A 57,671-nucleotide genomic window follows, 5' to 3' on the forward strand; every position below is an offset into this window, starting at 1 on the left:
TTAGTTTTTAAAAAAGGATAAAGAAGAGATTGGGGCAGTCTGTATATTTTTAAGATGAGCAATTATGAAATTGATTCATTCGGCTATTTTTTCGCCAATGTATTTAAAACCTGTCAAGGTATCTTCGGTCACCAGTCCAAAATCTCGGGCGATCTGACTGCCCAGCTCGGAGGTGACGATGGTCTTCATCATGATCCCGTTGTCTGGGAGCGTGCCTTTGTTTTTCTTTTGGTTCAATACATCGTACAGCAGCAGGGCGCCGATCTGGTTACCCGTGAGCGGCACATAGTCACCTGTCATGTTTTTGACCAGAACCCCGATACGGTCGCCATCCGGGTCAGTACCGATGATCAGATCTGCATGTGCCGCCTTCGCATCGCGGATCGCCAAGGCAAATGCCTGGGGGTCTTCGGGATTGGGGGAGGAGACTGAGGAAAAGTCAGGGTCCGGATCAGCCTGCTCCTGCACAAGTGCGACCTGCTGATAGCCAAAAGCGGCCAGACCCTTGCTGATGGCTTCACCTGTCGTACCGTGAAGCGGTGTAAAAATGATCCGAACATCGTCACGAGCAGACTCAGACAAATGGGTGTGCAGGCGAATACTCTTTACCTGCTCCAGATATGCCTCAAGGACAGAATCGCCAATCGTAGAAAGCATCCCTGTCTGCCGCAATTCCCTTTCGTCTGCGACCTCGATGGCTAGTTCGTCACCGGTTTCCTTGATAAGCGCCATCAGTTTGTCAGCAGTATCGGGGGTGATTTGTGCACCATCGGAGCCATACACCTTGTAGCCGTTGTATGAAGCAGGGTTATGGCTGGCTGTAATGACGATGCCCGCTCTGGCGGCTAGATGGCGCACCGCAAAGGAGAGGATGGGAGTGGGGAATACACGGTCGAAAAGATAGACGCGAATTCCGTGCTTGCCCAGCACTTTGGCCGCTTCTTCTGCAAACAAAGGAGACTTGTGGCGGGAGTCATAAGCGATGACGACCCCCGACTGCCTGGCTTGCTCTCCCTGTGAGAGCAGGTAGCGGGAGAGCGCTTCTGTTGCCTTGCGGATGGTGTAGATATTTATTCGGTTGGTGCCTGGACCCAATTCTCCCCTCATTCCGCCAGTCCCAAAATCGATCGTTCGATAAAAGTGTTCCACGACAAGCGATTCATCTGTTTGAATGGCGTCCAAAGCGGATCGCATTTCCGCGTCAAGAGCCGGGAAGTTCAGCCAGCGTTGATAGGCAGCTCTCCATGTTTCATGCATGTCAAATCTTCCTTTCAAGAATGAATCGATCATGTACCATACTGTTACCTTATTGACAACCTAGAAAATGCGTGCGGCAACAAGGCACAAACGGCTGGCATTCACAATATACAAGTCAGTGATGGCTATTATTCATATTGGGGGGGAGCCGATGAAAACAGCTTTTATCACGGGGATCACCGGTCAGGACGGCGCATATCTGGCTAAATTCCTGCTGGAAAAAGGGTATTGCGTAGTCGGATTGGTTCCCCGTCGGAGCACTGCGAATCTTTGGAGATTGGAGTATCTGCAGATAGCAGATCAGGTGAGATATGAAGATGGGGATTTGCTTGACGTAACCTCGCTGATTCGTGCGATGAAAAGAAGCAAGCCGGATGAAGTGTATCACTTGGCAGCGCAAAGCTTCGTCGGCTCTTCATGGGAACAACCGATCCTGACCGCACAAGCAACGGGGATGGGCGTCCTGCACGTACTGGAAGCGATTCGGGAGACTGACCCTTCCATCCGTATGTACCAGGCCTCTTCCAGTGAGCTTTACGGATTGATTCAGGAGCCCCAGCAATCGGAACAGACGCCTTTTTACCCCAGAAGTCCGTATGCTGTGTCCAAATTGTTCGGCTACTGGATGACGAAAAATTACCGGGAGAGCTTTCAGATGTATACCTGCAATGGAATTTTGTTCAATCATGAATCACCACTGCGAGGTCCGGAATTCGTGACGCGCAAAGTGACACAGGCCGTAGCCCAGATTGTGTCAGGAAGGCAGAAGGAACTGCGGCTGGGTAATATTTTTGCGAAGCGGGATTGGGGTTTTGCAGGAGATTTTGTGGAGGCTATGTGGCTGATGCTGCAGCAGGAAGAGCCGGATGACTATGTGATTGCCACCGGAGAAACGACCACGGTGGAGGAAATGTGCAAGGTTGCATTTGATTACGTTGGGCTGAATTATCAGGATTATCTGGTGATTGATCCACAGCTCTACCGACCAGCAGAAGTAGACATTCTATTGGGCAATCCCGCCAAGGCCAAGCAAAAGCTGGGATGGTATCCCAAAACAAAGTGGCAGGATCTCATACACATGATGGTGGAAGCAGATCTGCAACGGAACGGAAAATAACAACACTTGGTAAATAGGCACCTCAAAACGCTGATAAAGCAGGGTATTGGGGTGTTTTGTCTATTGTTTTTTAATAGGGTCACCTATTATGATAAATATACGTGTTATATTCTTTTATGGGCTGTCCTGTTATCGGGCGAATTGTATAAGAAGTAAACAGAAACAGCGGAAAAATGGGTGATTTCCACCTTGTTCGAAGATTGGCACAATATTTGCTTATTATCAAACCAACAAGGATTCCAACACATAGAAAAAGGAGACTTGTTATGAATGCGGTAGTCAACGTATACCGGGGGGAACAGGTAGAGAGCTCTCATCTCGGTCACATCGCAGTAGTCGATCAACACGGGACCTTGCTCTATTCTTACGGTGATCCGCAGCGACTTACCTTTGCCCGGTCCAGCATGAAACCCTTGCAGGCGATCCCGATCGTGGAAACAGGAACAGCAGATCGGTACCAGTTGGAACCGGCCGATTTATCTCTTTGCTGCGCTTCGCATAGTGGAGAGCCTCGTCATCGCCAGCGTGCACTGGGCATGCTTGAGCGAGCAGGACAGCTCGAAGCAACGCTGCAATGCGGCACCCATGTGCCAAGGCATGAGGACAGCTACAAGGAGCTGATACTTGCAGGGAAGCAGCTGACCCCTGTGTACAGCAACTGCTCGGGCAAGCACGCTGGAATGATCGCGACAGCCACTCATATGGGAGAGGACGTAGCGACATATCTTCTGCCGGATCATCCCGTCCAGCAGCGGATCATGGATGTTGTGGAAGACATTACGGGATATCCGAAAGAGAAGATTCAGTTGGGAACGGACGGCTGCGGCGTACCTGTACATCGCTTGCCGCTTGCCAACTACGCCTGGGCATTCGCGAAGCTGGCCAAGCCGGAAGCGATCTCCAATCCCGTTCGCCGGGATGCGGCGAAAAGAGTCGTAGAGGCGATGATTGCCCATCCGGAAATGGTCGGAGGAGAAAATCGCTACTGCACTGACCTCATGACAGCGTACAAGGGCAGGATCGTCGGAAAAGCAGGTGCAGAATCCGTCTACTGCCTGGGAGACCGCGAACGGGGAATTGGCATAGCGGTCAAAATCGAGGATGGCGGAGCGCGCGCAATCAACCCGGTGGTCAACGAAGTTCTTCGTCAGCTGGGAATCGATCTGGATGGCGCTTGGAAAGAGCTTCATGCTTACACCAATCCGCCTATTACCAACATGAGTGGTACCGTTGTCGGTCGTATTGAGACGACCTTCCAGCTGAAGCCGGAGAATGTTTCAATCTGTTAATAAATGGCCGATCTTGAAGAAAAGCCATTTGTTATATGTGTTTTTTCAGAATAAAGGGGGTACATGCATGAACATGAAAAAAGGATGGAAAGTGCTGAGCACGGCAGCCCTGCTGGCTGTTCTGGTCGTGACAGGCTGCAGTCAAACAGCGGCTCCAGCGCCACAGGATTCGGGAGCTGGGACGGGCACAGGTCAACAACAGGAGACGGCACCTGCTGGACAAGCTGACATGACCGCAAAGCTGCGTCTCAACCTAAAGACAGAGCCACCTTCTTTGGATCCGCCGAAAGGCTTTGACAGTACGTCCAATGAAGTGCTGAACGCTACGATGGAGGGTCTGGCTCGCCTGGACCAAAACCACGTACCTCAGCCCGCAATGGCTGAGAAGTGGTCGATCAGTGAAGACGGCAAAACGTACACCTTCACCCTGCGCGATACAAAATGGTCCAACGGAGATCCTGTGACCGCGCACGACTTCGAGTTTGCATTCAAACGCATTCTCGATCCGAACAATGCGTTCCCCTCTGCTTTCCTTGCTTATTACATCGATGGAGCTGAGGCTTACAACAAAGGGGAAGGGAATGCGGACGGCGTCAAAGTAAAGGCAGTCGATGACAAGACCTTCGAAGTGCAGCTCAAGGCGCCAGCCGGCTATTTCTTGCATATCATCACGCAGCCAACCTTCTTCCCTGTCAATAAAAAGGTCGTGGAGAGCAATCCGAAATGGGCGGAGAACGCCTCTTCCATCGTGACCAACGGACCGTTCAAAATGGAAGATTGGGTCCATGACCAATCCGTCAAAGTGGTCAAGCATGACGGCTATTGGGACAAGGATTCCGTGAAGTACGCGGGCATTGACTGGGTGATGGTCAATGATGAAAACACGCAGTACCAAATGTACAAGACCGGAGAACTGGACATGATCCAGACCGTTCCGATCGACCTCAAGCAAAAGCTGATTGATTCAGGCGAAGCAAAAGTAGAACCGGAAGCAGCCATCTACTACTATCGTATGAACACCACGATGCCTCCGTTTACCAACGTCAATATCCGCAAAGCTTTTGCCTTGGCTCTCGACCGTCAACTGCTGATCGATAACGTGGTGCAAGGAAAACAGCTTCCTGCTATGGCACACGTGCCAGTCGGCTTCCCAGAGCCAGACGGAACCGATTTCCGTCAAAAAGGCGGAGATTTCTTCAAGGACAATGACGTGGAGCAAGCCAAAGAGTTGTTGAAAAAAGGAATGGAAGAAGAGGGCTGGACTACTCTGCCAACCGTCACCATGACCTTCAATACCAGTGATACCCACAAGGCCATCGCTCAGGTGGTTCAGGAAATGTACAAGAAAAACCTCGGCGTGGAAGTAAAACTGGAAAACAAGGAATGGAACGTCTTCCTTGCTGAGCAGCGCGCTCGTCAGCTGCAGTTCTCTCGCTCCACAATCCCTGCGGATTACGGTGATCCAATCAATTACCTGGAGCTGTTCGTGACCGATCACCCAGGAAACCGCATCAACTACAGCAATAAAGATTACGATGCACTCGTAGAAAAAATCCGCAACACAGCCGATGAAAAAGAGCGCTTTGCTCTGATGCATGAAGCGGAAGCCATGTTCATGAACGACATGCCGCTCGTTCCGATCTACTTCAATACCAAGGTGTTCATGGATCAGCCGAACATCAAGGGAATTCTGCGCCATCCTGTAGGTACGATTGACTATAAATGGGCAGAAATTGAGAAGAAATAGTAAAATACTTGAAGACAAGGGCTAGCTCGGTTTGCCCTTGTCTTCACTTTACCTTTTGGAGCGAATGGAATGGAGAAAAAAACAGTTACCTTTATCGCAAAGATGGATGAATTCCTGCATTCTGCGGTCAGCCAGTGCGTGGAGCTAGGCGTATCGGATGATTTTCACATCGAAGGCATACGCATGGATCAGCTTGCCTACAGACCGATAGCAGAAGGCTCGCTGGTGGTCCTATCTACCTCGATGATTGAAAGCTTTGTAGAGCCGTACTTGCCACCAGGAACCAAAATGATTGTAGCCAAGCGGATGTTCTCCTATCAAAATTTGCGCGGCATGTTGGAGATTCCCAAAGGCGTTAAGGTACTGTTGGTCAGTGACACGCCAGAAACAGCACAGGACAACATTGATTTGATTCGCGCTGCCGGACTGGATTTCGACCTGTATCCGTACTATCCTGGAGCGGAATATCCGAAAGATATCGAGATCGCCGTAACACCAGGGGAAGCAGAGCATGTGCCACCGCATATCCGCAAAGTCGTCGATATCGGCTTTCGCGTCATCGATCTGACTACCTGGCTTGCGATCTACACGCATTTTGACAACGACAATTTTCAAAAAATGACGATGCGTACGCTGCAGTCCTTATTTTTTATCACGAAGGAACTAAACAACGAAATTCAGCACGCTCATCTGTTGAGCAAATACCTGGAAGCCATCGTCAATGGTATCGAGGATGCCGTGATCGCCTTCGATGAAGAAGAAATCATACGCTTCGTCAATCAGAAGGCCGTCGACTCTCTGAATCTGCATGGAGCCCAGATCGTCGGGGAAAAGTCTCTTGCCTGCCTGCCGTCCGATTTTTACGAGCTGTTCATGGACTGCGGGGAAAATGAGGATATTTTGGTAGATTGGGCGAACAAAACCTACTTTTTTCGCAAGACCCACATTTTCATGGAGGGGCGCTTTCTGGGGAGCTTGCTCTTGTTCCGGCAAGCTGTGGAGATCGAAAAGCTCGAGCACGATTACCGCATGCGCCTCTACAACAAAGGGCTGGTGGCTAAATACCAGTTCGATGACATCTACGGGGAAAGCCCTTCCTTTCAAAAGGTCCTGCAGATTGCCCGCAAGATTGCGAGAAGCAACTCTACTGTACTCCTGCTCGGAGAGACCGGGACAGGAAAGGAATTGCTCGCCCAAGCTATCCACAATGCTTCGCCTCGCCGCCGGGAACCTTTCGTCGGGGTCAACTTTGCCGCCATCTCGGAATCGCTCTTGGAAAGCGAGCTGTTCGGCTACGAAGAAGGTGCATTTACCGGTGCGCGAAAAGGAGGGCATATCGGCTGGTTCGAACTTGCCCACAAAGGGACGATTTTTCTCGATGAGATCGGGGACGCCAGTGGTGCCATCCAAAACCGTCTGCTGCGTGTACTCCAGGAACGGCAGATCATGCGTGTAGGCGGCAACAAGGTCATTCCTACCGATATCCGCGTCATTGCGGCGACCAACCAGGATTTGAAGCAGATGATCGAAGAAGGTACATTTCGTGCGGACCTGTACTTTAGGCTCAACATTCTTCCTATCCATCTTCCGCCCTTGCGTAAGAGGCAGGAGGATATACCATGGCTCGTGGAGCGCTTCATCCGCAGATACGCCTACGATTTGCGCAGACCGCCTTTTACCTTGTCCAAAGAAGCGATGAAAGCGATGCAGGAATACGAGTGGCCAGGCAATATTCGGGAGCTGGAAAATGTGATCGAATATCTGGCTCATGTGGTCGAAGAAGAAGGATACGTCTATCAATTGCCTTTCATGGTAGACCAAGAGAACGGCTCGATCGAACACGATGAATGCGAGGCAGTGTGTGAACAGCTGTATGAAGCGTACAGCCAGCGCGGCTTTTTAGCTGAAATGGTGGCCGTTTTGCAGGAGCTGAAGCAGGAGGGCAGTGGCCGTTACGCTCTCGGAGAGCAGCTCCAGGCACAAGGGATGGAGATTTCCTCACAACAGCTGCGCTATCGCTTGAAGCTTTTACAAAATGATGAATTGATACAGGTAGGAAAAGGAAGACAAGGCAGCAAAATTTCCTCTAAGGGAGAAGAGTTTCTCCGTTATCTAAACCGACGGAATGGAAGGGGAGATCGTCATGAGCTATGACTGGAAGGCGCAGGCACGCCAGCGACAGGATGCTTTTTTGGAGGAGTTGCACACATTTCTAGCAATTAACAGTATCGAGGACATGACCACTGCCGAAGAGGGCAAGCCGTTTGGTCGGGGCGTGGCGCAAGCGCTGGAATACCTGCTGTCTCGTGGGCAGGAAGACGGCTACGAGACCAAGAATCTCGACGGCTATGCCGGAACGATCGAGTACGGTGATGGCGAGGATGATATAGGCGTTCTTGTTCACATTGACGTGGTGACGGTCGGAGAAGGCTGGACGACTCCGCCGTTTGAACCAAGCATCCGGGATGGCAGGATTTATGCCCGTGGTGCTCTTGACGATAAAGGACCTGCGCTGGCTGCTTACTACGCCATGAATATCGTGAAGGACTCGGGCTTGCCACTGTCAAAGCGCGTCCGTTTCATCATCGGGACAGACGAGGAAAGCGGATGGCTGTGCATGCGTCATTTCATGGAAAAGGATTCCCTGCCGCAGATCGGTTTTTCGCCGGATTCCACCTTTCCCATGATTCACGCAGAAAAAGGGCAGATCAATCCGACTCTAACGATTCCGTCTGACGGACAAGCTGAATTTCAGGGTGGATTACAGCTTTTGAGCTTTGTATCGGGAGATCAGGGAAACAGTGTGCCTGAGCTGGCGAAAGCGAGTGTGCGGGCGGATGACTCGACGATCTTAGAGAAGATGCTGACCCAATGGCCTCATTTTTTGGAGGAGCAAGCGACAACAGGTCAGGTTAGCATGGATTCGGCAGGGCATCTTCACCTGTCGTTGAAAGGCAAACCAGCCCACGGCATGGAGCCCCACGTGGGAAAGAATGCGGGGACGACGCTTGCCTGTTTTTTGCAGCAGTTCCCGTTTGAAGGTGCCGCAGCTTCCTACCTTTCCTTGTTAGCGAACATCTTGCATGAGGATTTTTACGCGCAAAATCTCAACCTGGCCTGTGAGGATGGGGTGTCCGGCGCGTTGACGGTAAATGCGGGTATTCTGCGTTACAGTCAGTCGGAAGGCGCAACCGTACGTTTAAATATCCGCTACCCGGCTACCATTTCACGAGAGGAACGGATCCTGCGGTTAGAGGAGAGGGTAGCGGAATTGGGCTGGACGATTTCGGAGCTACGCTCCTCCAAGTCGCATTACGTTCCCAAAGACCATGAAGTCGTGCAAACGCTGTCGCGTGTTTATGAGGAGCAGACAGGTCTGCCAGCCGAGCTGCTTTCTTCTGGCGGGGCGACCTACGCCAAGATGATGCCGTCCGGTGTAGCATTCGGGCCGCTCTTCCCGGGCAAGGAATCAACGGCCCATCAGACGGACGAGTACATCGAGATCGAGGATCTGATGCGTGCGATGGCCATCTATGCCCAATCCATCTATGAACTTGCCAAGTAAACAAGGAGGGCTTCCATGACCAACTATTTAGTGAAACGCGTCCTGATGATGCTGGTGACCCTGTGGATCATCGTGACGCTGACATTTTCTTTGATGCATGCCATCCCTGGCAACCCGTTTGCTTCTGAATCCGATCAGCTGCCTGAGCAAATCCTCGCCAATTTGCGTGCCAAATACCATTTGGACGAGCCGTTGCCCGTACAGTACCTGATGTATCTGAAAAACCTGGTCTTCCTCGACCTCGGCCCATCGATCAAGTCCGATTCCCGCAGTGTGAATGACATGATCGCGGACGGATTCGGAGCTTCGGCCTGGTTGGGCGGACAAGCGATATCCATCGCAGTGGTATTCGGTATTCTGTTTGGCATTATTGCGGCACTGAACCGCAATCGGACGCTGGATTACGTCGCTATGGCCTTGGCCGTATTGGGAGTAGCCGTTCCCAGCTTTATCATGGCGCCGCTATTGATCAACTTTCTGGCCATTAAGTTTCCTCTTTTTCCTGTTGCTACCTGGGGGACTTGGATGCACACAGTCTTGCCTTCCCTTGCTTTGGCATTTGGACCGATCGCAATCATCACGCGCTATATGCGTGCGAGCATGATCGAAGTGATGAATCAGAACTACATCCGCACCGCCGAAGCCAAAGGAATTCCTACTGTTCTCATCGTGATCAAGCACGGTATTCGCAATGCGATCCTGCCTGTCATCACATTTTTGGGGCCTTTGATCGCATCTTTGATTACTGGAACCTTCGTGGTGGAGAAGATCTTTGCCATTCCAGGGATCGGAAAGTACTTTGTCGATGGCATTTTCAATCGGGATTACCCAGTCATTTTGGGGACGACTATTTTCTACAGTGCGATCTTGATTGTGACGATCTTTTTGATCGACATCGCGTACAGTCTGATTGATCCGCGGATCAGGCTCACCAAGAAGGAGGGATAAGTGTGGCGACAGAGGAAAGAATCGACCCGCTATTTCGCCCGTTGACCAAAGATGTGCAGGCCGTAGGCATCACCAGGCCCAGTCTTAGCAATTGGCAGCAAGTGGTCAGAAAATTGGTAAAGAATAAATTGGCGATGCTAGGGTTCTTTATTATCCTGTTTCTCGTCGTGATGGCCATCATCGGACCTTCGCTGGTACCCTATAGCCATTCCGACCAAAGCCTGCTGGATCGTAATAAGGAATTATCGGCAGAGCATTGGTTCGGTACGGATGAGCTCGGGCGCGACATGTTCGCCCGCACTTGGTTTGGGGCCAGGATCTCCCTGACGATCGGCGTAGTGGCGGCACTGATCGATTTGGTTATCGGCGTAACGGTAGGTGGAATCGCCGGATACATGGCGGGAAGAGGGAAAAAAGGAGACCGCATCGACAACATCATCATGAGGATCATTGAGATTTTGTACGGATTGCCGTATCTCTTGGTGGTCATTCTGTTGATGGTCGTGATGGAACCGGGCATTCTGACCATTATTATCGCCTTGTCCGCGACGGGCTGGGTAGGAATGGCACGTCTCGTTCGCGGTCAAATCCTGCAACTGAAAAACCAGGAGTTCATCATGGCGGCACAGGTGCTCGGGGCGAAGTTTTCCCGTATCCTGCTGAAGCACTTGATCCCCAATACGTTTGGGGTGATCATTGTCAACCTGACCTTTACGATCCCGTCTGCGATCTTCGCCGAATCTTTCCTCAGCTTTTTGGGGCTGGGTGTACAAGCGCCTGATGCCAGCTGGGGAACGATGACGAATGATGCCATGGGTGTGATCCTGACCGGTGACTGGTGGAGACTCTTCTTCCCGGGACTGATGATTTCGCTGACGATGTTTGCGTTCAACGTTTTTGGTGACGGCTTGCAAGACGCACTAGACCCACGTCTGCGGGATTAGAGAGAAGGGAGGATGACAAGATGAATCAGCATCTGCTTACCATAGACAACTTGAAGGTGAATTTTAAGACGTATGGCGGAGAAGTGCAGGCGGTACGCGGCGTATCGTTTCATGTCGACAAGGGGGAGACAGTCGCGATCGTCGGTGAGAGCGGCTGCGGCAAAAGTGTAACAGCACAGGCGATCATGGGCCTGATCCCGAATCCTCCTGGTCGCATTGTCGGCGGCAAGGTCGTATTCGAAGGGACAGAAATCAGCAGCCTGCCCAAGAAAGAGCTGCTGGGGATTCGTGGAACACAGATCGGAATGGTCTTTCAGGACCCGATGACTGCCTTGAACCCGACGATGAAGGTTGGCGCCCAGATCGTAGAAGGATTTGTCCGCAGTCAAAAAGTATCTCGGGAAGAAGCGCGCAAACGGGCTATCGAGATGCTGCGACTCGTCGGCATCCCCGACCCGGAGCAGCGCGTCGATCAGTACCCGCATCAGTTCAGCGGAGGCATGCGTCAGCGCGTCGTGATTGCCATTGCGCTCGCCTGTGATCCCAAGCTGGTGATTGCCGATGAGCCGACAACTGCCTTGGATGTGACGATCCAGGCGCAAATCCTGGACTTGCTGAAGAGACTCCAGGAAGAGCAGCAGCTTTCCGTTGTGATCATCACGCATGACCTGGGCGTCGTGGCAGAGATCGCACACCGGATGGTTGTGATGTACGCAGGAATGGTGGTCGAGACGGGAACGGTAGAGGATGTCTTCGCCAATCCGAAGCATCCCTATACGTGGGGCTTGATGCGCTCATTGCCGCGCCTTGATGAGGAGGAAAAGCAACGGCTGGTCCCGATCGAGGGTACCCCTCCAGATTTGTTCAACCCGCCAGTCGGCTGCGCTTTTGCAGCACGCTGCGATTTCGCGATGGAAATCTGCAAGCAGCAAATGCCTCCGACTACTTCGTTTGGTCAAGGGCACGAAGCAGCGTGCTGGCTCCATGACGAACGGGCGCCGCGCATCGAAGAATTGGTGGCAGCAGGGAGGCAGGCATAATGAGTGAAACATTGTTGGAAGTGCGTGATTTGAAAAAATACTTTTCGATTGCGGCCGATTTCGAACTGAAGGCGGTAGACGGCGTCTCTTTTTCCATAAAAAAGGGTGAGACGTTGGGCTTGGTAGGGGAGAGTGGCTGCGGCAAATCCACTCTTGGGCGCACGATTATCCGCCTGTACGAAAATACGGACGGTGAAGTGTTGTTCAAGGGGAAGAATGTCCATCAGCTTCGGGGAAAAGAAATCAACCAATTCAATCGCGATGTGCAAATGATCTTCCAGGACCCGCAGGCAAGTCTCAATCCGCGGATGACAGTCGAAGATATTGTGGCAGAGGGGTTGGATATCCACGGCCTGGGTCGGGGGAAGCGGCGGGAGCGGGTCGCGGAGCTCTTGCAGCTGGTAGGACTGCACAAAGATCATGCGCAGCGGTATCCACACGAATTTAGTGGTGGACAGCGCCAGCGGATCGGGATCGCTCGGGCTCTGGCTGTTGAGCCCGAGTTCATTATCGCCGATGAGCCGATTTCCGCGCTGGACGTATCGATTCAGGCTCAGGTAGTCAATCTGCTGGAGGACTTGCAGCAGGAGAGAGGACTTACCTATCTGTTTATTGCCCATGACCTCTCGATGGTCAAGCACATCTCCAACCGAATTGGCGTGATGTATCTGGGGAAAATGGTAGAACTGGCGCCAAGCGGCGAGCTGTACAAAGAGCCGCTTCACCCGTATACCCAGGCGCTGCTTTCATCAGTGCCAGTGCCTGATCCGACGATCAAGAGAGAACGGATCGTCTTGCAAGGCGACTTGCCCAGCCCGGCCAACAAACCGAGCGGATGCGGATTTCGTACCCGATGTCAGGCAGCGACAGAGCGCTGCGCTGTGGAAGAGCCGGTCTGGAAGGAAGCCATGCCTGGGCACTGGGTAGCCTGCCACCTGCTGGATACCTAGATTTCTATTTTAGATAGTAGGTGATCGTGAGACCGATTGAGAATAAGGCTAGTGACAGGCCTGCTTCGATCAAAAGGGACGTTCCTCTTTGGAAGAACGTCTCTTTTTTTGATTGAAAGGAAGGATCATCCGTCTGATATAGATCCTCGTCGAGCACGCGTGGCTTGCGGAAGAACATTTGCTTGAGCTGGCGGAAGCCTGCGGCAAACACGCTGAAAAAGCCGGAGCGGACGACAGCTGCCAGACCGCCTGCGATCAACAGGAAGAGACTGAACAGAAAGCTTTGATTAATCACAGTCAGCAGGGTAGCAGAGGAAGCAGTTACGCCTACTCCGAGACAACCAAGTATGGTTATGGCCGACCAGTAGGGGAATCTCTTTTTCACGAAAACAGACACATCCTTATCGATAGGGCTGAGCAGACTAATCCCAATGCTTGGCAGGTTGACTGGATCAGGCGTTCACATCCCGCCATAGGGAGGATGAAGGGCTCTCGGGAGAGCTGCTCCAGCATAATCGATTCTTCCCAGGAAAGGGCATGTCCATGCTCTGCAACTGCAACGAGAACCTCCAATTGAAACAAGGTCAACCGGGTGCTCCTTCCATGAAGAAATGTTCATGCTAAGCATGTAAAGCCTTCATTTTACAGAAAATTCTATTGGTTTTATGATAGAGAACAAGTGCTGAAAAAAAGGAGTGGTAAAAATATGAATCGGTTACCTGTGTACCATGTGGACGCTTTTACGAGTGAAGCTTTTGCTGGCAATCCAGCAGGGGTGATTCCGGATGCCACTACATTGACTGTACAGCAAATGCAGAAAATTGCCAATGAGTTGAACCTTCCAGAGTCCGCTTTTCTGATACCAAGTAGTCATCCGGATGCCGATTTTCGCATTCGCTATTTTTCACCGACGACTGAAATCCCATTCTGCGGGCATGCGACAGTAGCTTCCACCTGGATATTGGCTACAGAGTACGGATGGCTGGAAAAAGCGGAACGCATCGTGTTCGAGACCAATGTAGGACTCATTCCTGTTTCGTTGGAGACGAAAGGGGGCAGGCTGGAGCAGGTAACCATGACACAGATTAGTCCGAGTGCAAGGGAGATTGATGTGAATCCCACAGATGTAGCGATAGCGATACTGGTCGGCATACAGCCGCAGGATCTGGATGATCGCTATCCGATGAAGCTGGCGTCTACAGGCAGTATGCACCTATTGGTTCCTGTTCGTACACAGCAGGCCATTGATCAGGCACAGCCGATTTTGGCTGAATTAGCTGAATTAAACAGCAAGCACAGTATCACAACGACTCATCTTTTCACCTGGGATGCTCCGGAAGGATACACGTTGTACACTCGTGATCCGAGTAGCGGGCAAGGCTCATGTCACGATCGCGGGACAGCTTCTTCTCGGATGACGAAAGGGGGAGACAGACTTGGTGATAGAGGGGCTAGAAAAGTGCATTCAGGAGAGGACAGACCAGTATTTGCAGAAATTGTTCACGCTGCTGCGGCAACCGAGCATCAGTCCTCGAAATGAAGGGGTGAGGGAGTGCGCAGAGCTGCTTCAAACCCTTATGGAAGAGAGCGGCATTTCCACTAGCTTGATCGAAACGCCAGGGGCTCCTGTTGTGTATGGAGAGGTGATGCGGGACCCTGAGGCCTTTACCCTGCTCATCTATGGTCACTATGATGTGCAGCCTCCGGAGCCATTGGAAGAATGGGTATCTCCGCCATTCGAGCCTACGATTCGGGACGGGAGAATTTATTGTCGCGGAGTTGGTGACAACAAAGGGCAGCTGATGGCACAGGTGCTGGCGATCAAGACGTATCTCGACGTTGTCGGGGAACTGCCGATCAATGTGAAATTTGTGTTTGACGGGGAAGAGGAAAGCGGAAGTGAGCATCTCGATTCCTTTGTTGCGCAGCATGCAACCAAATTGGCATGCGATCTCGTCTATACGTCTGACGGCCCCATGCATGCAAGCGGGCGACCATCCGTGGAATTGGGGGTCAGGGGCATCCTGGGCATCGAGATGACAGTTACTGGAGCGAAGTGGGACCATCACTCCGGCAATATGGGGAATGTCGTGCCCAATCCTGCATGGAAGCTGATCGATTTATTACGGACGATGCGGGATGAAACGGGGAAAGTCCTGATTGAGGGCTTCTACGATCGCATTCGGGAGCCATCCGTACGCGAGCGGGAGCTTTTGCAGCTCATGCCGTTTGATTCCGAGCAGGTTCAGACACAGCTCGGACTCAGCGATTTGCAGATGGACGGGGAAACCTATTACCGAAAGCTGGCGATGGAGCCAACGTTCAATATATGTGGCTTTCATAGCGGGTATGGGGGAGAGGGCCTGAATGATGAAGCCAATCACGCTCCGAACGAGAATATGGTGACAGAGCTCTTTTTCAACGGGATTCTGTGCACTTGCCACGTCGTTTATAGGCTTGGTGAATTTTCCGCCATAAAAGCATAGAGCAACGAATCCAGACAAGCCCCCTCTTCGCCGACAGGTTCGGTTGGATAAGGGGGTGCTTGTTTGTGTCGTCCCATGTTCAATACGGCTGCCAACGCAGCTTGCGCGCTTGTTGAAAGCGCTCTTCCACATAGGGCCAGTTGACGAGCTTCCACCACGCCTCGATATAGTCGGGTCGATTTTCTTTATACTTGAGAAAATACGAGTGTTCCCAGACGTCTAGCGGCAAAAGGGGAATGACATCCCATTGTGACAGGTTCTGATGCTTTTCTGCTGTCAAAATCTCGAGGTGCTGTGAGCGGGGAGACCAGACGAGAATGGCCCAACCAGGACCCTCTACTTTGGCAGCTGCTTGGGTAAATTGCTTTTGAAAAGCTGAATAGGAGCCGAAGTATCGGTTGATGGAGTCCGCCAGATCGCCTGACGGTTCGCCGCCGCCATTCGGGCTCATCGTAGGCCAGAACAGCGTGTGCAAATAATGCCCTGCACCATTGAACGCCAGCTCCCGTTCCCAGTGGCGGATCAGCTCAAAATCATTTTTTTCGCGGGACTCTGCCAGCTTTCGCTCGGCCGTATTGAGGTCGTCTACATATTTTTTGTGCAGCTTCTCGTGATGGATACGCATGGTTTCCGCATCGATGTAGGGCTCCAGGGCGTCGTACGCATACGGCAAGGGCGGCAATGAATGTCGACCGACCGCAACAGGTCTTGCTACTGGGACTCGTTCTGGCTCTCGCGCAGGAGCAGGGGTAGGAGGTGGACCTGTATCGCGAACAGGCTCAGGCTCGAATGCAGGCTGATCCGCAGCTTGTTCCCACACTGCTTCCACGTGCTCCTGTGCCGGAAGATGAGTGATGGGTTGTAGCTCAGCAGCATCCTGGTCATACTGCTGGACCAGACGTAAAAATTGATGAAACTGTTCCTGCACCTTCTCAGCTTGAATAATCAAGGTAGGGAGTTCCACATCTTTGTTAGCCCGATCCATGTGAGAGGCCTTTTTTCCGATTTGGGTGAACGATTCGTCGAATTTGTGCAAATGGCGCTCCAGTTCGCGGTTGAGCGTGCTGTTTTTGCGTAAATTTTCGATCCATTGACGTCCCCACTGACTCCAGTCCATCAGGTTGCGTGTTTGTTGTTCCACTACTGAGTCCCTCCTACAGATGCGCATCTCCTCTTCAACGTATGATAATCGCCTAGAGAAGGTGCGGCTTTCGCGGAGTGCAAGAAATTTCAAGCCCGCATATGGTAGTAGCACAAATGCAGGAAGTGGTATGCTGTACAATATTCACTACAACAGGGGAGACACCATGCATGCATAAAGAACAAGCGATTGCTGTCATTGATTCAGGAGTTGGAGGACTTACGGTAGCCAAGGAAGTCATGCAGCAGTTCCCAAATGAAAGGATTTTGTACGTAGGCGATAATGCGCGTTGTCCCTACGGCTCCAAAACGCCGGAGGAAATACGATCCTACAGCTTTCAGATGATAGATTTTGTTGCACATACGCCACTAAAAGCACTGGTCATAGCCTGTAATACTGCTACGGCAGTTGTGCTGGAAGAGGCACAAGCCACGCTCAAACTCCCTGTGATCGGTGTGATCGAACCTGGAGCGAGAGCAGCTGTCCAAGCCACACGAAACCGAAGAATCGGCGTCATCGGTACAGAGACGACCATTCGCACACAGGCTTACACTCGGGCTCTGCTGCGGCTCCAACCCGACTTGCACGTCTGCGGCTTGGCCTGTCCTGCGTTCGTACCGCTGGTGGAGACACACTTGGCACACACAGAAGAAGCCCGTCGCGTGGTGCAGGAAACGCTGAAGCCTTTGCTGCGAGAGGAATTGGATACGTTGATCTTGGGATGCACCCATTATCCTCTGCTCGCTCCGATCATTCAGGAAGTCATGGGAGATCAGGTGCGATTGATCAGCTCGGCCGAGGAGACAGCCCGTGAGCTGGCGGTGCATATCGGGTCAAAGAATAGAGCGCCCATATCCAGATCTGGTGAAAAAGGGCCAGATCATTTGTTTGTGACCAGCGGCGACGCCGACATGTTCCGAGAGATTGCCGAAGAGTGGCTGGGTACGCAGGTTGCGGTCGAGCATCATTCTCTTGTCAAAACCGTACAGTCGTAACGCCAACTTTTGACTCATCTCGCACTTCGTCCAGACATTCCACGCATAAACACAAGCCCTGCTCGTATACATGGTAGTACAAAGTGTCTGGAGGAGGCTGGATGAGATGAGAATGCAACGCATCGGCAAAATGACGGCCGTGCTGGGAGTTAGTGCTGTGCTGCTTTCGGGCTGCGGTCTCTTTGGCCCGGAAAAGGAAGTGAGTAGCATCGACGCACCTCCACTGTCAGAAGTGGCCGTAGAAGTGCCTGATGTGACAGAGGAAGGTTCGCTTGAGCAGCCTGAGGCAGTGGAGCAGGGTACAGCAGAGCGTACCGTTTACCTGCTCGATGCAAATGGCTATGTCGTTCCTGTATCTCTCACGCTGCCAAAGGTAGAAGGGCTCGCCAAGCAAGCCCTCAGCTACATGGTCAAGGGAGGTCCTGTAGAAACCTTGCTGCAAGGCGGTTTCTCCGCTGTACTGCCGCAAGGAACAGAAGTAAAGGGACTTCTGATCAAAAACGGTGTTGCTACGGTTGACTTTTCCAAAGAGTTTAAAACGTATGAAGAAAAGGATGAAAAGAAGATCCTGGATGCGGTCACGCGTGTCTTGACCGAGTTTGGCAATGTGAAGACAGTACAGATCTGGGTGAATGGGACTCCGCTCAAAGAAATGCCTGTAGCGAGCACACCTATTAACCAGCTGGATCGCAATCTCGGTGTCAACCTTGAGCTTGCAGATGGAGCGATTCCAGGCAGCACCTCTGCAGTCACCGTCTACTTCCAGGGGCAATTGGATGATGCCCGTACGTATTTTGTTCCGGTGACACGCCTGATTCCTACAACGCAAAATGTGGCGAAAGCAACGGTAGAAGAGCTGATTAAAGGACCCAAACAAGATTCCCAGCTGTTCAGTTCTCTCCTCCGAACAACGCGCGTGCTGGATGTGAAGCAGGATAAGGATCTGATCACGGTCAATCTGAGTAGCGACATCCTCAAATACGACGAGGGCAAGGATGCCAATCCAGACGCACTGGAGTCGCTCGTGCTTTCCCTCACCGAAAGCACGGGAGCGAAGCAGGTTCAGCTTTTGGTTGAAGGCAAGCCGCTCACCAGTGAAGCCCACGATTTCTCCAAGCCAGTCGCTCGTCCGCTTCACGTCAACCCGATTCGTTTTTAAAGCAAACTGTCTGGCTCCGCCACGCTCTTTTGAGAGAGCGTGGTTTTCTTCTTTTCGGCTTTTGCAGCATGCCAGATGGTTCGACCGATCCAAAGGGAGGAAAGTGTCACAAAAGCACCTGCGGCAAATCCCACGATTCGTGGTTCGGCAAAGGTCAAAAGCCAGCCGCCGGCCAGCATGGATATTCCGAGCAGGACATTGCAAAGCGTCCCTTCCATCGCAAAGAAACGACCTTGGTTCCTATGATGAACGTGCTGCATGATCAAGGTGCGCAGACAAGCATTGCCCATGCCGCCAGCTACCGTCGAGAGCGCGTAGAACAAGGCGGTTATGGTAATGGATGGGGAAAAGCTGGTCAACAAAAAAGCAAATCCTTCGACTGCTAGGCTGAGCGCGGCTACTTCATACGGGCGTTTGTGAAAAAGCTCCGCAAGATCTTCTTTTTTTAGGTTTTGCCAGCGATTCGAATATTAGCAATAGTCTCAAATACAGGTACGGGCTCATGTTTAGTGGCAGACCGTTTCCTGCGTTTGGTATAATGAACAAAGTATGAAAGCATGTAGGGGGAACTTGAAATGAGAGTAGATGGCCGCGCGAATGACCAATTGCGCCCAGTAACGATTACGCGCAATTACATCAAGCATGCAGAGGGATCATGTCTGATCGAGATCGGCGACACCAAGGTAATATGCACGGCGACAATCGAGGATCGAGTACCGCCATTCATGCGCAACGGAGGCAAGGGATGGATTACAGCCGAGTATTCCATGCTCCCAAGAGCCACCGCGACACGGAATCCACGTGAATCGTCCAAAGGAAAAGTGGGTGGCCGGACGATGGAGATCCAGCGTTTGATCGGTCGCGCACTGCGTTCTGTTGTCCATCTGGAAGCGATGGGCGAGCGTACAATCTGGCTGGATTGCGATGTGATCCAGGCAGACGGAGGTACGAGAACCGCTTCGATTACAGGTGCTTACGTGGCGATGGTCGATGCGATGCACAAGCTCGTAGAGAACGGAGTATGGAAACAGATTCCACTCCATGATTTCTTGGCTGCGACCTCTGTCGGGGTAGTCGGCGAACATACCGTTCTGGATTTGAACTACAAGGAAGACTCCACCGCCACTGTCGACATGAACGTTGTGATGACCGGAACAGGCAAATTCGTGGAGCTGCAAGGTACCGGAGAAGATGCTCCGTTTTCACCCGAGCAATTGCATGAGATGCTCGCCCTCGCGAAGACCGGGATCGAAACCTTGATCGACAATCAAAAGCAGGCCTTGTCTCATGTGATGCTGCCGTTTGAAGCAAACGATCAGAATAAAGAAGAGACACTGGTGGGTGAAAAAAATGTCTGAGCCCAAACGCATCGTCCTCGCGACGCGCAATCAGGGCAAGGTAAGAGAATTCAATAAACTGTTTGCGCAGCTGGGATGGGAAGGCATCAGTCTGGCAGAGTTCGAGGATGTTCCTGAAGTCGTCGAGGACGGGGATACTTTTGAAGCTAACGCCATCAAAAAAGCAGTCACTATTTCTACATATTTGAACCTGCCTGCAGTAGGCGATGATTCTGGCCTGGAGGTAGATGCTCTGGACGGTCGACCAGGCGTGTATTCAGCCCGCTATGCCGGGGAAGATGCAACAGACGAGGCCAACTGGAAAAAGCTGCTGCAAGAACTGACAGACGTCCCGGATGAAAAGCGGACAGCGCGCTTTCGCTGCACCCTGGCACTCGTCGAGCCAGGGCAGGAACCGCTGATCGCGACTGGTTCCTGTGAGGGGACCATTGCCAGAGAACCTGCGGGTACGAACGGCTTCGGGTACGATCCGGTGTTTTATCTGCCCGCGATGGATAAGCGAATGGCCGAGCTCAGCGCAGAAGAGAAAAATCAGATCAGTCACCGGGCGATGGCGATGCAGCAATTGCTGGAAGTCATTCAGAAGAACAAACAATAGGGATATAGAGAGGCAGGAGAGTGGGAGAGATGGCAATTCTGGTGATGAGCGACACCCACGGTCTCGTTCGCGAGGTACAGCAGGTCGTTGGAAGACATAAGGTAGACAAAATCCTGCACTGCGGAGATTTTTGTGTCGATCATCAGAGGGAGCCTTTCTCCCAGATGATCCTGGTGAGAGGAAACTGCGACACCACAAAAGCGGTACCGTCAGAGGAGCAGACCCGGTGGAAAGACTTGAATATCCTGCAGACACATGGACACCTGTACGGCGTAAAAAGCTCCTTGCTGCGCCTTACCTACCGCGCAGAAGAGACGGGGGCCAATATCGTGGTGTTTGGACACTCCCATATTCCAGTGTGCGGGGTCGTGCGGGACGTTCTCTTCCTCAATCCAGGCAGCTTGCAGATGCCCCGCGGCTTTGATGTCCCTACCTACGCTGTTTTGGAGCAGGATGGGACTACCGAAAAGACGGTCGAAGTAACGGTTTCCTACTATGACTATCAAGGCAATTCGGTTTCTTCGTTGGGTGGAAGCTATTCTCTTCGACGCTGAATGAGGGCCTTGTTGAAAATGAAAAGATTTATGCTATACTAGAATGGTTATAATGGCTAGAATATGATCGCCCAAGTCTGCAATGGAGTATTGCATGGCTGGCGGTGTTTTCTTTGATCCAATCTAGGAGGGGAAGTTTACGTGGCAGCAAATTGGGAAAAGGTAGAGAATAACCAGGGAGTCCTGACGGTTGAAGTAGATGCTTCGCAAGTAGACGCAGCATTGGACCAAGCGTTTAAAAAAGTAGTACAAAAAGTACAAGTTCCAGGATTTCGCAAAGGAAAAGTTCCACGTAAGATGTTTGAAGCGCGCTTTGGCGTAGAATCTCTGTATCAAGATGCGCTGGATATCCTCTTGCCAAATGCATACGGACAGGCTGTTCGCGAAGCTGGCATCGAGCCGGTTGACCGTCCGGAAGTAGACGTAGAGCAAATGGAACAAGGCAAAAATCTGATCTTCAAAGCAACTGTAACCGTGAAGCCTGAAGTGAAGCTGGGTGACTACAAAAACCTGAGCATCGAGCCTAAGGAATTCACCGTAACAGATGAAACGCTGGATGCAGAACTGAAGCGTATGCAAGAGCGTCATGCTGAGCTGGTTACCATCGAAGAAGGCACAGCTGAAAACGGCGACCAAGCGGTCATCGATTTCGAAGGCTTCCAAGACGGCGTTGCATTCGAAGGCGGAAAAGCAGAAGACTATGCGCTTGAGCTTGGCACTGGCACTTTCATCGCCGGCTTTGAAGAGCAAGTAGTAGGCATGTCCGTTGGTGAGGAAAAAGAGATCACTGTAACATTCCCAGAAGAATATCATTCTCCTAACCTCGCTGGTAAAGAAGCGGTATTCAAAGTGAAGCTGAATGGCCTGAAGCGCAAAAACCTGCCTGCTTTGGACGATGAATTCGCCAAAGACGTGAGCGAGTTTGACACGCTGGAAGAGCTGAAAGCCGACACGAAAACCAAGCTGGAAGAAAAAACAGCTCAAGAAAAAGACCAATACATTCGCGAACAACTCGTGTTGAAAGCTGCTGAAAATGCAGAAATCGACCTGCCAGCAGTTATGGTTGAGCATGAGCTGGATCAAATGGTGAACGAATTTGGTCAACGCCTCCAATACCAAGGTATGACTCTGGAGCTGTACTACCAATTCTCCGGCATGGATGAAAGCCAATTGCGCGATCAACTTCGTGCAGATGCAACATCCCGCGTGCGCACTTCCCTGACTTTGGAAGCGATCGGTAAAGCAGAAAACATCACAGTGAATGAAGAAGATGTGAACGAAGAGCTGAACAAGCTGGCTTCCGTATATGGCCGCCCTGCTGATGAGCTGCGTAAAATCTTCTCTGCTCAAGACGGCTTGGCTGCTCTCGAGCGCGATGTTCAAACTCGCAAAACCATCGATTTCCTGGTTGCAGAAAACAAAGTAAGTGCATAAACTTAGAAGAACGCAAGAATAGCCAGTGGTCAGGCTACGCCTCGCTTCTGGCTTTAGCGGATAACAAGGCACGATTCGTTCGTGCCTTGTTTTTCCAACTGGGTAATCCTTTTGTGCAAAGGAGGAACATACATATGCTGATCCCTATGGTTATTGAGCAAACGAGCAGAGGTGAACGCTCCTACGATATTTACTCCCGCCTCTTGAAAGACCGGATCATCCTTTTGGGGACCGAGATTGATGATGATGTAGCCAATCTTGTAGTCGCCCAACTCCTGTTTTTGCAGGCAGAAGATCCGGACAAAGATATTTCCCTATACATAAACTCGCCCGGAGGCTCGGTTACGGCCGGAATGGGTATTTACGACACGATGCAATTCATCAAGCCGGATGTTTCTACCATTTGTGTAGGCATGGCTGCTAGCATGGGAGCTTTCCTGTTGGCGGCTGGCGCAAAAGGAAAACGCTTTGCGTTGCCAAACAGCGAAGTGATGATTCATCAACCGCTGGGAGGCGTGCGCGGTCAGGCAGAAGACATTCGTATTCACGCTGACTGGATTTTGAAGACAAAGCGCCAACTGAATCAAATTTTGTCAGAACGGACAGGGCAGCCATACGAGCGTGTGGAAGCGGACACGGATCGTGACAATTTTATGAGTGCTGAAGAAGCCAAGGCCTATGGATTGATCGACGCAATTATTGAACGCAAAAACTGACCTGTTGTGAGGTGACGCGCATGTTTAAGTTTAATGACGACAAAGGCCAACTGAAGTGTTCCTTCTGCGGCAAGTCCCAGGAACAGGTGCGCAAGCTGGTAGCTGGTCCTGGTGTCTACATTTGTGACGAGTGTATCGAACTGTGCAATGAGATTGTTCAGGAAGAGCTGGGGACTGAAGAAGAAGTAGACATGAAAGAAATTCCAAAGCCGATTGAAATCCGCAAAATCCTGGACGATTACGTGATTGGACAGGATCTGGCGAAAAAATCTCTGTCGGTAGCGGTTTATAACCACTATAAGCGGATTAATTCCGGTGCGAAGATCGAGGATGTTGAACTGCAAAAATCCAACATCATGCTGATCGGACCTACTGGTAGCGGGAAGACGTTGCTTGCGCAAACACTCGCTCGTATTCTCAACGTACCTTTCGCCATTGCAGACGCTACTTCCCTGACGGAGGCTGGCTACGTGGGTGAAGACGTGGAGAACATCCTGCTGAAGCTGATCCAGGCAGCCGATTACGATGTCGAGAAGGCCGAAAAAGGCATTATTTACATCGATGAGATCGACAAGGTTGCCCGCAAGTCGGAAAACCCGTCGATTACCCGCGATGTTTCCGGTGAAGGCGTACAGCAAGCTCTGCTGAAAATTTTGGAAGGAACGGTTGCAAGTGTTCCACCACAAGGTGGACGCAAGCATCCACATCAAGAATTTATCCAGATCGATACCTCCAACATCTTGTTTATTTGTGGCGGTGCCTTCGATGGCATCGAACAAATCATCAAGCGGCGTCTTGGTAAAAAGGTCATCGGTTTTGGCAGCGATACGAACGAAGGCATCAATGGCGATCTGAAAGCTGGCGAATACTTGAAATACGTATTGCCAGAAGACTTGCTTCGCTTTGGACTGATTCCGGAATTTGTCGGTCGTTTGCCAGTTCTGGCTACACTGGAGCCGCTGGATGAGGATACGCTGATTCGCATTCTGACTGAACCAAAGAACTCCCTGGTGAAGCAGTATCAAAAGCTGTTGAGCCTCGATGGCGTAGAGCTGGAGTTCGATGCGGGCGCCCTGCTGCAAATCGCGAAAGAAGCGATCAAACGCAATACGGGAGCGCGCGGTCTGCGTGCCATTATCGAGCAAATCATGCTGGACATGATGTACGAACTGCCATCGCGTGAAGACGTGAGCAAATGCGTCATCACGGAAGAGACCGTTCGCGACAAAGTGAAGCCCCAGCTGATGACCAAAGAAGGTCAGGAAGCTCGTTCGGAAACAGCGTAAACATATGAAATGATAAAAGGCTATCCCAAGTCGTTGACGAGGGATAGCTTTTTTACAGTATCGGAAAGTATAAACTTCTAAGAGCAACACATCCCGATGTATTTCTTCTTGAATAAGCCTCGAGGGGAGTCTCATGAGGAATAATGGTCATGTTGATCCAACCGTTGTGATGGCAGGAAACAGGAGAAAACGCTCCAGCTTCTTGGGCTGCCCGCCTTGGGGATTCACTGCCCGACTCCGTGAAAAAAACGAAACCGCGTCCAAAGCAGCTGTCTGCTGGACTAACCCAAAAGCTGGTGAGAGTAAAAAGAAGAAATTAGCGAAAGTCTTAAGCACGCTGGGAGTAACAGGAAGCTTGGTTTATGTCATCCTGTACGGGGTAATACTACTTGGTATAGTTCAAGAGACGTTTCCTGGGATGAATGGCTGCCAGTATTGCATGGGAGGGACAGCAGGTGGACTATACAACGTTAGTCATTGCCGTTATTGAAGTGATTGTCGGGATCGTGATCGGTACGTATTTTTGGAATTTGCTCCGTACTCAGCGGAATGCGAAGAGCTCGACAGAAAAAGACTCGCGTAAGGATTTGGATTCGCTACGTCGTTTGAGAATGATTGCTTTGACCGAACCGCTCTCGGAAAAAACAAGACCCGCCACGATGGATGAGATCGTTGGTCAGCAGGATGGTTTGCGAGCCCTGCGTGCCGCGCTTTGTGGGCCCAATCCGCAACACGTGATTATTTACGGTCCTCCGGGTGTTGGAAAGACAGCGGCAGCCCGCGTAGTACTGGAAGAAGCGAAGAAGAACACGATGTCTCCGTTCAAAGCAGACGCCAAGTTTATTGAGATTGATGCCACTATCGCTCGCTTTGATGAACGCGGAATTGCCGATCCGCTGATTGGATCTGTCCATGACCCGATTTATCAGGGAGCAGGATCGCTCGGTCAGGCGGGAGTTCCTCAACCCAAGCCGGGAGCTGTCACCAAAGCGCATGGTGGCATGCTTTTTCTCGATGAGATCGGAGAGCTTCATCCTGTACAAATGAATAAGCTGCTAAAAGTACTGGAAGATCGCAAAGTCATGCTGGAAAGCGCGTACTACAGCGAAGAGAATACGCAGATACCGTCCCATATTCACGATGTGTTCAAATACGGACTTCCTGCTGATTTTCGTCTCGTAGGAGCGACGACTCGCTTGCCGGATGAATTGCCTGCTGCGTTGCGCTCGCGTTGTCTGGAGATCTTCTTCCGACCGTTGAAGGCTGGAGAGGTTGGCAGCATCGTGCGGACTGCTGTGCCCAAGATGGAGATGACCATTGACGATGATGCTGTTTCGGTCATCGAGCGCTACGCGACGAATGGACGTGAAGCGATCAATACCTTGCAGATTGCAGCTGGTATCGCCTTGACGGAAGAGCGGAAAGAGATTCACGCTTCGGATGTAGAGTGGGTCGTGCACAGCAGCCAGAAGTCGCCGCGTATGGAAAAACAGGTTCATGAACAGCCACAGGTTGGTCTGGTCAATGGACTTGCTGTCTACGGTCCGAATATGGGAAGTGTGATGGAGCTGGAGGTTACGGCAACACCGGCTGTCCTGTCAGGGCAAGGAAAAGTCGCCATGACGGGAATGGCCGAAGAAGAGGAGATGGGTGGACGCAGTCGCACCATCCGTCGTAAATCGATGGCGAAGGGCTCCATCGAGAACGTTTTGACCGTGTTGCAGCGCATGGGTATTCGATCCTATGATTACGACCTGCACATCAATTTTCCTGGCGGTGTTCCTGTAGATGGGCCATCCGCTGGCATTGCCATCGCGACAGCGATCTGCTCGGCTATCAAGGAAGTGCCTGTCGACAATCTCCTTGCCATGACGGGTGAGGTAAGCATTCACGGAAAGGTAAAGCCGGTGGGTGGTGTCGTAGCGAAAGTAGAAGCAGCACGTATGGCCGGGGCTACACGCGTTCTGATCCCGGAAGAGAACTGGCAATCTATTTTTGCCGACATGAAGGGCATTGAAATCATTCCTGTATCTGCGGTATCGCAAGTCCTCGAGCTGGCGCTGCTGGAACAGGAGGAGCCGAAAACGGAAGAAGCGGGTTTCACCCTGCAATTGCCGGCAGAAGAGCTGGCATCGTCCCCAATGTCCTTGTAAACAGTCGGGAGAACTTGCATATTAGACATCGGATTGCGTTTGCGCTACAATGGAAAAAAGCTTCAACTTGTCGGTGGGCGAGGGGTTGCTTACTCCTGCACAAGCCTCGAAAAATGCTGTGTTGGCGGGCTGCCCCCCGTGTCGACGAGTTATTTTTTCGACGATCAAAAACGGCTGTCGGAGCCGTTTTTGCATGTTAACGAACTGAAACTTTGATAAAGGGATCAACAAGGAGAGGTGCATAAGTTTGGGCGAACGTTCCGGTAAACGAGAATTACCGCTTCTCCCGTTGCGAGGATTGCTTGTGTATCCAACTATGGTACTCCATCTGGATGTTGGGCGAGAAAAGTCCATACGCGCATTGGAGCAGGCGATGGTGGATGACAATAAAATCCTATTGGCGACGCAGGAAGAAGTCCACATAGAAGAACCGAATGCAGAGCAAATCTACACCATTGGTACGGTGGCACGGGTCAAGCAGATGCTGAAGCTGCCGAATGGTACGATTCGCGTCCTCGTAGAAGGTCTGCAACGGGCCAAAATCGAGGAGTATTTACAGTCGGACGATTACTTCATTGTTTCCATTACATACTTGAATGATGAAAACTCAGAGGAAAATGAGGCAGAAGCTCTGATGCGTTCTGTTCTCAACCATTTTGAACAGTATATCAAGCTGTCCAAGAAGGTATCCCCCGAGACGTTGACCTCCGTGACAGACATCGAGGAGCCAGGCAGACTGGCAGACGTGATCGCTTCCCACCTTCCATTAAAAATCAAGGATAAGCAGGAGATACTGGAGACGGTCAATATTCAGGAGCGTCTGGAAATCCTCTTGACTATTCTCAACAATGAGCGAGAGGTACTGGAGCTGGAGCGCAAAATCGGCAACCGTGTGAAAAAGCAGATGGAGCGCACCCAGAAAGAGTACTACCTGCGTGAACAGATGAAGGCGATCCAGAAAGAACTGGGCGACAAGGATGGTCGCCAGGGTGAAGTCGACGAGCTGCGTGCCCAGCTGGGGAAGTCGGATGCGCCAGAGCGGATCAAGGCGAAGATCGAGAAAGAGCTGGACCGACTGGAAAAAATGCCGTCCACTTCTGCAGAGGGCTCCGTGATCCGTACGTATATTGATACGCTCTTGGGATTGCCTTGGACGAAAACAACCGAGGACAATCTCGACATCAGCCATGCGGAGAAAGTCCTGGATGAGGATCACTACGGTTTGGAAAAGCCAAAAGAGCGCGTTCTGGAATATCTGGCTGTGCAAAAGCTGGTCAATTCCATGCGCGGACCGATTCTCTGTCTGGTCGGCCCTCCAGGGGTAGGGAAAACCTCTTTGGCACGTTCAGTCGCTCGCGCTTTGGGACGAGAGTTTGTCCGTATTTCGCTGGGCGGCGTTCGGGATGAAGCAGAAATCCGCGGACATCGCCGTACCTACGTAGGCGCCTTGCCTGGACGGATTATTCAGGGAATGAAGCAGGCAGGTACGATCAATCCCGTCTTCCTGCTGGATGAAATCGACAAGCTCGCTTCTGATTTCCGGGGAGATCCTGCATCCGCTCTGCTGGAAGTGCTGGACCCGAATCAGAACGACAAGTTTTCCGACCATTACATCGAGGAAACCTACGACCTGACCAATGTCATGTTCATTACGACAGCCAATAGCCTGCACACGATTCCACGCCCGCTTTTGGATCGTATGGAGGTCATCTCCATCGCAGGATATACCGAGCTGGAAAAGCTGAACATCATGCGCGGCTATCTGATGCCTAAGCAGATGGAGGATCATGGACTTGGCAAGGATAAGCTGCAAGTAAATGAAGATGCCATGCTCAAGCTGGTACGCCAGTACACACGTGAGGCTGGTGTGCGCAACCTGAATCGGGAAGCAGCCAACATCTGTCGCAAGGCTGCCAAGCTGATCGTCAGCGGCGAGAAAAAACGCGTCGTGGTGACTGCCAAGACGTTGGAAGCCCTGCTTGGCAAACCTCGCTACCGCTATGGTTTGGCAGAGAAAAAGGATCAGATCGGCTCGGTGACTGGTCTTGCGTGGACGCAAGCAGGCGGCGACACCTTGAACGTAGAGGTCAGCATTCTTCCTGGCAAAGGAAAGCTGACGCTGACGGGTCAATTGGGCGACGTGATGAAGGAATCCGCACAAGCGGCATTCAGTTATATCCGTTCCCGTGCAGAAGAGTGGGGGATCGACCCTGTCTTCCATGAGAAAAACGATATTCACATCCACGTTCCGGAGGGAGCAATTCCAAAGGACGGACCTTCTGCTGGTATCACGATGGCGACAGCCTTGGTCTCTGCGCTCACCCAAATTCCTGTGAAGAAGGAAGTCGGGATGACAGGAGAGATCACCCTTCGCGGCAGAGTATTGCCGATCGGCGGATTGAAGGAAAAGTGCATGTCTGCCCATCGCGCTGGATTGACGACGATTGTTTTGCCGAAAGAGAATGAAAAAGATATTGACGATATCCCGGAAAGCGTTCGAAGCGAGCTGACCTTCCATCCAGTAGAACATCTGGACGAAGTGCTCCGTATTGCCTTGACCAAAAAGCCAGAAGGTGGCAAAGCATGAAGGTAACCTCTTCCGAATTTGTCATCAGCGCCGTAGGTCCGAAGCAATACCCGACGGACGGCCTTCCTGAGATTGCACTGGTTGGCCGCTCCAATGTCGGCAAATCGTCCATGTTGAACAAAATGATGAATCGCAAGGGACTGGCCAGAATCAGTTCGCGGCCGGGGAAAACCCAGACGCTGAACTACTTCAGGGTCAATCAAATGCTGTACTTCGTTGACTTCCCTGGCTATGGCTATGCCAAGGTGGCCAAAACGATCAAGGAAACATGGGGAAAAATGATCGAAGGCTACCTGAAAAATCGCCAAGAACTGCGCTTTGTCATCCAGCTGGTAGATATCCGTCATGCACCGAGCAAGGATGACGTCGCTATGTACGATTGGTGCAAGCAAATCGGGATTCCGACCGTCGTCGTGGCGACAAAAGGAGATAAAATTGCCAGAGGGCGTTGGATGCAGCATATCAAGGTCATACGTCAGGATCTGAAGCTGCGCGGTGACGATACGATCATCGTATTTTCCTCCGAGACAGGTCAGGGCAAGGATGAGCTGTGGGGAGAAATCATGCGTCGCTTGCGTGCAGCTGAAGAGGACCAAAGACAAGCAGAAAAAGAAGAGCAAGAAGAACAAGCGAATTCTAGCAACCCGTCATAACCCAGACCATCAGGCAGGGGGATGCATCTTACGTGACCGAGCAAACACGTTTTGCCATACGCGGGGTGATTGAAGGCTTTTACGGAAAGCCTTGGTCCCACCAAGAGCGCTTGGACATGATCGATTTTTTGGGGCGAAACAGCTATAACTATTATTTTTACTCCCCAAAAGACGACCCGTATTTGCGGGATCGCTGGATGCAGCCCCATCCAGAGCGGGATCTGGAACAGTTTGGTGTATGGGTAGCAGCTGCACGGAAACGGGGGATCTCGTTTGTCTATGCACTGAGTCCGGGGTTTGGGATGAATTATGCCAGCTCACAGCACCTTCGGCTCCTGTTAGACAAATATCAATCTCTCTACAAACAGGGCGTGCGCGACTTTGCCCTCCTGTTTGACGATATCCCCTTGCAGCTCATGCATACGGAAGACAACGAACAGTTTTCCCAGCTGGCCGAAGCGCATGTCCACACCACCATTCAGGTATGGGAGGAAATGAGCGCTTGGCCGGACGTGGGGAAGCTGTTTGTCTGTCCTACCCAGTATAGAGGAATGGGGGATGAACCCTATATCACCTATTTGGGGCGGCACCTGCCAAAGGCAGTGGAGCTGTTTTGGACAGGGCGTTTTGTTTGCTCCCCCTCGCTCACCAGTCAGGACGCCATGCGCTTTTTGACCTATACGCAACGTCGGCCGCTCTATTGGGACAACTATCCCGTAAACGATCTGGCGATGGCAAACGAGCTGCATATCGGTCCCTTGCGCAATCGAGATCACGATCTGTGCAATTACGCAGCTGGGTACGTAGCGAATGCGATGTCCAGACCGGAATCAAGCAAAATTCCTTTGATGACGGCAGCTGCCTATTTGAGAAATCCGGAAGCCTACGACCCAAGAACAGCGTGGGGCGTGGCCATAGCCGAAGTGGCAGGAGAGGAGAAGCAAGCTGCTTTTCGACGGTTTGCCGAGCATGTGCAGAGCTCCTTTCTGCACGACGCTGAATCGCCTGGTCTTCTGGAAGCCTTGCTTCAATTTCGCTTTCAATTTCTGCGTGGGGATGCTCGAAAAGCCCTTCAGGATTTACATACAGTGTTCGTAGAGATGGAGACGACAGCACGAGATTTGCTCATAGACGTAGACGAACACAAGCTGATCCGGGAAAGTCGGGAATGGATTGAAAAATTCGAAGGCTGGGGACTGGTCGGGCAGGCTGCGGTAGCCCTCATGGAGGCTGGAACCAACGGGAAAATGGCGCAAGCGGCTTTCCATTTGCTCAAGCTGAAACGATTGGTTAAACGTGTGGAGAGCATGCCGCAAATGGTATGTGGCCATGTGATGAGCACGTTTGTCGAAGCAGTATGGCAGGAAGTGAAAAAGGGACGTTAGGAAAAGCTCAAGTGGAGATACCAAAAAAGGTTCCAATCCCGACTGGGAGAGGAACCTTTTCTATTCCATTTGGCATTACACGGAATTTCGGTCTGTTCGAGTAGGCTGTTTGCGATTTTTCGCATTTTCCAGCCATTCCTTGATAGGCAATTCAGCCAGAATCATGCCGACGAAGATCAGCATACAGCCTAACAGCTGACGACCGCTCAAAATCTCGTTGATGAACACATAGGACGTCAAGGCAGCAAACACGGGCTCCAAGGCAAAAATCAGAGCGACCCGGGTCGAGCTGGTCTGCTTTTGCAGGGCGGTTTGGGCCAGGAAAGCAAGGGCGGTTGCAAAAATAGAAGTGATGAACAACCCGAAGGCTACTTCCGGAATCAGCAGAACGCCAGGATCAAATGCAAGCTGGTAATCCTCGAACAGAAAAGCGTAAGCCCAGCTCATGAGAGCAACGGTTGTGAGCTGCACGATAGCCAGCGGCAAGGCAGGAAAGCGTGGAGCGTATTTTCCTGTAATGACGATCTGCATCGCAAAGCAGATCGCGCATCCAAAAACGAGCGCGTCTCCCAGATTGAACGAGAAGGAATTGCTTTGTGTCAACATATACAGTCCGAATGCAGCCATGATGACACCGATGATGGCCGCGGGCTTTACCCGATCCCGTAACAAAAGAAAAGAAAAGAGCGGTACGAGGACGACGGAAAGTCCGGTAATAAAGCCTGCTTTTGATGGCGTGGTATAGAGGAGCCCGACGGTCTGCAGCGCATAGCCGAGACACAGCCAGAATCCCAGGATCGCTCCTGACACGAGCAGAGGTCCTCGCCACTCCTTCCATTGCTTGCGGTACATCGTGATTTGAATGAGGAAAAGGAACAAGGCTGCAATCGTAAAGCGTACAGCATTGAACGTATTCGGAGGCAAGGAAGAGATTGCCTGCTGTACGATGAGAAAGGTACTTCCCCAAACGAAGGCAACCAACAGCAAGGTGATGTCGGCCATCCATGGTTTTCTCAAAGTTTCTCTTCTCCTATCGTGTGAGTATTCAAAATCTTTCTATCTATACATGTAGAACCATGCTGATCTCTTTCATGGATGAGTGATAGCAAAATAGAATGGCAATGCCACGTTCTCACGTACAGGAAGGTATAGCCTGCATGATACGGCATTCCTGTCAAGAGCGCAAGCGGTTTTCACATCGGATGGAGAAGTGTCGCCGTTAATAAACTTTTCACAATTACTCGTAGCCCTTTCGGGACATAATGTTATAATGATAGTGAAATTTATACATGGAACGACAAAGCAGGTCATTCTGGGAGGATATTATGGATATACTTTTGCTGGGACTTAACTATAAAACGGCACCGGTTGAAATTCGCGAAAAATTTACTTTTAGCGACGATGGCACCGCACGTGCTCTTCATCTCCTCTCCCAGACGAAGAGTATCGCTGAATGTATCATTATCGGTACGTGCAACCGCACTGAGATCTATGTGGTATGTGACCAGGCCAATATTGGACGGGATTATACGCTGCGCTTTCTCGCAGAGTGGTTTGGCGTGGAAAAAGAGTCTTTCAAGGAACATCTCTATATAAAAGAACAAGAGCAAGCCATCGAGCATTTGCTTCGCGTATCGGCTGGTCTGGATTCGATGGTCATGGGAGAAACGCAGATTCTCGGTCAGGTGCGGGATGCTTTTCTGCTTGCCCAAAAATTGGAGACCACGGGAACGGTTTTTAATACGTTATTCAAACAAGCAATTACATTCGCCAAGCGGGCGCATACCGAGACAGCAATCGGACAGAATGCAGTCTCTGTCAGCTATGCTGCGATCGAGCTGGGCAAGAAGATCTTCGGTACCTTCTCGGGCAAAACCGTCCTGATCATCGGTGCGGGCAAGATGAGCGAGCTGACTGTGAAGCACTTGCATGCCAACGGAGCTGCCAAGGTGATCGTTGCGAACCGGACGCTGGAGCGCGCACAGCTGCTCGCACAGAAGTTCAAAGGGGACGCCTGTACGATGGAGCAGCTGCCACAGGCACTGCTCGCAGCTGACGTCGTCATCAGTTCTACCGGAGCGGCTGGCTATGTGCTCGGAAAAAGAGAACTGACTTCGATCATGAAACAGCGAAAGCACCGCCCTTTGTTCATGGTAGACATCGCCGTTCCACGCGACTTGAACCCGGATCTGCACGACCTGGACAATGTCTATCTGTACGATATCGACGATCTGGAAGGAATCGTGGCAAGCAACGTGGCTGAACGCTCTCGCGAAGCAGAACGCCTGGATGTCATGATCGAAGAAGAGATTGTGGCTTTTACCAACTGGTACCAGACGTTGGGTGTGGCGCCATTGATTGCTGCATTGCGTGAAAAAGCATTGGGCATTCACGGAGAAGCGATGCGCAAGATCGAAAACAAGCTGCCGCAATTGAGTGAGCGGGAAATGCATATCATCCGCAAAACGACCAAAGGGATTGTCAATCAGCTCATGCACGATCCGGTTGTGCGCTTGAAAGAGATGGCAGCCAATAAAAAAGGAGACGATGTGCTGGATATTTTCACGACGATGTTCGCCCTTGAGGAAATTCTGACTCGTACGGAGAAGGAAGCTACCTGGGCTAGCGAGAAGAAAAAACAGCTGACTTCCCCGGAGAAGATCCTCGTCTCCCGAGATTCATAATGAGTATTTCGTGATAGAAACTTGAAAGAGAAAGAGGGGAGGGCGTACATGGCTGATGTGAGATGGATCTATGATCTGACCATCTTTCTCTATGCTGCGAGTGTTCTCTTCTATTTTAACGACTTCTTGCAAAGCAATCGGAAAGTCAATCGTTTGGCTTTCGGGTTGCTTGCTGTCGTTTGGGCCTTGCAAACCGCATTTTTTGTCTCGCAAACCATGGCCAAAGCCTATTTTCCTGTCATCACCTTGTTTGAGACGCTCTTTTTTTACTCATGGGTACTGGTGAGCCTTTCGCTTGCCATCCACTATTTTTTTCGCATTGATTTACTGGTTTTTTTTACTAATATCATCGGATTTGTCGTACTGGTCATGTCCATGTTTTTGCCGGAGACACCGATTACAGCCGTCTCCCATATCTTGACCTCGGAGCTACTCTTGACGCATGTGACGCTGGCGATGTTCAGCTATGGGGCATTTTCACTCTCGATGGTGTTTTCCGTCATGTACCTGTTTCAGCACAAGATGTTAAAGGAACGAAAATGGACTCCCTTGCTGCGCAGGCTGCCGAGCTTGGACCAACTGGAGGCCTATGCATACCGGATGAATATGCTGGGCGTCCCGATGCTCCTCTTGTCCATTGTTCTGGGGATTATATGGGGGAAAATGGTTCTGCCTGAAAAATTCCTGCTAGACGCCAAGGTGTTTTTGTCCATACTGCTAGTGGCAGTCTATTCTTTCTGGCTGTATAAACGATACCGCGATACGTGGCAAATGCGAAGGCTGGCACAGATGAACATTTTGGCATTCGCTCTCTTACTAATCAATTTTTTCGGAACGAATACATCTAATTTTCACAGCTGGTGGTAGCGGCTGTCTGAGGAGGCAATCATGAAGAACTGGAAAGTGGGAACGCGCCGCAGCCGTTTGGCGCTGACTCAAACGAATTGGGTAGTGGAACAACTGCAAAAGCTGGAGCCAGAAGCGAGCTTTGAGCTGCATGAAATCGTGACCAAGGGTGATCAGATTCTGGATGTCATGCTATCCAAAGTAGGAGGCAAAGGACTGTTCGTCAAGGAAATCGAGCAATCTCTCTACGACAAGGAAACAGATTTTGCAGTTCACAGCTTGAAGGACATGCCTGCTGAACTCCCAGAGGGCTTAGTCATTGGCGCTATTCCAAAGCGCGTTGATCCAAGAGACGTGCTCCTCTCCAAGGATGGCAAGACATTGGATGAACTCCCAGAGGGTGCTCTGGTAGGAACCAGCAGTCTTCGTCGTGCTGCACAGCTTTTGGCGTATCGTCCGGATATCCAGATCGAATCCGTCCGCGGAAATATTGATACGCGGATGCGCAAGCTGCACGAAGGAAATTTTGACGCCATCATTCTGGCTGCCGCTGGATTGGAGCGGGTTCAATTTGAGGGCGAAATCGCCCAGTTTTTGCCTGTGGAGATCAGTCTTCCGGCTGTCGGCCAAGGAGCTTTGGCTATCGAATGTCGTGCCGACGACGAGGAAACTCTCGCTTTGCTGCGCCGCTTGGATGATGAGCCGACCCGTCTGGCTGTGACCGCTGAGCGCACCTTCCTGCACAAACTGCAGGGTGGCTGCCAAGTGCCGATCGGTGCATACGCAACGGTAGAAGATGGAGAGATTCATCTGACTGCGATGGTTGGCTCTCCGGATGGAAAGCTAATCTGCAAGAGCACCGCTTCTGGTCGCGATCCTGTAGCCATAGGCTTGCAGGTATCGGAGGCCGTCCTGGCTCAGGGTGCAGCAGATATCCTGGCAAAAGTGCTGCAGGAGAACGAAAAATGATGAGCGGCGAAGCCTACGCCAAAACCAGTGCGAGCAAGCCACTGACTGGCAAATGTGTTATGGTGACACGCGAGCGAAGTCAGGCGCGAGAATTGGTTGAACAAATAGAGGCATTGGGAGGAGAAGCGTTTGCTTTTCCTCTCTTGAAAATGATCCCGCCGCTCGATTACAAACAGCTGGATGAGGCCATTCGTACGCTCGATACCTACGACTGGCTGATCTTCACTAGTGTGAACGGCGTCCGTTTCTTTTGCGAGCGTATGGACGGATTAGGAGTAGCGGTGCAGGATTACGCTGGTCGTGTGGCGGCAGTTGGCCCCAAGACAGCGGCTGCTCTGGAAGAACGAGGGCTTTTGGTAGAGGTGATCCCTTCTGATTTTGTGGCAGAGGGATTGTTGACCAGCTTGCAGACCGCGCTTCTCGCAGGCCAGCGAGTCCTGCTGCCGCGAGCTGATATCGCCCGCAAGCTATTGCCAGAAAAGCTTCGGAAAATGGGCATGGATGTCACGGAAGTCGATGTGTATCAGACGGTGATCGATGCTGATATGGCACCTCAAGCTGCTGAGCGTTTACAGCGCGGGGAGATTGATGCGATCCTGTTTACAAGCTCGTCGACAGTCAGCCATTTTGTACAAGCGATGTCTTCATGGATCACACCCACGTGGCTCGATCGCGTCCATATCGCCTGTATCGGCCCGATTACCGCGCAGACAGCACAAAAGCTGGGGTTGCAGGTGAATGTTGTGGCACAGGAGTATACAATAGATGGATTACTGGATGCATTACTGAAGAATCTGGGAGGGGAATCTCATGACAAGCAAATTTGATCGTCATCGCCGATTGCGCAGCAGCGCAGCCATGCGCAACCTAGTTCGGGAAAATCACGTACATATTGAGGATTTGATCTACCCGCTTTTTGTAGTAGAAGGCAGCAATATTAAAGAAGAAATCCCTTCGATGCCAGGCGTTTATCATTTTTCCCTGGACATGCTGGCAGAGGAAATGAAGGAGATTGTCGCGGCAGGTATTCAATCCGTTCTGATGTTTGGTGTACCAGAATTCAAGGATGCATGCGGTTCTGAAGCATACAACGATCAAGCGATTACCCAACAGGCCATTCGCCAAATCAAGGAATCCTATCCGGAAATGATCGTCATTGCAGATACCTGTCTGTGTCAGTACACGGATCACGGGCATTGCGGTGTGTTGCACGAGGGAGAAGTCGTCAACGATGAAACCTTGAAATTACTGGCGGCTACAGCCGTATCACAAGCAAAAGCAGGTGCAGACATCATCGCGCCTTCCAACATGATGGACGGATTTGTGATCGCCATTCGCGAAGGCTTGGACGAAGCTGGATTTGCCCATATTCCAATCATGTCTTACGCAGTGAAGTACGCATCTTCTTTCTACGGTCCATTCCGTGATGCCGCTCACTCGACACCACAGTCTGGTGATCGCAAAAGCTACCAGATGGACCCGGCCAATGCACGTGAGGGACTTCTGGAGGCAGCATCCGACGTCCGGGAAGGTGCCGACTTCCTGATTGTAAAACCAGCTCTGGCATTCATGGACATGGTCCTTCGCCTGCGCGAGAACTTCCATGTGCCGATCGTGGCGTACAACGTGAGTGCGGAGTATTCGATGGTGAAAGCGGCAGCGGCGAATGGCTGGATCGATGAAGAACGGATCGTAATGGAAACACTGGTAGGCTTCAAGCGCGCAGGCGCTGACCTGATCATTACGTATCATGCCAAAGACGTGGCAAAATGGCTGACGAGGTGAGCAAAATGAACAGAGAGAACTCGACGAAGTTTTTTGAAGAAGCGCAGCATTATATACCTGGTGGTGTAAACTCGCCTGTGCGTGCTTTCAAAAGCGTGGGTGGCAACCCGGTATACATAGCCAAAGGGGAAGGCTCCCGAATCTTCGATGTGGATGGAAACAGCTACATCGATTACATCGGATCATGGGGTCCGTTGATTTTGGGCCACGCTCATCCAAAAGTACTGTCTGCCATTACAGAAGTGGCAGCATTGGGTACGAGCTTTGGTGCACCGACCGAGCGGGAAACCGTGATGGCCAAGCTGGTTTGCGAGCTGGTGCCATCCGTTGAGGTTGTGCGGATGGTCAATTCCGGTACAGAGGCGACGATGAGTGCACTTCGCCTGGCTCGCGGCTATACCAAGCGCAACAAAATCATGAAGTTCGAAGGCTGCTACCATGGTCATGCGGACAGTCTTTTGATCAAAGCGGGTTCAGGTGTAGCTACGCTCGGTTTGCCTGATAGCCCGGGTGTACCAGAAGGAACAGCACTCAATACGATTACAGTACCGTACAACGATCTGGAAAGTGTAAAGCTGGCGTTCGAAAACTACGGTGACGATCTGGCTGCCGTTATCGTCGAACCCGTAGGCGGCAATATGGGTGTCGTCCCTCCGTTGCCTGGCTTCCTGGAAGGCTTGCGTCAGATTACCGAGCAATACGGTACTCTCTTGATCTTTGACGAGGTCATGACCGGCTTCCGCGTTGCTTTGGGTGGTGCACAAAAGCGTTTCGGCATTACACCAGACCTGACTACGATGGGGAAAGTTATCGGCGGCGGCTTGCCAGTTGGCGCTTACGGCGGTAAACGGGAAATCATGCAACAGATCGCGCCTGCAGGTCCGATCTATCAGGCAGGTACGCTTTCGGGTAACCCGTTGGCGATGGCAGCAGGACTGGCGACTCTTCAGGAATTGTCCACACCGGGTGCTTACGAGCAGCTGGAAAAGATGTCCAAGCGTCTGGGTGAAGGTCTCGCCGAGAACGCAAGCAAACTCGGCATTCCACATACACTGAACCGTGTTGGATCGATGGTTTGCCTGTTCTTCACAGATACGCCTGTCATCAATTACGAGACTGCGAAAACCTCGGATCTGGAGCGTTTCTCCTCATACTTCAGTCATTTGCTGGACGATGGCATCATGATTCCGCCATCCCAGTTTGAAGGCATGTTTGTATCACTCGCTCATACAGAGGAAGACATCGAGCGTACGATTGAGGCAAGCTACCGGGCCATGCAAAAACTGTAAGAACGAAACCCCCTTTGAAAAAGGGGGTTTTCCTGTTTTCTTGTTTGCGCAATGTTTTAAACAGAGGTTTCATTTCCTCTTACAGGATTTGTCTGTATTTGTTAAGAATATGGTAAAGTGTGGATAAAAAGTCGATAACAAAGGAGACATCGTGATGGAGGGAATGGTAGTCCAAGTACCGCAAAAACATTTTATTGGCATGAGCTTTTCAGGACCTTTTCAGACACTGGTGGAAGGGATGACCGAACATTGGGGGAAATTTGTCGCTCGACAGCAAGAGATACCGCTCGTGATTCACCCCGATGTCCGATACGACATCAGTGATGAAAATGCCAAGTATCGCATGTATACCGAATATGTGGCAGTGGAAGTCGAGGGCTTTGAAAGAATCCCGGAAAGAATGGTAGCTTTCACGATCCCCGCCAGGACATACGCTCGTTTCACCCATGTCGGCCCCATGTCTACGGTAAAAGATACATACACACAGCTGTTTCAATGGTTGGCACAGCAGGGACTGGAAATGGACGAAACGGCATTGCGCATGGAGCGTTATGATGCTCAGTACATCCCGTCCATGCACGCACCGGATCGCCCCGAAAATACATACCAAATCTTTATACCGCTGAAGGAAGTCTAGCTGTTCATCGCCCAACCGAGGTGAGGAAGGTCTGCATGGCTTTTATGACACCCTGCAAGCAGACTCTCCTGAATATGTACCATGTGGTGTAACACCTCCTATGAGCGAATGGCCATCATCCACAACGTCCTCCGGCAATTGCCATCCGGTGAGATCGCTGGATTTGGCGGTGGGTGGGCAATTTTTCTCTGTCGCGTTGGCGTGGTTTACCAGTTCTTGACGAAAGAAGAAGCGTGGGTGATCAACTTGGAGGCAGCCCGACACGTGCAGGAGCATCATGACAGCTGGCAGAATTATTTCATCGGCTTTGCAGCAGGGAGTCAGTTTCACTTGTCGGATCGTCGATGGAAGAAATGCATCCCGGTCATGAACCGGGTGAGCACGATACTGGGCAGAAGCACGTTGGGTTGGAACAGAGCAGCGTGGGTTCAGGATTTGCTGCCGGATAAGGAAAAGCACCTCCCCAAGCAGGAGAGTATCTCTGTTTGACAGGTAAATACTGAAAAGAAAGCCAAGCGTACGCAGAAAAGCGATGCTTGGCTCATTTTTATTTATACGGCTTTACGCCCAACAAGGTATCCAGACCGACGATTTCGAAGCCTTGCTGTTGAAGCTCGGAAATGATCATCGGAACCGCGTTGGCTGTCTCGCTTTTGTCTTCATTGGAGTGCATCAGGATAATGTCGCCATTCCGTACGTTGTCCATCACGTTCTTGCGGATATTTTCGGCTTCCTTTTGAGACCAATCCAGTGTGTCGATAGACCAGAGAATAATGGTGTCCCCGTTTTGCTTGGCCGCTTTCACGACCTGTTCATCTGTCTCGCCAAAAGGAGGACGCAGGAGAGCAGGCTTTTTGCCAATAACCTGCTCGATTTCGTTCTCCGTCTGGATAAGATCGGCTGCTATGCCTTGCAGGTTTTTGGTTGTTAAATCTTCGTGCAAATAGCTGTGACCCAGAACAAGATGACCGCTCTTTTCGGCGAGCTGTACGACCTCCGGATTTTCCTTCACTCTGCTGCCGACGAAGAAGAAGCTTCCTTTTACCCCGTACTGGTCCAGCGTGCGGATGATCGCGGGTGTGACAGTAGCATCGGGACCGTCGTCAAAGGTTAAGGCAACCTGCTTTTTATTCGGGCCATTGATGTACACTTCGTCACGATGCTTGCTTGCAAATTGCCGAATCTCGTTTCTCCATCGGTCCATGTTTTGTTTCGCTTTCGTGGATAGCTGGTTGGATTCACCTTTGATAGCCAGATCGTAAGTCTCGGGGATCGATGCCGATGGGTCAGCTCCTTGATCAGCCGAAGCAAGCAAGGATACGTGGTCTACTCTGCCTCTTTCATCGGAGAGGATGAAGCGAAGGGACAATGATTCGTCAAGGCTGTAGGAGAGAACGGTTTCATTCGGCAGTTTTCTGATATGCTCCGCTTCGCCGAGCATATCCATGATCTGGTCCCGGGAGATTCTTTGCAGATCGGGATGAGCGGAACGAAGATCGACTAGATGCTTCCGATCCTGATAGCCGATCGTTACCCGCTGCTTCTCATAGACGGCATACCAGATCCCTCCTACTTGATCCAGCTTGTCAGGTTGGCCCCAAGCTTGCTCTACTTCGTCCATGGTCGTTTTGGTAACCACAAAGGAAGTATGCGGGATTTTCCCATCCCGTGCCAGGTCGATCAAAACCGCAAGCTCGAACGGGTTCTTTTCGGCTGGTGGTGTTTGCGGCAAAGGCTCTTCACTCTGGGCTACAGGAGGAGCTTGTGCCGATTCGTTTTCGGTGCTAAAAGGAGAACACGCTGTGAGCAGCAATGCCAGAATTACGGTTTTGGTTGTGTTGGTTTGTCGTTTCAACCTGTGTACCTTCTCTCTCAGGTAGTCAGTGGTGCTTTGCTACTAGTATGGACGAAATAAGGGCCAGAAGGTTGCATGCTTTCGATAAACTGGAAGGTATGGGACAGGCAAAAAGAGAATGGAATTAAAAATCAGCTATCAAGTCAGGAGGTGAAAGGATGACAACGAATCTCTACTTCGTTCGCCATGCCCATTCAGTCTACTCACCGGATGAATATCATCGGCCACTCTCCGAACAAGGGCTGCATGACGCACAAAGGGTAACTGAAATCCTGAAAAGGGAGAACATCGATCACGTGCTTTCGAGTCCTTACAGGCGAGCGATTCAAACGGTGGAAGGAATAAGCGATTATCTGGAGACAGAAGTGGTGATCATGGAGGATTTCAAGGAAAGAGTCTTGGCGGATCAGCAGATCGCTCATTTTGATGAAGCTGTTCTGAAGGCTGTTGAGCGACTCTGGGATCAGCCATAGGATACAGGTTTAGGTTTTAGCGGCTCCGGGCAAGACTTTGACAAAGACGGAAAGAAAGGGATGAGCATATGAAAAAACGGATTCAGTTAAGAAATGGAAAACGCATCGCCTATGAGGAAGAAGGGACTGGAGGGACCCCCATTGTTTTGCTGCATGGCTTTTGCGGAAGCAGTGCGTATTGGAACCGGGTGTTGCCTCTTCTCGGTAAAACCCGTCATGTCATCGCTGTGGATCTGGCAGGCCACGGGGATAGCTCAGCACCAGAACCGAATGAAGCCTATACGATTGAGAAATTCGCGGAGGAGCTCTCCATGCTGGTGGAGGAGTGGGGTTTTGAACGTATTCATCTCTTCGGCCATTCATTGGGAGGCTATGTTGCCCTGGCATTTGCCGAACAGTATGCAGACAAGCTGCAGAGCTTTGGTCTGATTCACTCCACGCCCTTTCCAGATGACGAGGCAGCCCAGCAAAATCGCAACAAAGGGGCAGAGAGCATCCGCAGCAACGGAATAGAGCCGTTCATCAAGGCATTGGTTCCCAAGCTGTTTGCGCCAGAGAACCTGAAGTCCATGCCCGATCAGGTTGCTTTAGCCAAAGAAATCGGACTGGCTACCGATCCAAACGGGGCCATCCAAACTCTCCGGGCCATGAGGGATCGCAAGGATCGGCTGCACGTTTTGCAAGAATCCCAGCTCCCTGTGTTGTTGCTGGCAGGTGACCAGGATCAAGTCATTGCACCAGCCAAGACCTTTGTGGTAGAAAAGGCACAGGTCCAGCAAGTGCTGCTGCCAAATGTGGGGCACATGGGCATGCTGGAGGCTCCTCAGGATTTAGTCGATGCGATGGTGAAGTTTGTCGAGTCACTTTAGAATCCTTTACAATCATTCATTTTCTAGTACATTTATCCAATCTATCAGCCAAAATTTAATAATTTTTGATATAATGGTCACGAGTTTGGACAAATAGATACATAGTTGAGAGGGGAAATTTGCGATGAAAAAAGCACGTCGTATTACGATGACTGCATTCGCTTCAGTTGTCTTTGCCTCGATGATGGCAACATCCGCTTTTGCTGCACCGCTGCATCCTGTTCAGCACGCTGACTGGATGGCAAAAAAATCGATCATTTCAGCGGGTCAAAATGGGGATTTAGCCCTGGAACGCAATGTTACATTGGCTGAAGCACTGGTTGTTTTCGCGAAGCTGAAAGAAACTGAGCTGACAGCTGCAGCAGCTGGAGCACATTGGTCCACTCCATATCTGAACTGGGCAAAAGCAGAAGGGGCAGTCAGCGACGCAGATACCGCCAACCCTTCACAAGCTGTTTCTGCTGCCAAACTGGTTGCAATCGCTGAAAAACTGGGATACAGCATGAGCCTCGACGAAAAAGCACAGGTAACACGCGGCGAGTTCTTCCAGGCGTTGGGAGATGCAGCTACCACCCAAATTACCATCGCGCACACCAATGACGTGCATGGTCACATTCAAGAAGATAAAGGACAAAAGGAATATGGCTACGCCAAGATCGCTACCTTGATCAATGAATGGCGCGCAGAAAATGATAACTTCCTGCTTCTCGATGCAGGAGACACTTTCCAGGGAACCATTTTCGTGAACCAGTTCAAAGGGGAATCCATCGTTCCGATTCTCAACCACCTCGACTACAGCGTGATGGCTGCTGGAAACCACGAGTTTGACTTTGGCTACGAGCAATTGCTGAAGCTGCGTGATGCATTGGATCATCCCGTAATCTCTGCGAACGTGTTCAAAGCAGACGGTGAAGAACTGCTGGTTCCTACCTTCAAGGCTGAGATCGGCGGCAAAAAGTTTGCCTTCCTGGGCTTTGTAGCAGAGGATACACCAATCCTGACACACCCTGACAACGTAAAAGGACTTACCTTCAAAAGTCCTGTAGAGGTTGCCAAGGCTGTCGTTCCTGAACTGAAAAAAGAAGTGGATCACGTGGTAGTCGTTTCCCACATCGGAATTAACGTCGACCGTGAGATCGCCGAAAATGTGGAAGGAATCGACCTGATCGTCGGCGGACACTCCCATACGCCACTGCGTACTCCAGAAGTCGTCAATGGAACCTATATCGTACAGGACTGGGAGTACGGCAAATCTTTGGGCCGTGCTGACCTCTACTACCTGGATAATGAATTGGTTGCCTTCAGCGGCGGATTGAAAGAATACGATGAGACTGTCGTAGCGGATCCGGAAATCGATAAAATGGTGAAGGACATCGTCACGCAAATCGACACAGTCATGAACGTGGTGATTGCCAAATCCGAAGTTCCACTGGATGGCGACCGCAATCTGGTCCGTAAGAAAGAAACCAACGTGGGCAACCTGATTACCGATATTATGCTGGAGCGTACGCAAAGCATCGCTGGGTATGAAGCGGATGTAGCAGTGGCGAATGGCGGCGGTATCCGCACACAGCTCGAAGCAGGAGACATTACGAAGAAAAACCTGTATACTTTGCTGCCGTTTGAAAACAACACTTTATCAGTAATTGAAGTTACAGGGGCAGAATTGAAACAGGTCTTGGAACATGGAGTGAGTGATGTGGAAAACGGCGCAGGCCGCTTCCCGCAAATCAGTGGAATGAGCTTTACCTACAGCAAGAGCAAACCGGTGGGGGAGCGCGTTCTCGAAGTTAAGGTAGGCGACGCTCCACTTGATCTTGAGAAAACCTACAAGCTGGCGACCATTGACTTCTTGGCTGCTGGGGGAGATGGGTTTGAAATGCTGAAAGAAAAACCATTCTTCAACTCAGGTTTGTCTATGTACAGCGTGGTTGAGGCAGGACTGATCGAGCGTAAAGTCGTCAATCCGCAGGTTGAAGGACGTATTGTTGAAGTAGAATAGACGTTTTGCGACACAAAGACAGGGGACGAGCATTCATTCCCTGTCTTTTTTTCATTCAGGAACAATAATATTTAGTACCTTGTATTGTATAATAGTAATCTGGTAGAATTTTCTGGGTGATGCACAATGAATGTTCAGTTTAAAAAAGGTGTCCTGGAGCTGTGCGTGCTGGCGTTAGCCGCGTATCAGGACAGATACGGGTATGAACTGGTTGCGAGCATTTCTGAAAAGTTCCATATTTCCGAAGGGAGCGTTTATCCCTTGCTGCGACGTCTTACACAGGAAGGCTTGTTTGTTACGTACCTGGCAGAATCTCAGGAAGGCCCGCCTCGCAAGTACTATCGGCTGACAGAGCGAGGACGTATCTATATGAACGATCTGATCCTGGAATGGCATGTGTTCAGCCGTGGAGTGAATCAGATCATCGAGGAGGGACTTGGGTATGACGAGGCGTGAGTTTATCGAAGAATTGAACGCCTTGCTGGCGGATTTGCCTGACAAGGATCGCTTGGACATCCTTTCTGATTATACGGAGCATTTTTTGATCGGGTTCGAGAAGGGGAAAAGTGAACACGAAATCGCTGAGCAGTTAGGGAGCCCGAAAACAGTAGCCAGAGAAGTATGGGCTGGGTATCGTATTCATCAAGCCCAGACAGATGCCTCCATTGGAAATATCAGCCGGGCGATTCTGGCCACCGTTAGCCTTGGTTTTTTCAATATTGTTTTTGTACTAGGGCCGTTCATGGCATTGATTGGGGTACTCATCGCGTTTTATTCCGTAGCCATCACGCTCTTGTTTGTTCCGTTTGCCTTTGCGTTCTTTCCTCCGTTACTGGCCGACATTTCTGAGAATCGACTTCTCATGCTGTTCGGATGCTTGACCTCAGTCGGTTTGGGGGGCATGCTGTTTATTTGGCTGCTGCGCTTGACGGTTTGGCTCTATCGACAGTTTTTGCGGTATCTCCAATTCAATGTTCAGATGATCAGGGGGAAATAAGATGACCCGATGGTTAAAAAGATTGTTCCGATTCTTTTTGCTCGTATTTATCGTCGGCGCAGTAGGTTTGATCTGGCTGTTATCACAAAGGGATACACTGATCGAGGCGGGGACGGCAATCGATGAGCAGCGAACGATTGAACAAGCGGTAAAAGGGGTAGAAATCGCGACCAGCAGGGTAGATGTCAAAGTCATGTACAGCAATATCCCTACAGTTCGTATCGGATTAGTGGGCAAGGTGTCGGAAGAGCAGAGAAAGCAAATTCAATTGCAAAGCGAAGTGAAGGCTGATGGAAGCTTGCAGGTGAAGGTGATCGAACAGCAGGGTGCCAATCTGTTTTTCATGGGACGCAGCTGGCTTCAACTGCAGGTATTGCTACCCGAAACGGATGACTCCTATGATCGCTTGCAAGTAAAAACCGATACCGGTGATGTGAGCATTCATACCGTATCAGCCAAGGAGGGCAAAGTCTTCTCCAGCACGGGAGATATTGATTTGCTCGGATTTCACGGAGACACCTTGGAAGTCAAGACCGAAACAGGCGACATTAATCTAATAGATACGCAGGCAGCCATGCAACTGACGAGCACGACAGGTGATGTGGATGTCCTGAATGTACCTGAGCTGCTGCACGCATTAAAAGTAAGCACGGAGACTGGCGATGTTCAGATCACGTTTGCCAAACAACCAGCCGCGGTTGATTTGGACCTGGAGGCGCCGATTGGGGATATTGAAGTAGGTTGGACAAAAGGTTCCTATAGCGTGGGAGGACCGACTCTTTCGGTGAAATCCTCAACGGGAGATATTCGGATTCAATAGACAAAGTTTGGCAAGAATAATGGAATAGGTTGGGAAAAGGTGAAACGATAAGATTTTGACACAAAAAAGAGCGTTTTTGTCGAAACTCAATGGTATCATTAGGGTTGGGAAAGATTATTGTGCAAAGCGAGGTTTATTTCATGACCGCAAAACCATTTAACGATACGTTCTTAAAAGCTTGTCGAAAGGAAGCGACGGATCACGTACCAGTATGGTATATGCGTCAGGCTGGTCGTTATCAGCCTGAGTACCGGGCGATTCGCGCAAAACATACCTTTTTTGAAATGAATTACATACCGGAAGTGTGTGCGGAGGTTACCCGATTGCCTGTAGAGCAGTTGGGTGTCGATGCAGCGATTCTGTTTGCCGACATAATGACTCCGTTAAAGCCGATCGGCGTGGACGTAAATATCGAATCTGGCATCGGACCTGTCATCGCCAATCCAATCGAGTCCCTGGCCGACGTCGAGCGTTTGAGCGATTTGGACCCAGAGACACACGTCCCTTATATTCTGGAATCCATCAAGATTTTGCGTCAGCAGCTTTCTGTTCCGCTGATTGGCTTTGCAGGTGCTCCGTTTACATTGGCCAGCTACATGATCGAAGGTGGCCCGTCCAAGCATTATCACAAAACCAAATCCTTCATGTACACCGAACCAGTAGCATGGCAGGCATTGATGGATAAACTGGGAGACCTGACCATCACTTATCTGAAAGCACAAATTCGGGCGGGGGCTCAGGCAGTGCAAGTATTTGACTCCTGGGTAGGGGCTTTGAACGACGAAGATTACCGGACTTTCATTGCACCTGTCATGAACCGGATTTTCTCTGCACTTCGCCAGACGGATGTACCGACGATCTATTTCGGTGTAGGGACAGGACATCTTCTGCAAGAATGGAACCGCTTGCCTGTAGATGTAGTGGGACTCGACTGGCGCACTTCGATCACCACTGCACGTGAACTTGGAGTGACCAAGGCGCTGCAAGGTAACCTCGATCCGACACTGTTGCTGGCTCCATGGGAAAAGCTCGAGTCCAAAGCGCAAGAGATCCTGGCTGAGGGAACCAAGAAGCCTGGTTTCATCTTTAACCTGGGACATGGCGTGTTCCCAGACGCAAAAGTGGAGACACTGCAAAAATTGACCCAACTGATTCATAGCTACAAGACAGGGCAGTAATCAGGAGGTGCGTGAAGGATGTCTAAACAAAAAACGGGACTGCTGCTGATGGCGTATGGTACGCCACGCACGCCCGATGAAATCGAGCCTTACTATACGCATATTCGCCGTGGGCGCAAGCCGTCCCAGGAGCATCTCGACGATTTGGTCTCACGCTATGAAGCGGTAGGGGGATTGAACCGTTTTGCCGAAATTACGGACGAGCAGGTTCAAGAGCTGGAAAAAGAAATGAATAAGCGCTACCCGGATCGTGAATTTGCGGGCTACCTGGGGTTGAAGCATATCTCGCCATTCATTGAGGATGCAGTCGACAAAATGAAGCAGGATGGCGTAGAGGAAGCGATCAGCCTGGTGCTGGCCCCTCACTATTCAACTTACAGCGTCAAAGAGTACAACGGACGGGCTAAAGCGCATGCAGAAGCCATCGGCGGGCCGAACATTCGCAGCATCGAGAGCTGGTACCTGGAGCCTGGCTTCATCTCCTACTGGGTGAGTGTGATTCAAGAAGTCTTTGCATCCATGTCCGCTGCCGAACGAGAGAAGGCAGTCGTGATTTTTTCGGCACACAGCCTTCCGGAGAAGATACTTCACTCCGGCGATCCTTATCCACAGCAGCTCGAGGAAACTGCCAAGCTCATTGCAGAGCAAGCAGGCATAGCGAACTTTGCGATTGGTTGGCAAAGCGCTGGAAATACACCTGAGCCTTGGCTGGGGCCTGATGTACAGGACTTGACCAGAGAATTGCATGCCAAACACGGATACCAGGCATTTGTCTATTGTCCAGTCGGGTTTATTGCAGAGCATCTGGAAGTTTTGTATGACAACGATGTGGAATGTAAGTCAGTAACAGAAGAGTTGGGCGTGCACTACTACCGTCCTCCGATGCCGAATGCCAGACCAGCTTTTATCTCCAGTCTGGCGGATGCCATCGAGAAAAAGTTGGTAGACTAGGGGTTCGATCAAGATGAGTGAGACAACCTATCACATTACGATTATTGGTGGCGGCATCACAGGTCTGAGTGCCGCCTTTTATTTGCATCAGGAAATCGAGGCAAAGAACTTGCCTGTTCGCATTCAATTGATTGAGGAAGCAGATCGTTTGGGCGGCAAGATTAAAACCTGGAGACATGAGGGGTACGTCATCGAGCTTGGACCGGACTCCTTTCTGGAGCGAAAAGGAAGTGCGGCCCAATTGGCACGGGATTTGGGATTGCAGGATGAACTGGTGCGCAATAGTACTGGTCAATCTTATATTTATCACCAGGATCGCCTGCTCCCGATTCCAGAAGGTGCCGTCATGGGTGTACCGACGAAGCTCATGCCATTTGTGCGAACGGATCTGATCTCCTGGCCAGGAAAGCTCAGGGCGGCAGCCGATCTGTTTTTACCCGCATCCAAGGGGTACGAGGATCGCTCAGTCGGAGAATTTTTTCGACGCAGATTGGGCGACGAGGTGATTGAAAACCTGATCCAGCCGCTCCTGTCCGGCGTCTATTCGGGAGATATCGACAATCTCAGTCTATTGTCCAGCTTTCCGCAATACGCAAAAATGGAACAACAGCATCGCAGTCTGATTCTGGCGATGAAGCATTCCAGGCCACAGACAAAGGAACCGGGCAAACCCAAGGGAATCTTTCTTACGCTGAACAGCGGTTTGGAAACGCTCATCGAGGAAATGGAGAAGCGATTGCCGGCAGACGCTATCTGGAAAGGGACAGGCTTGGAGAAGCTGACAAAGCGTGAAAACGGAGGCTACATCCTGACGATGAAGGATGGACGTGTGGTGGAGACGGACGCTGTATTGCTGACGTTGCCGCATGCGATTACGGAGCCGCTGCTTCGCCCTTATGTTGAGACTCCGACACTTCCAAAGGCCAAACCGCATATGGTCGCAACGATCGCGATGGGTTTTCCCGAGGAGGCGTTGGATCAGCGCCTGAACGGCACGGGCTTTATCGTGCCACGCAACTCGGGAGCCAGAATCACGGCCTGCACCTGGGCGCATCGCAAGTGGCCGCATACGACGCCAAAAGGCAAAGCGTTATTGAGATGCTTTGTTGGAAGGGCAACTGAACAGTCCTTTATGAGCATGTCAGATGAAGAGATCGTTCAGATGGTCTTGCAGGATCTGCGCAAAATCATGACGATTGAACAAGAACCAGACTTTTATCGGGTGACCAGACTTCAAAATGCGATTCCGTACGTTGTCGGACATCAGGATTGGGTGAAGGAAGTTCGCGCCAAAGTAGAGGCAGCGCTGCCTGACGTTCACTTGGCCGGGGCTTCGTACAGTGGCGTAGGCGTACCGGATTGTATAGACCAAGGTAAAAAAGCGGTTCTAGATTTGCTGGCATCCATCCAACCGGGGAGATAATCCCCGGTTTTTTCGTTTATCAGGTGCTAAACGACTCGTCCCGTCCATATAGTATAGGGAAATGTCCTGCACCTGAAAGGAGGATCACGAATGGCATTACAGGATGGACTACTCTCGTTTACCATCAAGGAGACCATTTTCCTCTCATCTGATAGAGCCGGAATTGGCGAGCTGCAAGAGTTGGAGCTCGTTCCGGATGTAGAGGTATTGGAGAATCAGTCCTATGTCTCCATTACAGGCTGCCTGCAGCTGTTTGGGAAGTACGAGCCGATCAGAGAACCTGCTGAACCAACCAGCGGTGGAACGGAAACTCTGATCGAGGCGATGAACTTCTCGCCGTTTCGGCAGGTCGGAGGTGAACGATCTGTCTACGGCTGGGAAGAGCAGATCGGGCACCGGATTCCGCTCAACATTACCATTCCCGTAGAACGGATTGCAGAGATGGGAGATATCTACGCGGTCGTTGACAGTGTCGATTACAGGCTTGAATCTCCGCATCAAATGCTGGTAGAGGCGGAATTGAAGATCGCTGGAATTCAATTCACAAACCAGGCAGAATCAGAGCCCCAGAAAGAGATGGCTGTTCCGTACGCAGAAGGATATCATGCCGTACCCGCCAGCCAGGAAGATTCCTGGGAGTTTTCTCATGCGGCAGTTGAAGGGGATGATCTCCTGGAGGAGCCTTCCCTGGATGAAATTGAGCAAAAGCTGAGCGCATTGGAGCAAGAGATGGAAAGACAGGCACAGACAGTATCCTTTGAATCAGAGGAGTCGCCTTCCTTGTACGATGCACCTGCGATACCGGTTTCTTCCCATCAGACTTCGAGAACAGAGAGCTACGGGGAAGTGTCTGAGGAATCATTGGCCGAGTATGAATATGCACAAATAGAGTCCTGGCAGCATGTGGCACAAAGTCAAACACAGGATTTATCTGCCTACGAGCAAGTCCTGGCTCAGGAAGACTATGAAGAAAGATTGGCTGTCGACGGACCAAACAAGGAAAATGAAGAACTTGTCCTGGCGATCCATGAACCGCAAGAAGTGCAGGATGTAGATTTCACCTCAGTGTCCGTGGAGGAGCGAACATCGAGTGAATCTAACGACGAATCGTATGAAGAGTCGTATGAAAGCCAGTCTGTATTCGCCAATGAAGAGCAAGAAAGCCACGAACTTGCAGTCAATTCGGAAGAAGCGGTCGAAGATGAGGAATTGGCTGAAGCAGCCGAAGTGATGGCGAATGCAGATGTAGAAGAGCAGGAGGAAGAAGTCGAGGTACGAATCGCGATTTCAGGCAAGCCATCTAGAGAAGAAGCAGGCAACCTGAACATCACGTCAATCTTCTCAAATGCGAGCAGGGCGAAGCAGGATGCAGAATCGTTGCAAGCCGAATCGTCTTCCAGCTCCTCCAAGAAAGCATCGCTGCAGGAAGCCAACCCAAGTACACTGGAAGCCATGCAGAATTTGTCTTCCTTTGTTCGTAGTCGGGAAGAGAGAACCAGCCAGCTCAAGCTGTGCATCATTCAAAAGGAAGAAACGCTGGAGCTGATTTCACAGCGGTACTCATTACCCGTATCCAGGCTGGTGGAAGTAAACCGACTGACAACTGATCAGCTTGTGGCCGGGCAAATCCTGTACATTCCACAGTGAGGAGTGGAGGACTGTGGACAAAATGGATCTCCAAGAGATTTGTCAACAGTATCGGGCACGTGTGATCCGTGTAACGCCACTTGAAGATTATTACTTGCTGGAAACCAACCGAGGTCCCAAAGAACTCCGGGTATGGCCGCGCGTGGATGTGATGCGCTGGTCGTTTGCATGGCGCGAACGACTGGCGCGTCAAGGTTTTCGCGGTCTGGAGCGCTTTATTCGGACGCGAGAGTCGAAGCCATTTGTCATCGTGGGAAAGCGTGGCGTGACGATGACGGATCATCAGCGCCATATCGAAGCCTGTCAGTCCAATCAGGAAGTAGCCCGCCAAACGGGACGTGTGATCGGCATGATGCATACAGCCCAACAGGAAAGTCCTTTGCTTTCCGGCTTGGAGTACCTCAATCAGGAAAAGCTGAAAGCGGAGACGGCGTGGAATCGCGCAAAAGCGCTGTTCGCATCCTATCGCAGGAGTCGCGCAGGAGAGGCCCGAGGCGAGCGGTGGGTGGCAGAACTGATGCCGTCGCTTCTCCAGCGAATGGAGCGTTCTTATGCCATGCTCTCTCACTCGAGCATTTCTGCGGATCAGATAGGGGTATCTCATCGGGACCTGACGCGCGACAACTGGGGAATGGTGAACGACAAGCTGTTTATACGCGGATTTTTTCGTCCCACATTATCTGTACAGCTACGTGATGTGGCGAATTATTTACGCGAAATGCACCTGACACATGGCGACTTTTCGCAGGTCGATTCCTTTTTGGATGGGTATCAGGAAAAGAAGCCGCTAACCTATGGGGAATACACACTCCTGCTAGCATTCATGGCTCGTCCCCGGGAAGTGTGGAATAGTGTGGAGGACTACGTGACACGACTCTCGCACGAGCAGCAGGTGCCAACGACAGGTATAGAGCGGGCCCTGGAATCTCAGCAGTCTGTTGACCAACTGCTGCGACATATTGCTGACCGTGCCGAGCGAGCAAGGGGTGAAGGCAGCCGTGAGTCGCCATGAGGATATTTTCCCGTTGTTTCAGGAATACGACATGTTTGCGCAGACGATAGACGTGGTCAAGGAGCCTAATGTCTTTAAAGCTACGACTCCCTACGGCATGTTCGTCTGCAAAAAATCGCCGGTTCCCAGCCAGCGAATATCGCAGGTGAGCAATATCCTGCGTCAGCTGCAGCAACGTGGTTGGGATGGGGCAGTGCCATACATTTACACCAAGTATGATGATCCTTTTGTGCAGCTCGATGAACAGGTGTATTATCTGACACGTTGGCAGCCAGGAGGTGAACAATGGGAGGATCAACCGCTCGCGTGGGCGACGCCTTGCTTGGAAAGGCTTGCAGAGCTGCATCATCTGACACAGAACTACCGGTTTGATGATCCACGGCAGGTGGAACCTCTGATTGATTCCTTGCTGAACAGATGGCAATTGTGGCTGGGGCAGATGCAAAAGGCAGCGGAGGAAGCCCGGTTGCGCACCTATCAATCTCCATTCGACATCGTCTTTCTGGCGAATCAGGGATTTATTGCCGATATGGCCAATCAAGCCATGGAGCTGCTCACGGAGTGGAGAGAGCGTCATCAGACACACGCCCATTTTCGCTTGTCCCTGATTCACGGCTATCCGCATCCGGCTCATGTCATACCGGATCGGACTGGTAAAGGTCGACTCATCAATTTTGATCGTGCTGTCTTTGATACACCGATCCGTGATCTGACCTTGTTTTACCGGACGTATTTTCATATGACTGGCGACCAGTCCGGCGCTTCCCAGCTGTTTCATCGGTATGCGGCGATTTTTCCGCTACGGCCAGATGAGATCGAGCTGCTTGCCGCTTTTCTTAGCTACCCGGAGAGAGTAATGCGCGACATTGACATTTATTACAATGGGAAGCGGGAGTGGAATGAGCTTTACGCGGTCAAGCGACTGGAAAAAGATATGGACCGTTTGATGCGGCTGCATCGCTGGGTCCAGCAAGCTTTTTAACAATCAACGTCTCGAACAGTGGGACGTTGATTTTTTTGTGCTCGAAGGTTTAAAGCCAATCCAACACGATCGCTACATAGACAAAGGCAAGGATTCCTAGCAGCACGACATCGAAGGATGTAGGAAAGATGATCGTGCGGACAAATTGAAATATGATCAGAGGTAGCAGGATCTGCTTACATCCAAATTTAATTCGCAAAAAAGTAGGATTGTACTTCCAGCGAAAGTTCATCTCGAAATCACCTCGTTCCAGCATATGCGGATGCTGGTGGGACAGTGCTAGTCATCCCTATGCAGGTTTGAAACGACTGAAAAGGGGGAAGGGCAAGAGAAACGAACCTATACGATGCAAGGTGATAAAGATGGTCTTGATAGCTTGGATTTACCTACTGGGGATCTGCCTGGGTGGCTGTATATTATGGGAAGCACGCAAACACGCAAAGGTCCAAAATGGAAACAATGTGTCTCTTTTGCAGGGCTTAGGCATGATCGCTTGGGGTATCGGTCATCTCCTTCTCCTGCATTCGTGGATGTGGGTACAAAATCTGAGCGTGCCGGTCTTCCTCGCCTTCTACGTCTTATTTCTCTGGTCCCTGCATCGCTTCCCCCTTCCTGCTTCTCTCTCCTACGAGCGCTGGAAAGCGGTCATGGATCTGTCGATGTTAATAGGAATCTACGTAGTAATCGCGATATTCAACTGGCTGTCCAAGGATATAGATAATACGTTTACCGACTTTATGCAGCTATACAGTGGCTTGCTTCTTTTTGTCCCCGCATTGTGTCTGCTTGCGGGAAACGAATTGACCGCAAAGAGTCCCACAAGAACCTCACGCAGAAAGCTTCTGCTCGCTACAATAGGATTTCTCGCAGTGGTAGTGATCCATCCCTATCTGCCGGTATTCGCAAGGGATGCTGCTCTCCTGACTGTGTCTATCGGCTTATGGCTGGGGCATCGATGGTATGGCAAAATAGACGGGAATGATGCCTTCGATTCTACCTATGAATTTCTGTATGCGAAGCTGAAGTTCTCTTATTATGACGGGATTGTCATTCTCTTTCTTATGATTGGAACAGCTGCTTCCCTAATCCTGATCCCCGAAATCCCGTTCGAGGGAAAGTTAGGACTCGCTCTGGGAATCTTGCTGTGCGCAAATCGTTTCTTCCTTTCGAAGCGCTCCAATCACCAATTGCTGAATGAGCTGTTCCTATCGGTGAACCAGCTGGAGGAGAACTATTCTGCTCAACTGCTTGCCTTGCAGGAAAAGAACAGCCAGCTTACTCAATTGCTTGGTCTGAACCGAAACTATGAGTTTCTGCTCAATGCCAGAAATGATATACAGATCCGGCCTGTAACGGCTGACTCCTTGCAGGATTTGGTGGAAGAGCTAGTCGGCAACTGGTACGCGAGAGTCCATACCATCACTTTCCTTCGTTTAACGCTTGAGTCCGAGGAAGGTGTCATGTATCATGGCGCTCAGCTTGGCGCTACGGATCACCCTGGCGTCATCCTTCGCGTCACAGAGCAAATGAAGGTAGATGATCTGCCTGATCCGATGAAATTGATCCGGTTTGTCACGCTGACTGCGGAAGTGAAAGCTGGAGAGTCGGGCGAAAAAGAGCTGGATCCCACCTTTTTCAGATTTTTACTGTTGCATGTTCACGACTATATTTTGCGTTGCCTGGACGATCGTCGCTCCGTTGCCTTTCGGGGTCTGGAAAAAGAAATGGAGCTGGCACAACGACTCCAATCTCTGCTGGTTCCAAGAGAGCAGCTTACCCTCGATCGTTTGATTGCACGCACGGTCTATTCTCCTGTTACGTATGTTGGGGGAGATTACATCGACTACATACGCATGGATGAGCGATTTACATGCTTCATCGTGGCAGACGTCTCGGGCCACGGTCTTCCGGCCAGTCTACTGGCGACAGGCATTCGCAGCGCGGTGCGAGCGGTATTACAAAAAAGCTGTGCACCCGATGAGATTTTGAGCCGCCTCAACCAGCTGCTGTACGATGATTTGTCCAAGACCCGATCATTTATTACGATGCTGGTCATGGTATACGATGGAGTTGAGCACAAGCTCCGTCTCAGCCGTGCAGGACATCCGCAACCGCTGTATGTGTCAGCTACCAAGCAAGTCGTACTACCCTGTGCTGGGGGCGTAGGGCTGGGCTTGCTGCCGAACAGCACATACGTCTCTGAGGATCTCTCATTGGACGAGTCTGCAATGATGCTGGTGTATACGGACGGTCTTCTGGATCGGGGCGGAAGCAACAATCAGGCCTATTCGAAAAAATGGCTGGAAGACCTCACTGTACTGCTTGGAAATCCTGCTGTAAACTGTATAAGCACGATGGATCGAGTCGAAGCTTTTTTGTGGGAAAAAACGAGAAATTTGCCACAGACTGATGATATTTCTGTTTTGATCATGCAATTTCAACCGCTAGAGAACGACCCATACGTACATAGCGGGGATAGGAGCCCATCCGTCTATTCGTCCAACATGCCCAATGCGACACTGATAAAGGAGGTTAAACCGTGATTCTGTGTGAGCAGTGTCCGAATAATCCTGAATGCCAAAAATGTCTGGATGCCCTGCGCTCCGGCAATTCGGCAAGGAAAGTCATTCCGCCACGTCCTGTGCGTGTTACTCTACTTGGCAGCAATGAATCAGGCCAGGTCTCCTTGGTCACGGTTAGCCGGACAGCCATTGGCCTGTACAGCCCCAACCTCCGCCTTCATGATCGTATCGAGGTGGAGCTGGCATACGATTTTCGCATCATTGGCACAGGTCTGAGAGGGATTGAGGGCGATCCTTTCTATGTTCTGGATATTGATAAAGTGCTTCGTCGTCAGGAAGTATTGGATCGTCTCCTCATCGAGGAATTTCACACCTGGCTGATGAGCGGTGAGCTTGATCCCTCCAATATTTTGGTAGACTGGAGAGATCGCGAAGATGAGAGGAGCCGACTCATCAAGCAGGAATTGCAAAAACTGTCTATTTTGAGACAGGTAGAAACCATCTTTCTCTATCATTTTGAGGCCGGGAATCTGCGTTCTCTCGGTTCAAGCAGAGCAGAGCCGGACGTCGAACGGGAAATGCGAAGATTGGTGAGCGAGGCTGCCAGTAGTGGGGCATCTTTGCGGGAGCAGCTGGTATCAGCCAACGGAGAAAAAGTATTTGAGCTGTACGCGTCACCTCTGCCGGATCAGACCTGTGGAATCGCCTTGATTGACGTGACCGAGGTTATCACGGAGGAGAGGAGACGAAAAAAACGAGAGTGGGAGCTTTATCGCGATCTGATGGGTGTAGTCACGAAAAATAAGTTACTGCTCTTGAGCGATGAGGAGCTGTTCTTCCTGCTTCGGGAGGGGCGAAAGCTGCTGTCGATTGATCTTCATGCTCCGGAAGATTTGGCTGAGCTGCGTTTTGCGTTCAGGCGAGCGTTGGAGCCTATGAAAATACCAGACAAGCGGCTTTTGCAATACATGGTAGCGGTGAATGAGGCTGCATCTAACACGATCAAACACGGAAATGGCGGAACAGTCACACTGTACGTGCTGTCTGACTGGACGAAGTGCAGAACGGTCATCCACGACCAGGGACAGGGAATTGTCCTGGAGGACCTGCCACGCGCTACGCTGCTGCAAGGCTACTCCACCCAACAGTCCCTAGGGGTGGGCTTTCATGTGATGCTTCAATATTGTGACAGGCTGTTTCTTGGAAGCTCCCATGCGGGCACGAAGCTGATCCTTGAATGTGGAAACAATCCTTGACCGTACAGATTTGAAGCGGCTTTGAGGTTTATATAGAATGGAATCAGGGAAATGAATCAGTGTGGAATGACTATCGTACGTAAATGATACCGAGAGGGGTTAAAATATGGAC

Annotated in this window: 54 protein-coding genes and 1 pseudogene (1 of these 55 running past the window's edge); 46 read left to right on the forward strand and 9 right to left on the reverse strand. The window is 51.0% G+C overall.

Features of this window, described 5'->3' with window-relative positions:
* Window positions 1-75 precede the first annotated feature (75 nt).
* Window positions 76-1,257, reverse strand: coding sequence for a phospho-sugar mutase (locus EDM52_RS17670; protein ID WP_122910277.1), 1,182 nt, complete (start codon window positions 1,255-1,257; stop codon window positions 76-78).
* Window positions 1,258-1,408: 151 nt separating this feature from the next.
* Here EDM52_RS17670 and gmd point away from each other — a divergent pair, with 151 nt between their 5' ends.
* The 9 genes from gmd to EDM52_RS17715 all read left to right on the forward strand — a co-directional run bounded on the left by gmd (window position 1,409) and on the right by EDM52_RS17715 (window position 12,857).
* Window positions 1,409-2,374, forward strand: coding sequence for a GDP-mannose 4,6-dehydratase (gene gmd, locus EDM52_RS17675; RefSeq protein ID WP_122910278.1), 966 nt, complete (start codon window positions 1,409-1,411; stop codon window positions 2,372-2,374).
* Between the two features lie 266 nt (window positions 2,375-2,640).
* Window positions 2,641-3,663: an asparaginase gene (locus EDM52_RS17680; protein ID WP_122910279.1), complete on the forward strand. Its 1,023-nt coding sequence runs from the start codon at window positions 2,641-2,643 to the stop codon at window positions 3,661-3,663.
* 67 nt (window positions 3,664-3,730) lie between these two features.
* Window positions 3,731-5,410 (forward strand): peptide ABC transporter substrate-binding protein, encoded by a 1,680-nt coding sequence (locus EDM52_RS17685; protein WP_122910280.1) that lies wholly within the window; start codon window positions 3,731-3,733, stop codon window positions 5,408-5,410.
* Window positions 5,411-5,479: 69 nt separating this feature from the next.
* A complete protein-coding gene (locus tag EDM52_RS17690; protein WP_122910281.1) occupies window positions 5,480-7,564 on the forward strand; it encodes a sigma-54 interaction domain-containing protein in 2,085 nt (694 codons plus the stop codon).
* Window positions 7,554-8,975: a dipeptidase PepV gene (gene pepV / locus EDM52_RS17695; protein ID WP_122910282.1), complete on the forward strand. Its 1,422-nt coding sequence runs from the start codon at window positions 7,554-7,556 to the stop codon at window positions 8,973-8,975. Before EDM52_RS17690 ends, pepV begins: the two co-directional genes overlap by 11 nt.
* A gap of 15 nt (window positions 8,976-8,990) precedes the next feature.
* Entirely contained in the window at window positions 8,991-9,923 is a 933-nt protein-coding gene (locus tag EDM52_RS17700) for an ABC transporter permease (RefSeq protein ID WP_122910283.1), read from the forward strand.
* A 20-nt stretch (window positions 9,924-9,943) separates the two neighbouring features.
* On the forward strand, window positions 9,944-10,867 hold the full coding sequence (locus EDM52_RS17705) for an ABC transporter permease (RefSeq protein ID WP_412850162.1): 924 nt from the start codon (window positions 9,944-9,946) through the stop codon (window positions 10,865-10,867).
* A gap of 20 nt (window positions 10,868-10,887) precedes the next feature.
* Window positions 10,888-11,907, forward strand: a complete 1,020-nt coding sequence (locus tag EDM52_RS17710) for an ABC transporter ATP-binding protein (protein ID WP_122910285.1) — start codon at window positions 10,888-10,890, stop codon at window positions 11,905-11,907.
* Entirely contained in the window at window positions 11,907-12,857 is a 951-nt protein-coding gene (locus tag EDM52_RS17715) for an ABC transporter ATP-binding protein (RefSeq protein ID WP_122910286.1), read from the forward strand. Before EDM52_RS17710 ends, EDM52_RS17715 begins: the two co-directional genes overlap by 1 nt.
* Window positions 12,858-12,861: 4 nt before the next feature.
* On the opposite strand, the gene EDM52_RS17720 is transcribed toward EDM52_RS17715, so the two are convergent.
* Both EDM52_RS17720 and EDM52_RS24380 read right to left on the reverse strand, forming a co-directional pair.
* On the reverse strand, window positions 12,862-13,242 hold the full coding sequence (locus EDM52_RS17720) for a DUF3899 domain-containing protein (RefSeq protein WP_122910287.1): 381 nt from the start codon (window positions 13,240-13,242) through the stop codon (window positions 12,862-12,864).
* Window positions 13,239-13,445, reverse strand: coding sequence for a type 2 periplasmic-binding domain-containing protein (locus tag EDM52_RS24380; protein ID WP_148038775.1), 207 nt, complete (start codon window positions 13,443-13,445; stop codon window positions 13,239-13,241). The genes EDM52_RS17720 and EDM52_RS24380 overlap by 4 nt, the downstream gene beginning before the upstream one ends.
* A gap of 118 nt (window positions 13,446-13,563) precedes the next feature.
* On the opposite strand from EDM52_RS24380, the gene EDM52_RS17725 reads away from it, so the two are divergent.
* Together EDM52_RS17725 and EDM52_RS17730 are read left to right on the forward strand one after the other, a co-directional pair.
* Window positions 13,564-14,397 carry a PhzF family phenazine biosynthesis protein gene (locus tag EDM52_RS17725; protein ID WP_245997067.1) on the forward strand — a complete coding sequence of 278 codons (834 nt, stop codon included), beginning with the start codon at window positions 13,564-13,566 and terminating at the stop codon, window positions 14,395-14,397.
* Window positions 14,297-15,343: a M20/M25/M40 family metallo-hydrolase gene (locus tag EDM52_RS17730; RefSeq protein ID WP_245997068.1), complete on the forward strand. Its 1,047-nt coding sequence runs from the start codon at window positions 14,297-14,299 to the stop codon at window positions 15,341-15,343. The genes EDM52_RS17725 and EDM52_RS17730 overlap by 101 nt, the downstream gene beginning before the upstream one ends.
* Before the next feature lie 79 nt (window positions 15,344-15,422).
* Here EDM52_RS17730 and EDM52_RS17735 read toward each other — a convergent pair whose 3' ends face one another.
* Window positions 15,423-16,484 (reverse strand): superoxide dismutase, encoded by a 1,062-nt coding sequence (locus EDM52_RS17735; protein ID WP_122910289.1) that lies wholly within the window; start codon window positions 16,482-16,484, stop codon window positions 15,423-15,425.
* Window positions 16,485-16,654: 170 nt separating this feature from the next.
* On the opposite strand from EDM52_RS17735, the gene racE reads away from it, so the two are divergent.
* Entirely contained in the window at window positions 16,655-17,479 is an 825-nt protein-coding gene (racE, locus tag EDM52_RS17740) for a glutamate racemase (RefSeq protein ID WP_122910290.1), read from the forward strand.
* Between the two features lie 106 nt (window positions 17,480-17,585).
* The gene (locus EDM52_RS17745) at window positions 17,586-18,638 is read left to right on the forward strand and encodes a GerMN domain-containing protein (protein WP_122910291.1); all 1,053 of its coding nucleotides are present in this window, start codon (window positions 17,586-17,588) and stop codon (window positions 18,636-18,638) included.
* Here EDM52_RS17745 and EDM52_RS17750 read toward each other — a convergent pair.
* A pseudogene (locus tag EDM52_RS17750) lies at window positions 18,635-19,027 on the reverse strand (hypothetical protein); the annotation flags it as partial. The gene EDM52_RS17745 and the pseudogene EDM52_RS17750 sit on opposite strands and share 4 nt — an antisense overlap.
* 186 nt (window positions 19,028-19,213) lie before the next feature.
* Here EDM52_RS17750 and rph point away from each other — a divergent pair.
* From rph to clpX, 6 genes are all read left to right on the forward strand, one after another.
* On the forward strand, window positions 19,214-19,996 hold the full coding sequence (gene rph, locus EDM52_RS17755; protein ID WP_122910293.1) for a ribonuclease PH: 783 nt from the start codon (window positions 19,214-19,216) through the stop codon (window positions 19,994-19,996).
* Window positions 19,989-20,594 carry an XTP/dITP diphosphatase gene (locus tag EDM52_RS17760; protein ID WP_122910294.1) on the forward strand — a complete coding sequence of 202 codons (606 nt, stop codon included), beginning with the start codon at window positions 19,989-19,991 and terminating at the stop codon, window positions 20,592-20,594. The genes rph and EDM52_RS17760 overlap by 8 nt, the downstream gene beginning before the upstream one ends.
* A gap of 29 nt (window positions 20,595-20,623) precedes the next feature.
* Window positions 20,624-21,148, forward strand: a complete 525-nt coding sequence (locus tag EDM52_RS17765) for a metallophosphoesterase family protein (protein WP_122910295.1) — start codon at window positions 20,624-20,626, stop codon at window positions 21,146-21,148.
* Window positions 21,149-21,289: 141 nt separating this feature from the next.
* Window positions 21,290-22,582: a trigger factor gene (gene tig / locus EDM52_RS17770; RefSeq protein ID WP_122910296.1), complete on the forward strand. Its 1,293-nt coding sequence runs from the start codon at window positions 21,290-21,292 to the stop codon at window positions 22,580-22,582.
* 134 nt (window positions 22,583-22,716) lie between these two features.
* Window positions 22,717-23,298: an ATP-dependent Clp endopeptidase proteolytic subunit ClpP gene (clpP, locus tag EDM52_RS17775; RefSeq protein WP_122910297.1), complete on the forward strand. Its 582-nt coding sequence runs from the start codon at window positions 22,717-22,719 to the stop codon at window positions 23,296-23,298.
* Window positions 23,299-23,318: 20 nt separating this feature from the next.
* A complete protein-coding gene (clpX, locus tag EDM52_RS17780; RefSeq protein WP_122910298.1) occupies window positions 23,319-24,584 on the forward strand; it encodes an ATP-dependent protease ATP-binding subunit ClpX in 1,266 nt (421 codons plus the stop codon).
* A gap of 147 nt (window positions 24,585-24,731) precedes the next feature.
* On the opposite strand, the gene EDM52_RS24760 is transcribed toward clpX, so the two are convergent.
* Window positions 24,732-24,920 carry a hypothetical protein gene (locus tag EDM52_RS24760; protein WP_183185169.1) on the reverse strand — a complete coding sequence of 63 codons (189 nt, stop codon included), beginning with the start codon at window positions 24,918-24,920 and terminating at the stop codon, window positions 24,732-24,734.
* A gap of 119 nt (window positions 24,921-25,039) precedes the next feature.
* Between EDM52_RS24760 and lonB the strand changes: the two genes are divergently transcribed.
* The 4 genes from lonB to EDM52_RS17800 all read left to right on the forward strand — a co-directional run bounded on the left by lonB (window position 25,040) and on the right by EDM52_RS17800 (window position 31,362).
* The gene (lonB, locus tag EDM52_RS17785) at window positions 25,040-26,737 is read left to right on the forward strand and encodes an ATP-dependent protease LonB (RefSeq protein ID WP_122910341.1); all 1,698 of its coding nucleotides are present in this window, start codon (window positions 25,040-25,042) and stop codon (window positions 26,735-26,737) included.
* A gap of 247 nt (window positions 26,738-26,984) precedes the next feature.
* Window positions 26,985-29,324, forward strand: a complete 2,340-nt coding sequence (lon, locus tag EDM52_RS17790) for an endopeptidase La (protein ID WP_122910299.1) — start codon at window positions 26,985-26,987, stop codon at window positions 29,322-29,324.
* Window positions 29,321-29,977: a ribosome biogenesis GTP-binding protein YihA/YsxC gene (gene yihA / locus EDM52_RS17795; RefSeq protein WP_122910300.1), complete on the forward strand. Its 657-nt coding sequence runs from the start codon at window positions 29,321-29,323 to the stop codon at window positions 29,975-29,977. The genes lon and yihA overlap by 4 nt, the downstream gene beginning before the upstream one ends.
* A 32-nt stretch (window positions 29,978-30,009) precedes the next feature.
* On the forward strand, window positions 30,010-31,362 hold the full coding sequence (locus tag EDM52_RS17800) for a protein O-GlcNAcase (protein WP_122910301.1): 1,353 nt from the start codon (window positions 30,010-30,012) through the stop codon (window positions 31,360-31,362).
* A gap of 75 nt (window positions 31,363-31,437) precedes the next feature.
* On the opposite strand, the gene EDM52_RS17805 is transcribed toward EDM52_RS17800, so the two are convergent.
* Window positions 31,438-32,379 (reverse strand): DMT family transporter, encoded by a 942-nt coding sequence (locus EDM52_RS17805; RefSeq protein WP_338068327.1) that lies wholly within the window; start codon window positions 32,377-32,379, stop codon window positions 31,438-31,440.
* Between the two features lie 308 nt (window positions 32,380-32,687).
* Between EDM52_RS17805 and hemA the strand changes: the two genes are divergently transcribed.
* The 8 genes from hemA (at window position 32,688) to EDM52_RS17845 (ending at window position 40,061) form a co-directional block, all read left to right on the forward strand.
* Complete coding sequence (gene hemA / locus EDM52_RS17810) at window positions 32,688-34,046, forward strand: glutamyl-tRNA reductase (RefSeq protein ID WP_122910302.1); 1,359 nt, start codon at window positions 32,688-32,690, stop codon at window positions 34,044-34,046.
* A gap of 48 nt (window positions 34,047-34,094) precedes the next feature.
* Window positions 34,095-34,913 carry a cytochrome C assembly family protein gene (locus EDM52_RS17815; RefSeq protein WP_122910303.1) on the forward strand — a complete coding sequence of 273 codons (819 nt, stop codon included), beginning with the start codon at window positions 34,095-34,097 and terminating at the stop codon, window positions 34,911-34,913.
* Between the two features lie 21 nt (window positions 34,914-34,934).
* Window positions 34,935-35,861: a hydroxymethylbilane synthase gene (gene hemC / locus EDM52_RS17820; protein ID WP_122910304.1), complete on the forward strand. Its 927-nt coding sequence runs from the start codon at window positions 34,935-34,937 to the stop codon at window positions 35,859-35,861.
* Window positions 35,858-36,688, forward strand: coding sequence for a uroporphyrinogen-III synthase (locus tag EDM52_RS17825; protein ID WP_245997072.1), 831 nt, complete (start codon window positions 35,858-35,860; stop codon window positions 36,686-36,688). Before hemC ends, EDM52_RS17825 begins: the two co-directional genes overlap by 4 nt.
* On the forward strand, window positions 36,672-37,646 hold the full coding sequence (gene hemB, locus EDM52_RS17830; RefSeq protein WP_122910305.1) for a porphobilinogen synthase: 975 nt from the start codon (window positions 36,672-36,674) through the stop codon (window positions 37,644-37,646). Before EDM52_RS17825 ends, hemB begins: the two co-directional genes overlap by 17 nt.
* Before the next feature lie 5 nt (window positions 37,647-37,651).
* Window positions 37,652-38,935 carry a glutamate-1-semialdehyde 2,1-aminomutase gene (gene hemL, locus EDM52_RS17835; protein ID WP_122910306.1) on the forward strand — a complete coding sequence of 428 codons (1,284 nt, stop codon included), beginning with the start codon at window positions 37,652-37,654 and terminating at the stop codon, window positions 38,933-38,935.
* Window positions 38,936-39,089: 154 nt separating this feature from the next.
* A complete protein-coding gene (locus EDM52_RS17840) occupies window positions 39,090-39,572 on the forward strand; it encodes a GyrI-like domain-containing protein (RefSeq protein ID WP_122910307.1) in 483 nt (160 codons plus the stop codon).
* A gap of 81 nt (window positions 39,573-39,653) precedes the next feature.
* Complete coding sequence (locus tag EDM52_RS17845; RefSeq protein WP_122910308.1) at window positions 39,654-40,061, forward strand: DUF1266 domain-containing protein; 408 nt, start codon at window positions 39,654-39,656, stop codon at window positions 40,059-40,061.
* 58 nt (window positions 40,062-40,119) lie between these two features.
* Here EDM52_RS17845 and EDM52_RS17850 read toward each other — a convergent pair whose 3' ends face one another.
* On the reverse strand, window positions 40,120-41,427 hold the full coding sequence (locus EDM52_RS17850; protein WP_122910309.1) for a polysaccharide deacetylase family protein: 1,308 nt from the start codon (window positions 41,425-41,427) through the stop codon (window positions 40,120-40,122).
* A 158-nt stretch (window positions 41,428-41,585) separates the two neighbouring features.
* Here EDM52_RS17850 and EDM52_RS17855 point away from each other — a divergent pair, with 158 nt between their 5' ends.
* From EDM52_RS17855 to EDM52_RS17910, 12 genes are all read left to right on the forward strand, one after another.
* Window positions 41,586-41,900: a histidine phosphatase family protein gene (locus EDM52_RS17855; RefSeq protein WP_122910310.1), complete on the forward strand. Its 315-nt coding sequence runs from the start codon at window positions 41,586-41,588 to the stop codon at window positions 41,898-41,900.
* A gap of 68 nt (window positions 41,901-41,968) precedes the next feature.
* Window positions 41,969-42,769 carry an alpha/beta fold hydrolase gene (locus EDM52_RS17860; protein ID WP_122910311.1) on the forward strand — a complete coding sequence of 267 codons (801 nt, stop codon included), beginning with the start codon at window positions 41,969-41,971 and terminating at the stop codon, window positions 42,767-42,769.
* A 124-nt stretch (window positions 42,770-42,893) separates the two neighbouring features.
* Window positions 42,894-44,771: a bifunctional metallophosphatase/5'-nucleotidase gene (locus EDM52_RS17865; RefSeq protein WP_122910312.1), complete on the forward strand. Its 1,878-nt coding sequence runs from the start codon at window positions 42,894-42,896 to the stop codon at window positions 44,769-44,771.
* Window positions 44,772-44,897: 126 nt separating this feature from the next.
* Entirely contained in the window at window positions 44,898-45,227 is a 330-nt protein-coding gene (locus EDM52_RS17870) for a PadR family transcriptional regulator (RefSeq protein ID WP_122910313.1), read from the forward strand.
* Window positions 45,214-45,768, forward strand: a complete 555-nt coding sequence (locus EDM52_RS17875) for an HAAS signaling domain-containing protein (protein WP_122910314.1) — start codon at window positions 45,214-45,216, stop codon at window positions 45,766-45,768. Before EDM52_RS17870 ends, EDM52_RS17875 begins: the two co-directional genes overlap by 14 nt.
* Before the next feature lies 1 nt (window position 45,769).
* Window positions 45,770-46,588 carry a DUF4097 family beta strand repeat-containing protein gene (locus EDM52_RS17880; RefSeq protein ID WP_122910315.1) on the forward strand — a complete coding sequence of 273 codons (819 nt, stop codon included), beginning with the start codon at window positions 45,770-45,772 and terminating at the stop codon, window positions 46,586-46,588.
* A gap of 140 nt (window positions 46,589-46,728) precedes the next feature.
* Window positions 46,729-47,766: a uroporphyrinogen decarboxylase gene (gene hemE / locus EDM52_RS17885; protein WP_122910316.1), complete on the forward strand. Its 1,038-nt coding sequence runs from the start codon at window positions 46,729-46,731 to the stop codon at window positions 47,764-47,766.
* An 18-nt stretch (window positions 47,767-47,784) separates the two neighbouring features.
* Window positions 47,785-48,717 (forward strand): ferrochelatase, encoded by a 933-nt coding sequence (gene hemH, locus EDM52_RS17890; RefSeq protein ID WP_122910317.1) that lies wholly within the window; start codon window positions 47,785-47,787, stop codon window positions 48,715-48,717.
* 13 nt (window positions 48,718-48,730) lie between these two features.
* The gene (hemY, locus tag EDM52_RS17895) at window positions 48,731-50,140 is read left to right on the forward strand and encodes a protoporphyrinogen oxidase (protein WP_122910318.1); all 1,410 of its coding nucleotides are present in this window, start codon (window positions 48,731-48,733) and stop codon (window positions 50,138-50,140) included.
* Between the two features lie 90 nt (window positions 50,141-50,230).
* Window positions 50,231-51,787 carry a LysM peptidoglycan-binding domain-containing protein gene (locus tag EDM52_RS17900; RefSeq protein WP_122910319.1) on the forward strand — a complete coding sequence of 519 codons (1,557 nt, stop codon included), beginning with the start codon at window positions 50,231-50,233 and terminating at the stop codon, window positions 51,785-51,787.
* Between the two features lie 22 nt (window positions 51,788-51,809).
* Window positions 51,810-52,799 carry a protein kinase family protein gene (locus tag EDM52_RS17905; RefSeq protein WP_245997080.1) on the forward strand — a complete coding sequence of 330 codons (990 nt, stop codon included), beginning with the start codon at window positions 51,810-51,812 and terminating at the stop codon, window positions 52,797-52,799.
* Entirely contained in the window at window positions 52,786-53,781 is a 996-nt protein-coding gene (locus EDM52_RS17910) for a protein kinase family protein (protein WP_122910321.1), read from the forward strand. Before EDM52_RS17905 ends, EDM52_RS17910 begins: the two co-directional genes overlap by 14 nt.
* A gap of 49 nt (window positions 53,782-53,830) precedes the next feature.
* Here EDM52_RS17910 and EDM52_RS17915 read toward each other — a convergent pair whose 3' ends face one another.
* Window positions 53,831-54,013 (reverse strand): hypothetical protein, encoded by a 183-nt coding sequence (locus tag EDM52_RS17915; protein ID WP_122910322.1) that lies wholly within the window; start codon window positions 54,011-54,013, stop codon window positions 53,831-53,833.
* Window positions 54,014-54,143: 130 nt separating this feature from the next.
* Between EDM52_RS17915 and EDM52_RS17920 the strand changes: the two genes are divergently transcribed.
* From EDM52_RS17920 to EDM52_RS17930, 3 genes are all read left to right on the forward strand, one after another.
* On the forward strand, window positions 54,144-56,324 hold the full coding sequence (locus EDM52_RS17920) for a PP2C family protein-serine/threonine phosphatase (RefSeq protein ID WP_245997074.1): 2,181 nt from the start codon (window positions 54,144-54,146) through the stop codon (window positions 56,322-56,324).
* Entirely contained in the window at window positions 56,321-57,559 is a 1,239-nt protein-coding gene (locus EDM52_RS17925) for an ATP-binding protein (RefSeq protein ID WP_122910323.1), read from the forward strand. Before EDM52_RS17920 ends, EDM52_RS17925 begins: the two co-directional genes overlap by 4 nt.
* Before the next feature lie 106 nt (window positions 57,560-57,665).
* Window positions 57,666-57,671 carry the 5' end (the start) of an STAS domain-containing protein gene (locus EDM52_RS17930; protein ID WP_122910324.1) on the forward strand. The gene runs 309 nt beyond the window's last position, so the window shows 6 of its 315 coding nt (coding positions 1-6); it begins with the start codon at window positions 57,666-57,668; the stop codon falls past the right edge of the window.

Source organism: Brevibacillus invocatus, from assembly GCF_003710915.1.
GTDB classification, from domain to species: Bacteria; Bacillota; Bacilli; order Brevibacillales; family Brevibacillaceae; genus Brevibacillus; species Brevibacillus invocatus.

Excerpts from the sequence above, each read along its gene's own strand:
- EDM52_RS17690 (WP_122910281.1), top strand. The coding sequence starts at position 5,480 with ATGGAGAAAAAAACAGTTACCTTTATCGCAAAGATGGATGAATTCCTG.
- EDM52_RS17680 (WP_122910279.1), top strand. The coding sequence starts at position 2,641 with ATGAATGCGGTAGTCAACGTATACCGGGGGGAACAGGTAGAGAGCTCT.
- EDM52_RS17870 (WP_122910313.1), top strand. The coding sequence starts at position 44,898 with ATGAATGTTCAGTTTAAAAAAGGTGTCCTGGAGCTGTGCGTGCTGGCG.
- pepV (WP_122910282.1), top strand. The coding sequence starts at position 7,554 with ATGAGCTATGACTGGAAGGCGCAGGCACGCCAGCGACAGGATGCTTTT.
- EDM52_RS17815 (WP_122910303.1), top strand. The coding sequence starts at position 34,095 with ATGGCTGATGTGAGATGGATCTATGATCTGACCATCTTTCTCTATGCT.
- hemE (WP_122910316.1), top strand. The coding sequence starts at position 46,729 with ATGACCGCAAAACCATTTAACGATACGTTCTTAAAAGCTTGTCGAAAG.
- hemH (WP_122910317.1), top strand. The coding sequence starts at position 47,785 with ATGTCTAAACAAAAAACGGGACTGCTGCTGATGGCGTATGGTACGCCA.
- hemC (WP_122910304.1), top strand. The coding sequence starts at position 34,935 with ATGAAGAACTGGAAAGTGGGAACGCGCCGCAGCCGTTTGGCGCTGACT.
- EDM52_RS17725 (WP_245997067.1), top strand. The coding sequence starts at position 13,564 with ATGAATCGGTTACCTGTGTACCATGTGGACGCTTTTACGAGTGAAGCT.
- clpP (WP_122910297.1), top strand. The coding sequence starts at position 22,717 with ATGCTGATCCCTATGGTTATTGAGCAAACGAGCAGAGGTGAACGCTCC.
- EDM52_RS17760 (WP_122910294.1), top strand. The coding sequence starts at position 19,989 with ATGTCTGAGCCCAAACGCATCGTCCTCGCGACGCGCAATCAGGGCAAG.
- EDM52_RS17920 (WP_245997074.1), top strand. The coding sequence starts at position 54,144 with ATGGTCTTGATAGCTTGGATTTACCTACTGGGGATCTGCCTGGGTGGC.
- EDM52_RS17875 (WP_122910314.1), top strand. The coding sequence starts at position 45,214 with ATGACGAGGCGTGAGTTTATCGAAGAATTGAACGCCTTGCTGGCGGAT.
- EDM52_RS17670 (WP_122910277.1), bottom strand. The coding sequence starts at position 1,257 with ATGCATGAAACATGGAGAGCTGCCTATCAACGCTGGCTGAACTTCCCG.
- EDM52_RS17765 (WP_122910295.1), top strand. The coding sequence starts at position 20,624 with ATGGCAATTCTGGTGATGAGCGACACCCACGGTCTCGTTCGCGAGGTA.
- EDM52_RS17860 (WP_122910311.1), top strand. The coding sequence starts at position 41,969 with ATGAAAAAACGGATTCAGTTAAGAAATGGAAAACGCATCGCCTATGAG.
- yihA (WP_122910300.1), top strand. The coding sequence starts at position 29,321 with ATGAAGGTAACCTCTTCCGAATTTGTCATCAGCGCCGTAGGTCCGAAG.
- EDM52_RS17685 (WP_122910280.1), top strand. The coding sequence starts at position 3,731 with ATGAACATGAAAAAAGGATGGAAAGTGCTGAGCACGGCAGCCCTGCTG.
- EDM52_RS17915 (WP_122910322.1), bottom strand. The coding sequence starts at position 54,013 with ATGAACTTTCGCTGGAAGTACAATCCTACTTTTTTGCGAATTAAATTT.
- gmd (WP_122910278.1), top strand. The coding sequence starts at position 1,409 with ATGAAAACAGCTTTTATCACGGGGATCACCGGTCAGGACGGCGCATAT.
- EDM52_RS17855 (WP_122910310.1), top strand. The coding sequence starts at position 41,586 with ATGACAACGAATCTCTACTTCGTTCGCCATGCCCATTCAGTCTACTCA.
- racE (WP_122910290.1), top strand. The coding sequence starts at position 16,655 with ATGCATAAAGAACAAGCGATTGCTGTCATTGATTCAGGAGTTGGAGGA.
- EDM52_RS17715 (WP_122910286.1), top strand. The coding sequence starts at position 11,907 with ATGAGTGAAACATTGTTGGAAGTGCGTGATTTGAAAAAATACTTTTCG.
- hemY (WP_122910318.1), top strand. The coding sequence starts at position 48,731 with ATGAGTGAGACAACCTATCACATTACGATTATTGGTGGCGGCATCACA.
- clpX (WP_122910298.1), top strand. The coding sequence starts at position 23,319 with ATGTTTAAGTTTAATGACGACAAAGGCCAACTGAAGTGTTCCTTCTGC.
- EDM52_RS17865 (WP_122910312.1), top strand. The coding sequence starts at position 42,894 with ATGAAAAAAGCACGTCGTATTACGATGACTGCATTCGCTTCAGTTGTC.
- EDM52_RS17710 (WP_122910285.1), top strand. The coding sequence starts at position 10,888 with ATGAATCAGCATCTGCTTACCATAGACAACTTGAAGGTGAATTTTAAG.
- hemB (WP_122910305.1), top strand. The coding sequence starts at position 36,672 with ATGACAAGCAAATTTGATCGTCATCGCCGATTGCGCAGCAGCGCAGCC.
- hemL (WP_122910306.1), top strand. The coding sequence starts at position 37,652 with ATGAACAGAGAGAACTCGACGAAGTTTTTTGAAGAAGCGCAGCATTAT.
- EDM52_RS17880 (WP_122910315.1), top strand. The coding sequence starts at position 45,770 with ATGACCCGATGGTTAAAAAGATTGTTCCGATTCTTTTTGCTCGTATTT.
- EDM52_RS17840 (WP_122910307.1), top strand. The coding sequence starts at position 39,090 with ATGGAGGGAATGGTAGTCCAAGTACCGCAAAAACATTTTATTGGCATG.
- EDM52_RS17745 (WP_122910291.1), top strand. The coding sequence starts at position 17,586 with ATGAGAATGCAACGCATCGGCAAAATGACGGCCGTGCTGGGAGTTAGT.
- EDM52_RS17825 (WP_245997072.1), top strand. The coding sequence starts at position 35,858 with ATGATGAGCGGCGAAGCCTACGCCAAAACCAGTGCGAGCAAGCCACTG.
- rph (WP_122910293.1), top strand. The coding sequence starts at position 19,214 with ATGAGAGTAGATGGCCGCGCGAATGACCAATTGCGCCCAGTAACGATT.
- EDM52_RS17900 (WP_122910319.1), top strand. The coding sequence starts at position 50,231 with ATGGCATTACAGGATGGACTACTCTCGTTTACCATCAAGGAGACCATT.
- EDM52_RS17700 (WP_122910283.1), top strand. The coding sequence starts at position 8,991 with ATGACCAACTATTTAGTGAAACGCGTCCTGATGATGCTGGTGACCCTG.
- EDM52_RS17845 (WP_122910308.1), top strand. The coding sequence starts at position 39,654 with ATGTGGTGTAACACCTCCTATGAGCGAATGGCCATCATCCACAACGTC.
- EDM52_RS17905 (WP_245997080.1), top strand. The coding sequence starts at position 51,810 with ATGGATCTCCAAGAGATTTGTCAACAGTATCGGGCACGTGTGATCCGT.
- hemA (WP_122910302.1), top strand. The coding sequence starts at position 32,688 with ATGGATATACTTTTGCTGGGACTTAACTATAAAACGGCACCGGTTGAA.